Source organism: Rhodovulum visakhapatnamense (genome assembly GCF_004365965.1).
In the GTDB taxonomy this organism is placed as follows: domain Bacteria; phylum Pseudomonadota; class Alphaproteobacteria; order Rhodobacterales; family Rhodobacteraceae; genus Rhodovulum; species Rhodovulum visakhapatnamense.
The window spans coordinates 55,878-112,784 of record NZ_SOEB01000009.1; the positions used below are offsets into that span (position 1 = coordinate 55,878).

The following is a 56,907-nucleotide window of genomic DNA, read 5'->3' on the forward strand; positions in this document are numbered from 1 at the left end:
GCATATCCTGACCTGGCGCCGGGCCGCGCTGAGACCGGGCAAGGTCGCCCTGAACATCCATCCCGACGACCTGAAATCGCCCGAATTCCTCATGGCCACCATCGCGATGTTCGAGGCGCAGGGGATCGACGGCAAGGACCTTCTGCTGGAGATCACCGAGGGCTGTTTCATCGGCCGCGGCACCGACATGGCGGCTATGGTGCTGGAGTCGCTGGCAGATCGGGGCTACGAGCTGTCGCTTGACGATTTCGGCACCGGGCACGCCTCGCTGTCGCATCTGAAGAAGATCCCGGTCAGCGAGGTCAAGATCGACCGCAGCTTCGTCGCGGGTCTTGGCGTTCGGCGCGACGACCGGGCCATCGTTGCGGCGATTGCCGAGATCGCCAAGGGCATGGGGATCCGCTCCGTCGCCGAAGGGGTCGAGGACGACACCCAGCGCGCGATCCTGACAGAGATGGGCATCGACCTCGGTCAGGGCCATCTGTGGTCGAGGCCCATCGCCGCCGAGCAATACGCAAGCTTTCTGGGCAAGGGCGGGGTTAAACGCCGCGCGTGAGCCTGTCTCGCCGCCGTGACGGTCGGGTGGGTCCGGCGCCGGAACGCCGCCCCCATGGGCGGGCCTCCATCCGGCCGGGGCGCCGCTGAATTTCCGGGTCTCGCCGGTTTTCAGCCGGGCGAAACAGGAAGTCACCTCCCTGCGCACGATCGGCACCAACACGCAAGGCGCCGCGTTGTTCACCGCCGCCATCGAGAAAACCGCCGCGTCCGAAAAGCCGATCACCGGACCCGGGCTGGCCGAGCCCCGATCACGACGAAGATGCAGAAGGTGACCTTGAAGATCCGCTCCTGCAGCCTGCCCCCGCCGAAAAGGCAGGCGGCCGCAAAGACGATGCCGGCGATCCAGCCCGGATCATCGCCGACAAGGCCAGAGATTTGCGCATGGGCCCGATTGGCCCGGACCATGTTGCCGCCGCCAAGCGCCCCGAGGATGCAAAAGACCGAGAACAGCTCCGCGAGACTGCGGCCGCCCTTCTTGCCGCGTTCGACAAAGCCCTTTTTCGTGGAGTACATCGGCCCGCCCGAGACGGTCCCGTCGGGGTATTCGTTGCGGTATTTGACCCCCAGCGTGCATTCTGTGAAACTTCGACGCCATTCCCGGAAGACCGGCAAGGAACATCCAGAACGCGGCCCCGGACCCGTCGATGCCGACGGCAACCGCCACGCCCGCGATATTGCCAGCCCGACAGCGCCGTGTCGAGCGCCTGGAAATGGCTGACCTCCCCGGCATCGTTCGGATCGGAATAATCGCCCCGGACCAGCGCAATGGCGTGAAAGAAGGCGCGCACCTGGATCAGCCGGAAATACCAGGTGAAGACCGAGGCGGCCACCACCAGCCAGAGCACGATCCATGGAAAGCCGACGAACGGGATCGGCGCGAAGATCAGCGCCACGAAGGGGCCGGTGACCGCGGCAAAGGCCTCGTTCACCCTGGCGTCGGCGGTTGCGGCCTTATGGGCAAAGGACATCGCCGGGATCGTCGTCGCGGCTGCGAGGGCGGGGATGAATGTCGATCTGGTCATCGCGGATCTCCTCAGCCGGCGACGGTGACGGGGATGGTCAAATACATCGCGAGGTTCACGCCGGACGAGCCGAAAAGCCGCTGGCTGAACCCGCCTTTCGAGGCGCGGCCGATCGCGATCAGGTCGGCGCCGTTTTCCTCGGCCAGCCGGTGCAGCTTGTCCGCGACATCGCCGTGATGGACGAACCCCGAGGCCGTGACCCCGGCCTTTGCGAGCGCCGCCACGGCCGGATCGACGATGCGGTCCTGCGCCGCCACGACCTCTTCCAGCCGCCGCTTGTGCCGCTCCGCGTTTTCCTCTGCCGTCTGAAAGGAATGGGGCGACCAGCCGATGACATAGACGACAAGCAGGGCGGCGTCCTCCATCGCCGCGGTCAGTCGCTTTGCATGATCGAGCGCCCATCCGCCCGTCTCATGCCCATCTGATCCCACGAGAGCCTTCTTTGGGTCATCCCTCCGCTGTCGGTTTCTCCTGGTCGTTTTGGGTCGCGCATGTCCCGAAACGGCAGGCCGGATCATCACAAAAACGAAACTACTTGTTAACGACCCCTGATGGCTCGCCCGCCACCTGCGGGAAAATGCGGTCAAACCGTGCAGGCGTCGGCCCTGTCGCCGCCAAGGCGGAGGGCGAAACACAGCGAGGGTTTCGTCGGGTGCAAGGCGCGGACTGACGGCAGGCGATGCCGCCGGGAACGGTACGTCCAATCGAACCGCGGCGCCGCCTGGCGCATCGCAATTGACCTTAGGTCACCTTCGGCGCGTCACTCGGGTATTTCGCGGCCGCGTTTCTTTTCAGTGCGTTCAAGTAAGCCTCGCCGTCCGAGGCCCTTTTGACCCAAATCCTCTTTCCCCGGGAGGCGCCGATGCCCGGCCCCGCAATGCATCGCATGATCGCCGACCGCCTGAAGGCCGCCATCCAAAGCGGGCGCGGGCTCGGCGAGGGTCCGGGACCGGACGAGTTCCAGAAACTGCAGGCCCTTCTGGCCGACCCGAAGAACCTGCCCTGCCTCTTTTCGGCTGCCACCGGCCGGACCCGTTCTTCTTCAACACCAGGGACCTGAACCCGACGGTCGGCAAGCTGGTCGAGATCTGTAACGACGTCGGCGACGTCATCGACGACTTCAAGGAGGCGCTGCTGTCGGTGGTCCCGCAGCGGGTTCCGGACGCGCTCAGGCCTTCGACGAGGCCGTGGACGAGGCGATCGAGGATTCCGCGCTGCTGAGCGAGCGGGAGCAGACCTTCAATGACATCAACAACGTGCTGGTCGGGTTGCAGGCGACGCTGGCCGAGGCGCTGAAGGCCTTCGTGTCCGACTTCAACCTCTTCGACCGGATCTCGCCCCCCTGTCGCGACGGCGCCGCAGAGGGCGAGCGGCGGTGGTTCGACGCGATGCATTACCGCAAGACCGGGCGCATGGCCGAAGGGCTGCTGACCTCGACCCGCGACATGTCCTCGCCGCATCACCTCTATGCGCTGGGCTACCTGCCCCACGACCGCGCCACCGGTGTGCGGCCGTTCTCGGGGATCACCTTCTGGCATTCGCCCGACCTGATGCTGTCGCCGGTCACCAATCTCGGCACCGCGAAGGTCGAGCATTTCCTTGTCGATCCGACCATCGGCTTTTCCACCCAGTTCGCCGAGAACCTGACGCTTGCGAGGGTACCCCAGGCCTTCGTGCCGGCGCTGGGGGCTGCCGAAACCCGGTTCGTCTGGACCGTTCCGCCCAGCCAGTCGGGCCATAAATGCCTGTTCGCACGGGTCTTCTCGTTCTCGCCGCTGGATCTGCCGGTCGACGATGTCGCGCTCGATCCCCGGCTCGACCGCCATGTCGCCCAGCTGAACCTCGACATCCTCGGGCAGGCGCAGGCGGTCAATTTCAACCTCGTGCACCGGGCCAATGCCCGGATCGACCTGACGATCCGCGCCTTGCAACCGACCGAGCTGATGGCCCTGCGGCATCCGGCGCTGGCCGGGATCGCGCCCTTCCCAGACATTCCCAAACGCGGATGGGCCGAGCTGAGGCTTCGCAAGGGCGGGGGCGAGGTCAAGGCCGAACCCATGCCCGAGGGCCTGCGGCTGTCGATCACCGGGCGCGGCATATCGCTTGACGACCAGAAGCAATTGGGCGGAGCGATGCGCGCGGTGCTGAGGGCGATCGGCGCGGGCAAGACCCAGGCCTTGGCCCATCGCGATCTCTTCGCGCGGTTCCGCGAGATGACGCGCGAGGCCAGGCAAACCCGGCTCTCGCTGCGGACCCCGCGGCTGGGCATCCCGAAGGGCCAGGCCATCGGCGTCGAGGTGATCGGGATCGATCAGGTCGCGGGCGACGGACCGATGGGCGGGCTGACGCTGGTCGTGTCCGGCTGACCCATCCGGGCCCGCCTCAAGGCGGCCCGGGCCTTGCGGGTGCGCCCGATGCCAGCAGGTCCTGCCTGCGGAATACCAGTTCGGGCAGGATCGTCTCCCATTCGTCGCGGCGGATATAGGTCTGGAAGGCCTCGTCGTTGTCGGTTTTGCGCCAGCGTATGACCGCCCCGACCCTTCCCGAGACCAGACCGGTGCCCTCGGGCGGCGCCCAGGTCCTGGCCATGCAGCCCAGCACCCGGCCCTGCCCGTCGAGGATCCTCCATTTCCCGCCTTGCAGGTCCAGCGTGACCGGGTCGCCGACCTTGGCCGCGGCGATGGCGCCAAGGGTCGCGTTCCCGTCGCGCAGACGCCCGGCATAGGACAGATCGACCGAGGCCAAGTCCGGCACCTGATACTGGTCGGGCTCGGGCAGATCGAGCCTGCGCGGCATCTCGACCTTGCGCAGCACCTCGCTTTCGGAATCCGCAATCACGAAGGCATGCGCCCCGCTGGTCACCACCGCGAGGCTGCGCCGCGCGCGGGTCATGGCGACGTAGAAAAGGCGGCGTGGCGCCTCGCCGTCCTCGCCGCGCGACAGCGCCTTCCAGCCGCCGTTCAGGATCACCACATGGTCGAATTCCAGCCCCTTGGACCGATGCGCGGTCAGCAGCAAAAGGCCTTGTTGCGCCTCGCGGATATCCCGCGCCCATTCGGCCAGCCATTCGATGGCGTCGGGAACCGGGATGGTCTTGCCGCCCAGCTCGCGCGCGAGGCCGCCGATGCCTTCGGCCAGCAGATCGACCCAACGGTTCGGCGCCTCGGCGTTCAGCAGATCGAGGATGTCCTGGATCGACAGCATCGCCGTCGGGCGGGCGCGCAACCCCGCCACGAGGCGCTGCATCTCGCGCAAGCGCCAGACGCTTGGCAGTTTTTCGTTGGCCATCTCGACCGGCACCCCAAGCCTTTCGGCATAGGCGCGCACCGGGCCAAGCCGCCGCCAGTCCCGCGAGACGATGGCGCAGCGGCCCCAGTTGAAATCGGGGTCGAGCCGCGAGATCCGGACCAGTTCGTCGACCGCCGCCACCGCCTGGGCCCGGTCGTCCTCGGCCACGTCGAGGAACTGCACCCGCCCACGGCCCACCGGGTCGTGGCCCGCCATTGCGCCGCCGCCGGGGTCGAGACGGCGGGCAGTGTCCACGGTGATCTCGTGCCCGGCCTTCATCCGGCCCCGCGCGGGTTCGATCACCTGATTGGCCGCGTCGATGATGTACCGGGTCGAGCGGTAATTCTCGGTCAGGAACTTGGGCTTCGCGCGGTAGTCTTCCTCGAACTGGCGGATGTAGGAAATCGAGGCCCCGGCAAAGGCATAGATGTTCTGGTCGTCATCGCCCACGGCAAAAAGGCTCAGGCGCTGGTCGGGGTCCTCGAGCGAGCGACCGGCGACGGCGGCGATCAGCGCATATTCCTCTGGGCCGATATCCTGGTATTCGTCGACGAGGATCCAGCGGTAGCCCTGGATCAGCGCCTCGCGCTGCGCCTCGGCCTCGGACCGGCTGAGGCCCTCGCCGGTGATCTGGCGCACCGCCTCCAGCAGGATCCCGTCGAAATCGCGCGTCTCGGCCGCGCTGTCGGCGAAACTGGCCCCGACCAGCCGCATCGCCAGCGCATGACAGGTCGACACGGTGACCCGCGCCGCATCCTCGCCGACCAGACCGCGCAGACGGGTGCGGATCTCGGCCGCGGCATGGCGGTTATAGGTCAGCACAAGGATCCCTTGCGGATCCTCGCGCTTGACGCGCAGCAGATAGGCGATGCGATGCACCAGAACCCGCGTCTTGCCCGAGCCGGGCCCGGCCAGCACCAGCACATTGGTCTCTTCGCGGTCGTCGGCCACGATCTCTTGCTGGACCGGATTGCCCAGATCCTCGACGATCTGCTTCCAGGCCTTGCCGGTGGTCTGACGGCGGATCTCGATGCCGCGGCCGGGCATCCAGCGTTGCAGAAAGCGGTCCTGGTCCAGCGCGAAATAGTCTTCCGACAGGCGCACCGCCTCGTCGATGCGGTCCAGCCCCCTGTCGGCATAGGCCGCCATCACATGGGTCTGAAGCGTCTGTTCGCGGTAATGTTCCTCCAGCGGCAGGAAGTCCTTCCTGGTGAAGCCCGCCCGCCCGGGCTTGAGCTCGATGGTCATGGCCGACCGGAACACCGTCAGCCCCTTGCCCAGCACCACCGCCTGCTGTTCGTGCAGCCACAACAGCGCGCGTTCCATGAGCTTGGTCATGTCCTTCACGCCCGCGTCCCGGATCAGCGCATCGCCGGTCAGCGCCCCCAGCAGCGCGCCCGCGGTCGTCTCGACCTGAATATCCTTGCCTTTCGTGCCGGGCGGCACCTTGGCGATCAGCAGATCCAGAAGCTTTTCGGCCGCCATCCAGCGCACCGAAGCCGTCTGTTCCACGACCCGCCACGTTCGCTGAAGCACCACCTCCAGCGTCTTGGCGGACAGCTTGCGCAGCCGGATATTGCCGAAGCCCCCGTCGCTGTCGCGCCCGTCCCGTTCGATGCTGCGCAAGAGCCTTTCCAGAACATGGGGGCTTGCCTCCTCATGGCCTTCGCCGCGCAGACACTGGCTGGCCGCCGCCAGATCGAGCGGCGCGCCATCGCCCACTCCGGTGTCGGGCGCAAGCTCGCGCATCCGGGCGACCAGCGCCTCTTCCAGCCGCATCGCGCGCCTCATGCGCTGGCGCGACTGGTTCTCGACGCCGACATGCACCGAAACGGTGATGGCGATGTCGTTGCGCGCAATCCCCAGCGTTTCGAGATCCGCCATCGCCTTGCTCAGCGCCCGGTGCGTCAGCCCGCTGATCCCGGTCAGCTCGTCGGTGGTAATCCCCCGGTCGGGCGGCGTCGCCATCACATGGCGCACGATGCTCAGAAGCTGGTCGCGCCGCGTCGTGCTGATGTCGTCCCGGGTCAGGCGGGTTTCGGCCTCGGCCAGGGTGCGCACCAGGAGCGACGAGGGAAACACCTGCACCCGGTTTTCCTCGCGCGAGACCAGAGCCGCCTCTTCCAGCCACGAGACGGCCGTCTTGATGCGGGTGTCATCGGTCGCGCTGTCGCGCACGAAGTCGCGCTCCTTTTCCTCGCGCATGATTTCGCCCGGGGTCGCGACCACCCTGCCGCTGTTGCGGGTATGTTCGTCGATCCGGCGCAGGGCCCTGAGAATGGCGCCGATTTCCCGCTGCGTGAGGCGCGAGCGCGCGGTCAGCGTGAACTGCCGTTCGACATCGTCCGACAGGTACAGCAACACACAATCGGCCGGATCGCGGTCGCGCCCCGCCCGCCCGGCCTCCTGCAGGTAGTTCTCCAGCGATCCGGGAATGTCGGCATGGACCACCAGGCGAATGTCGGGCTTGTCGATGCCCATGCCGAAAGCGTTGGTCGCCGCGATCACCCGCAACGCGCCCCGGCGAAACCGGTCCTGCACCGCCAGCTTGTCGTCGGCGGTCAGACCTGCGTGAAAATGCGCGGCGGCAAGCCCCTGATCCTTGAGAAACTGCGCCACGCGTTCGGTTTCGTTTCGGGTGGCGCAATAGACCACCGCGCCCGACGTGTCGCCCTTGGGCAATCGGTCGGACAGGACCGTCAGGATGTCACTCAGCTTGCTTTCCTTGCCGGTCGGCTGCACCGAGAAGGTCAGGTTGGTCCGCGTGGCCCCGCCATCGAACAGCCGCAGCTCGACGCCCAGCCGGTCGCGGAAATGGTCGGTGATGTCGCGCACCACCTCGGGTTTCGCGGTGGCCGTCAGGCACAGCACCGGCGCGGGTGCGGCATCGCCCGAAAACTCGCGGACGAAGCGCCCGACATAGCGGTAGTCCGGCCGGAAATCGTGCCCCCATTTCGAAACGCAATGCGCCTCGTCCAGCACCCAGAGCCCGACCTCGCGCTGCGCCAGCACCGACCGGACCGAGACGCTGCGCAGTTGCTCGGGCGAAATCAGAAGGATCGCCGCCTGCCCCAGCCGCACCCGGTCCAGCGCGTCCTGCCGTTCGGGCATCGACAGCATCCCGTTGACGGTCACCGCGGACGAGATCCCGGCCCGTTCCATCCCCTGCACCTGGTCGGCCATCAGCGCCACCAGAGGCGAGATCACCACCGTCAGCGCGCCGGTCTTCTCGTAAAGGCTGAGCGCCGGAACCTGATAGCAGACCGATTTGCCCGTGCCGGTGGGCAGGATGCCAAGGACATTCGCATGCCGCATCACCTCGGCCACGATGACCTGTTGCAGGGGTATGCCGTCGCGGTCCACCGGCTGGGGCCGAAAGCCGTCAAAGCCGAACCACGACCTCAGCGCCGCGACCGGGTCGTTCTTCGTGGCGCACCAGGCGCAGGCATCGTCGCCGCAGCTTGTGTCGCGCAGGTCGCGCACGATGAGTCCCGCCTGCGGAAAGCTGGCCCGCACCCAGGGCGGCATCACCGACTCTCCGCCCGCGACCGAAATCCAGGCCAGCGCATAGGCCATCGGCCAGCCCGCGTTCGGGTCGGAAAGCGAGTCCAGCACCGGCCCGACCCGCGCGCCGCAGACCTGTCCGGCCAACAGGGTCTCGATGGCGGCGAAGGCAGCGGCGCGATCCGGCCGGGGCGCCTTGCGGACATCGCTGAAGACGGCGTCAAACCCCTCGGACCGGTCCATGAGCGTGGCGAGGTAATGATAGGCAATCAGGCTTTCGGGCGATGTCGTCCCGATCCCGGTCAGCGCCTCGATCTGGTTTTGCAGCACCTCGAAGACCAGCCGCGCATCCAGTTCGGGATCGTTCACATGCCCCGCCTGCAGGCGCCCGTCGCGGTAATGCTTGACAAGATGGTGGTAGGGATTGCGCGGAAAGGCCAGCGGATTGAGCCAGAGCGTATCGATCGGCGCGGCCAGTTTCGCGGCCAGCCTCGGCCGGACCGCCAGCAGGTGTTCGATATCGTGGCGCAGGATGTTATGGCCGATGACATGCGCGGATTTGCCCAGCGCCTTTTCAAGCTGGTCGAGCCCCCGGGCGACCGGCCCTTTGGGCGCCACGACCGCGGGTCCGCCGCCAAACCGGACCGCGGCCAGATCGAAGATCCGGGCCGTCTTGGGATCGACTTCCAGATCGACCGACAGACACCGCTCCAGCAGGGGCGTCTTGTCCTCGGTTCGCGATCTTTTGAAACTCAGAAACGCCATCGGGCCCGAAAAATAACACGCTATGAAATAAAGTTAGACGGCGCCCCTTTGCACCGCAATAGGACAGGTCAGCCCGGAGCGAGGCATTGCTGCGGCCGAACCGTCACTGCGACGCCGGTCCGGGACACGCGAAATCCGTCCCGAAAAGGCGCTGCGGCCTAGCGGCCGAGCACCCGATCCATAAGGTCTGGCGGCACCACCCCGGCGATCCAGTCCCGGGCCGCGTCCACCGCGCCGACATAGGCCGCGACCTGCGGCTCCAGGGCGGGGTCGAGCCCGGCCAGCACGGGCGCGTAGACATAGGCCGCGAGTGCCCCGGCCGCCACCAGAACCGCCAGCAGGAAGCCGCCCAGAAAGGCGCGGCGGCGGCTCCCCTCGGGTTCGGGTGCGGGCGGGATGCTGTGCGCGCCCCGGTCGGAACTGGCCGACAGGGTCGAGGTGATTTCCTCGACATCCGGCAGCAGATCGCGCCGGGCGGGGGGGCTGCGGGTCGGTTCGGGCGGGGCCGTGGCGCGCGCCGGTTCCGGCTCGGGATCGGGGCGGCGGGGGCGCGGCGGGCTCGCGAGCCCCAGATCGGCCTGTTCGGAAAAGGTCTCGACGGTGGCCTCTTCCTCGCGGGCGCGCTGCTCGCGCTCGGCCTCCTCGCGCAGGATGCTCAGCACATCGTCGTCAAGGCTGCGGCGTTGCGGCTCGGGTGCTGTCCCTGCCGCCATCTCGGGGTCGGCCGTCCCGGAGCGGGGCGCGTCGGCCTCCGACTCGCCCTCGGGCTTCGACGCGGACGGCGCAGAGGCCCGCCCGGCCGCAGCGCGCGGCATGGCGAAGGCCGCCAGCGGGTCCCGGGCCGCCAGCGCGGGCGAGTCCTGGAACCAGATATGATTGCAGTTCGAGCACTGGACGTCGCGGCCCTCTTCGGGGATCACCGCCTCGTCGACCTCGTATTGGGCGCCGCATTTCGGGCACGTCAATCGCATTCCGCTTAACCCCCCGGGGCGCATCGGCCCGCCGGACCTGCCTGCCGTTTCCGCGCCATGTTGTATCACCGCCTGCGGAAATTCAAAGCCTTTGCGTCCCGCCACGATTGCAACCCGCGCAACCCTGCGCAATACCTTGGGCAAACGGACCCGGACACCGGCCGACGGAGCGGACCTTGATCGAGCTCGAAAACGTCTCGCACAGCTATGGCGGAAGCGAGCTTTTATGCGACATGTCGCTGAATCTGGCGCCAGCCTCGTTCCATTTCCTGACCGGCCCCTCGGGCGCCGGAAAGACGACTTTTCTCAAGATCTGCTATGCCGAGCTGCATCCGAGCCACGGCGCGGTACGGCTTTTCGGCGCCGATCTGGCCGGGCTCGACCGCGACGGAGTGGCGCGGATGCGACGCCGGATCGGCGTGGTGCATCAGGATTGCGGGTTTCTCGACCATCTGCCGCTGCGCGAGAACATCACCCTGCCGCTGCTGGCCGCGGGACGCGACGTCGCCGCCGAGGACCGCAACATGGCCGAGCTGCTGAACTGGGTCGGGCTGACCCAGAGGGCCGATGCGCTGCCGCCCCAGCTGTCGGGCGGCGAGCGGCAGCGCGCGGCGCTGGCCCGGGCGGTGATCCTGTCGCCCGACGTGATCCTGGCCGACGAACCCACCGGCAATGTCGACTGGGAGATGTCCTTGCGCATCCTGCAACTGCTGATCGAGCTGAACCGGATGGGCAAGGCGATCGTGATTGCCACCCATGACATGAACCTGATCCGGGCAGCCAAGACCCAGGTCGCGGCCCGCGTGCTGCGGATCCAGGACCGGCGGCTGTATCTGGCGGGGGCGGATCTGTGAAGGCGCTCCTGACCCCTCTGGGCCGGATCGCCGCGCTGCTGGCCTCGGACCCCGAAGCCAGCCGGGTCGTGCCGCCGACCGGCTTTGCCGCGCGGCTGACGCTGTTCACCGCCGCGACCATGGCGTTCCTGGCGGTTTTCGCGCTGGCGCTGGCGCTCGCTTCCGGGCGGCTTGCCGACCGCTGGGCCGATGCGCTGGCGCGCACCGCCACGGTGCGGATCTCGGCCCCGCCCGGGCAGATGGGTACCCAGACCGAGGCGGTGCTGCGGATCCTGCGCACGACACCCGGCATCGCCTCGGCCCGGGCGATGAGCGACATCGAACAGCGCCGCCTGCTCGAGCCCTGGTTCAGCCCCGACCTGCCGGTCGAGACCCTGCCCCTGCCCCGGCTGATCGAAGTGACCGAGACCCGCGCGGGCACCGATGCCGAGGCGCTGCGGCTGCGCCTTGCGGTCGAGGCCCCGGGCGCGGTCTTCGACGACCATACCCGCTGGCGCCAGCCTCTGGTGCGCGCGGCCGGGCGGCTGCGGCTTCTGGGCTGGACGGCGGTTCTGCTGATCGGGGCCAGCATGGCGGCGATGATCGCGCTGGCCTCGAATGCGGCGCTCGCCGCCAATGCCCAGGTGATCGGCGTGCTGCGGCTGGTGGGGGCGCGCGATATTTTCATTGCGCGCGCCTTCGTGCGGCGCTTTACACGGCGGACGCTGGAAGGCGCGGCGATCGGCACCCTGGCGGGCATGGGCGTGGTCGCGCTTTTGCCGGGCGACGGGCCCGACGGGTTCCTGACCGGGCTCGGCTTTTCCGGCGCGCAATGGATCGTGCCGCTGCTTTTGCCGGTGCTGGCCGGGGCCATCGGCTTTGCCGCCACCCGCTGGACCGCGATGCGGATGCTGAGAAGGATCACCTGACCGATGCGCTCTCCCCTGCAATACCTGCGCTCGCTGGTCTTCGTCGGCCAGATGTACCTGGCGATGCCGGTCATCGGCCTGTTGTACCTGCCCCTTGCGCTGGCCTCGCCGCGCGGCGCCACGCTGGCGGCGCGGCATTATTGCCACTGGGTGCGCTGGACCGCGCACTGGATGATCGGGCTGAGATCCGAGGTGCGCGGCACGCCGCCCGAGGGCGAGGTGCTGATCGCCGCCAAGCACCAGTCGTTCTTCGACATCATCCTGCTGGCGGGCTCGCTGCCCCGGCCGCGGTTCATCATGAAGAAGTCGCTGACCTGGGCGCCGGTGCTGGGCTGGTATGCGCTGAGGATCGGCTGCGTGCCGGTCGACCGCGGCAAGCGCGGGCAGGCGATCCTGGCCATGAGCCAGCAGGTGGCCGAGGGGCGGCAGGCGCCGGGACAGCTGATCATCTATCCGCAGGGCACCCGGGTCGCGCCGGGCGTGTCGCGGCCCTACAAGATCGGCGCGGGCGTGCTGTACCAGCAGTTCGGCCAGCCCTGCGTGCCCGCCGCCACCAATGTGGGCGTGTTCTGGCCGCGCACCGGGATCTATCGCAAGCCCGGGCTGGCGGTGCTGGAATACCTTCCTCCCATCGCGGCGCAAAAGCCCCTTGCCCTGTTCATGGCCGATCTGGAAGAGACCGTCGAGACCGCCTCGAACCGGCTGATGGCCGAGGCGGGCTTCGTGGCAGAGGCCTGAGGCCGCCGGGCGCGATCAGCCGCGCCCGTCACCGTCCTCGTTCCCCACAAGCGTCAATCGCAGCCGCCGCTCCCGGCGGGGGCCGGTCGCCGCCGCCACGCGGCGCGGCCGGACCGGCGGCACGGCAAGATCGACCGCAACGCCCTCGACCAGATCGCCATCAGGACAAGTGGCCGAAGGCTGAGGGCCGGGCTGTCCGGCCGTCCCGTCGGCATGGGCCTTGCGCGGCCGACGAAACACCAGCACATGGCGCGCCCGGCGCCATGCGAAGGGCCAGAGCCCGACCCGGCAGGACAGCCGCTCGGCCCCGGCGAAGTCTCGGCCAGACTGACCCATCTCGTTCATGATCTCGCCCAGCGCCAGCGAAAAACCGGCCTCTGCCCCGGCAGCAGAATTACGGCGCAGGCGCGCCGGGGCGGGGCGGGGCGGGAAGAACGGTGAACTCGTAACACTGCATGAAAGGCCCTGCCCTGGAATTACGGACAGGAAGCCATGGACCCGCAACAAGCGCGGCGGCGCCCGATCCGGGGCAAAACCGTGTCCACAATATGGCAACAGGCCCGACCGGCAGCCGACGCGCCCTCCGGTGCCCAGGGAGATACCTTACGCAGCCAGCCCTTTCGAGCCCATGTCGAGGAACTTTCGGCGCCGCTCGGCGATCAGCGCGGCGCGGTCCTTGCCCGCCAGTTCGCCCAACATCCCCGCGAGGTTGCGGCCGACGCGCTCGATGGTCTCCTCGCGGCCGCGCTGGGCGCCGCCGATGGGTTCGGCGATGATCCGGTCGATCACCCCGAGCTTGAGCAGATCCTGCGCGGTCAGCCGCAGCGCCTCGGCCGCCTCGCGCATCTTCTCGGCATCCTTCCACAGGATCGAGGCGCAGCCCTCGGGCGAGATCACCGAATAGACCGAATGTTCCAGCATCGCGACCTTGTTCGCCGTCGCGAAGGCGACCGCGCCGCCGGACCCGCCCTCGCCGATCACGATCGAGATCAGCGGCACACCGATCTGCAGGCATTTCTCGGTCGAGCGTGCGATGGCTTCGGACTGGCCGCGCTCTTCGGCGCCCTTGCCGGGATAGGCGCCGGGCGTGTCGACCAGGGTAACGACCGGCAGGCCGAACCGGTCGGCCATGTCCATCAGCCGCACCGCCTTGCGATAGCCCTCGGGGCGGGCCATGCCGAAATTGCGTTCCAGCCGGGTCTTGGTGTCAAAGCCCTTCTCATGGCCGATCACCACCAGCGGCTGGTCGTTGAAGCGCGCCAGCCCGCCCATCACGGCCGTGTCCTCGGCGAAGTTCCGGTCGCCCGCGAGCGGCGTGTATTCCTGGAACAGCGCCTCGATATAGTCCTTGCAATGCGGGCGGTCGGGATGGCGCGCGACCTGGCATTTCCGCCAGGGGGTGAGGTTCTTGTAGAGTTCCCTCAACAGGTCCGCGGCCTTGCGGTCGAGCGCCGACGCCTCCTGCACCACGTCCATCTCGGCATTGGCGCGGGCCAGCGCCCGAAGCTCTTCGGCCTTGCCTTCGATCTCTGCCAGGGGCTTTTCGAATTCGAGATAGTTCATCGACGCGGCTCCTTGATGCTGGCGGGGTATATGACGCCCGGCGCGGCGATTTGCAACGCCGCCGCGCGTCGACGATGCCGCGCCCGGCCTGCCACGGAACCACGGGCGGTTGACGGCTGCGGATCCCGGGGTATCGTCGGCCGACCTGCCGCCGTCGGGACGAAGATGTATCCGGTCGAGATCCGCAAGATGCCGCCGCTGACGCTGTTCGGCCTCCCGCACCGGGGGCCCTATCCCGGGATCGGCGCCACCTTCCTCAAGCTCGGCCACCTGCTCGACGCAAGCGGGCTGAGCGGGCAGGTCGTGCTGCGCGCCGGGGTCTATCACGACGACCCGGCACGGGTCGCGCCGGACAGGCTGCGCAGCCATGCCTGCTGCGGCTTCGGGGCCGAGATATGGGTGCCGCTCGCCTTCGACCGGATCGTCATCGAGGGCGGCCGGTCGGCGGTCATGACCTGTTCCGGTCCCTATTCCCGCCTCGCGGCGGCCTGGGCCTGGCTTTATGCCGAAGGTCTTCCCTCGGGCGAAAGCCCGGCTGCGGCCCCGCCTTACGAAATCTACCGAAGCCTGTACCCGGCCGTGCCGGTCGAGAGGCAGCTGACCGAAGTCGTGGTGCCGCTGACCTCATGACGCCGGCGCGCGCCCGCAAGGGAGGGCGCGCGGCCGGGCGACTCAGCCGATCTGAAAGCCCGGGGTCGAGGCCGAGATCGCCTCTTCCTCGTCGTTCATTCCTTCGCCCACCGCCTCGAACAGCGGGGTCGAAAGATACCGCTCGCCGGTATCGGGCAGCATCGCAAGGATGACCGAGCCCGGCTCGGCGGTTTCGGCCACCTGCAGCGCCACCGCGAAGGTCGCGCCGCCCGACACCCCGGTCAGGATGCCCTCTTTCGCCGCCAGCGCCCGCGCCTGTTTCAGCGCCTCGGGGCCCTCGACCGGAATGAGCTCGTCATAAAAGCCGTTGTCGAGCGCCTCCTGCAGCACCAGCGGAATGAAATCGGGCGTCCAGCCCTGGATCGGGTGCGGATGGAAGGCCGGGTGGCTTTCATCCGCCTCGCCCTCGGCATTGCGCTTTTGCGCCCGGCCCGACGCGATCAGCGCGGCATCGGCCGGTTCGCTGAGGATGATCCTGGTCCCGGGGCGTTCCTTGCGCAGGACCCGCGCGATGCCCGTGACGGTGCCGCCGGTGCCATAGCCCGACACGACATAGTCGAGCCGCTCGCCCTCGAAATCGGCCAGGATCTCGCGGGCCGTGGTGGCCTCGTGGATATCGGCATTGGCCGCCGTCTCGAACTGATGGGCCAGGAACCAGCCGTTTTTCTCGGCCAGTTCCTGGGCCTTGCGATACATCCCCATCGCCTTGTCGGCCTTGGGCGTCAGCACGACCTTGGCGCCCAGCATCCGCATCAGGCGGCGTCGCTCGACCGAAAAGCTCTCGGCCATGGTGATGACCAGCGGATAGCCCTTCTGCGCACAAACCAGCGCCAGCCCGATCCCGGTATTGCCCGAGGTCGCCTCGACCACCGTCTGCCCAGGCTTCAGCGCGCCCGACCGCTCGGCCGCCTCGATGATGTTCAGCGCCAGCCGATCCTTGACCGAGGCGCCGGGGTTGAAAAATTCGGCCTTCACGTACAGCGTGACATGGTTCGGGCCGAGATTGTTGATCCGGATCACGGGCGTGTCGCCGATCGTGTCAAGCACGCTGTCGTAGCGCCGCCCCCGTCCACTGGTTTTGCGGATTTCGTCCTCTGCCATGACCTTACCCCTTCCTTCGGTGCCGGGCCGCTCCTTGCGGGCGGCCGCCCTGAACATGCCCCGAACCATAGCACGCCCGCCGGAAAGGGCACGGGGGGCGCGGCCGGGGCGCGGCGGATAGGGAGGATGGCGGCGCGTTTCGCGATGGATCGGAACAAACGGGATCAAAGGCTCTCCGTCACGGAAATTTCGCCCCGAAAGGCGACCCAAGACGGAAAGATTTCCTGCGCGCGCCGCCTCAGTGCAAGAAGACCGGCACCAGCGATCCCAGCAGCAGAACGGCCATTGTCCGGTTGAAAAGCCGCAGCCGCTCGGGCCGCGTCAGCACGCGGCGGATCCGGGTGCCAAGCACGGTCCAGAGACCGGTCGCGGGCAGGCTCACCGCCGCGAAGGCCGCCGCCACCAAGAGGACCCCCGCAATCTCCTGCCCCGGCGCATACAGCGTCAACGCGGCCAGCGACATGGTCCAGCCCTTGGGATTGACCCACTGGAAAGCCGCGGCCTGCCAGAACGTCATCGGGCGGCCCGGGGCCGCGTCGGGCGCGGGCGGCGCGGCCCGGGCGATCTTCCAGGCCAGCCAGACCAGATAGGCCGTGCCGACCCAGGTCAGCGCGACCCGCAGCCCGGGCCAGGCCTCGAAGGCCCGCATCGCCCCAAGGCCGACCAGCACGATCATCGCGACAAAGCCAAGCGCCACCCCAAGAATATGCGGCAGGCTCCGCCTGAGCCCGAAATTGGCCCCCGAGGCCATCAGCATCAGGTTGTTCGGCCCCGGCGTGATCGAGGCGACAAGGGCGAAGGCGCCAAGCGCCAGCAGAAGGTCGAAATCGTCCATGGTCTGAACTATTGCATGTCCCGCCCCGATTGTCCGCGCTTTCCCCGCCCCTTGGGGGTCCGGGGGCAGAGCCCCCGGCGGGTCGGGGCGCGTCAGCGCCTCGAAACCGGGCTGTCAGGCACGGAGAGCACCCCGGCCACCTTTTCGGGCCTCATGCCCGGGGGTCCGGGGGCAGAGCCCCCGGCGGGTCGGATCGCGTCAGCGATCCGAAACCGGACACCCCGGTTCGCGGCTTCAGCCGGCCGCGATCATCTCGGCCTGGCGCACGATCACCTCGGCCTGCTTGATCGAGGCGATGTCCACCAGCCGCCCCTTGTAGACCGTGGCGCCCGCCCCTTCGGCCTTGGCCTTCTCCATCGCGGCCAGGATCTCGCGGGCCTCGCTCACCGCTGCCTCGGAGGGCGTGAAGACCTCGTTGGCCAGTGCCACCTGTTTGGGATGGATCGCCCATTTGCCCACCATCCCCAGCGTCGCCGACCGCAGCGCCTGGGCGCGGAACCCCTCCTCGTCCGAGAAATCGCCGAACGGCCCGTCCACGGGCAGCACGCCATGGGTCCGGCAGGCGGCCACGATCGCGGTCTGCGCCCAGTGCCACGGGTCCGACCAGTATTTCGCACCCTCCCGGATCATGTAGTAATTCTCCTGGGTGCCGCCGATGCCCGTGGTCTGCATCCCCATCGAGGCCGCGAAGTCGGCCGCGCCAAGGCTCATCGCCTGCAGCCGCGGGCTGGCCGCCGCGATCTCCTCGACATGGGCGATGCCCGCGGCCGATTCGATGATCACCTCGAAGCCCAGCCGCTTGCCGCGCCCCGTCGCCCGCTCGACCGCCGTCACCAGCGCATCGACAGCGTACAGATCGGCGCCGCAGCCCACTTTCGGGATCATGATCAGGTCCAGCCGGTCGGACGCCTTTTCCAGCAACTCGACCACATCGCGGTACCAGTAGGGCATGTCCAGCCCGTTGATCCGCACGCTCAGCGTCTTCGTGCCCCAGTCGATATCGCCGATGGCCTGGATCACATTCGCCCGCGCGGCGGCCTTGTCGTCGGGCGCCACCGAATCCTCGAGATCGAGGTTGATCACGTCCGCCGCACTGGCCGCCATTTTCTCGAAGATCGCGGGGCGCGAGCCCGGGCCGAACAACTGGCAGCGGTTCGGGCGGGAGACGGGCGCGGGCTGGATACGGAAGCTCATGATCGGATCTCTCGGTAAGGATGTGTCGTCAACGTCGGTCGGGTTGATATAATGTTGCGCCGCAGCACGCAAGCCATTTTGCCGCGCCGCAGCGCTCCCAAGGCGGGGCGCCGGCAGATCCACAGGACGAACCGCGAACGTTCCCCGTCCGCACGCATGTTTCTTCGACATAAGCGCCGCCTTTTCGCACGATCTTCGTCAAGGGGCGCGGTCTGCGCCTCAGATGCGCAACCTCTTCCGCCGCCGGGTGATAGGGTCTGCGCGACTATGAAGGAAACGCCACGATGATCGAAACCCCCTATCTTCTGTTTCTGGGCGACGCGCCCGACTCGCTGGCCGCCAAGGTGGCCCAGGGCATCCGCGACTGGCGCCCGGAGAACGCCATCGGCCAGTTCCGGATGGAGGGCTGCAAGGCCGATCTGAAGCTGCCCGATCTCGACCTCGTCGATGCCAAGGCGCGGGGCGCGAAGACGCTGGTGGTGGGCGTGGCCAACCGCGGCGGCGTGATCTCTCCCGCCTGGAAGAAGGTTCTGGTCGCCGCGCTCGAGGAAGGCTTCGACCTGGCCTCGGGGCTGCACAACCTCCTTCGGAACGAACCCGATCTTGCCGCCGTCGCCGAAGCGACCGGCCGCACCCTGCATGACGTGCGCATTCCGACCGTCGCCTACCCGATCGCCACCGGCAAGAAACGCTCGGGCAAGCGCTGCCTCGCGGTCGGCACCGACTGCTCGGTCGGCAAGATGTATACTTCGCTCGCCATGGACCGCGAGATGAAGGCGCGCGGGCTGAAATCCTCGTTCCGCGCGACCGGCCAGACCGGCATCCTGATCACCGGCGAGGGCGTGCCGCTCGATGCCGTGATCGCCGATTTCATGGCCGGCGCCGTCGAATGGCTGACGCCCGACAATGACGACGATCACTGGGACATGATCGAGGGGCAAGGCAGCCTCTTTCACGTGTCCTATTCCGGCGTGACCATGGCCCTTGTGCATGGCGGCCAGCCCGATGCGCTGGTCCTCAGCCACGAACCGACCCGCCCGCACATGCGCGGCCTGCCCGACTATCAGCTGCCGAGCCTCGAAGACCTGCGCGACGTCGCCCTGACGCTCGCCCGCGTCGCCAACCCGAAAGCCCAGGTGGTCGGCATCTCTGTAAACACCGCCGCGATGGGCGAGGACGAGGCGCTGAGCTGTCTCGAGGGTATCGAGAAACGCATGGGCCTGCCCACTGTCGACCCGTTCCGCCAGGGCGCGGGCCGTCTGGTCGACGCGCTCGACGCGATCTGAGGCGGGCGGATGCAGATTTCGGTCACTCCCGAAAGCTTCCGCCTGAAGGAGGCCTTCACCATTTCGCGCGGCTCGCGCACCGAGGCGCGCGTGCTGACCGTCCGGATCGCGTCGGGCGGCGCCACCGGCTGGGGCGAATGCGTGCCCTATGCCCGCTATGACGAGACGCTGGACAGCGTCACCGCCCAGATCGGGTCCCTGCCCCGCACGCTGACCCGCCATGGGCTGCAGGATCTGCTGCCCCCCGGGGCCGCGCGCAACGCCGTCGATTGCGCGCTTTGGGACTGGGAGGCCAAAACGGCCCGCGCCCGGGTCTGGGATCTGGCCCGCCTGCCCGCGCCGGGGCCCGAGATCACCGCCTTCACGCTGTCGCTCGACACGCCCGAGAACATGCGCGCGGCGGCGGCCAGGAACGCCCACCGGCCGCTTCTCAAGATCAAGCTCGGCACCGATGCCGACATGCCCCGGCTGGAAGCGGTGCGCGCGGGCGCGCCGAAGGCCAGGATCATCGTCGATGCCAACGAGGGCTGGACCGCCGAGGTCTATGCCGATCTCGCGCCGCATCTGGTGCGGCTGGGCGTGGCGCTGGTCGAACAGCCCCTGCCCGCCGGTCAGGACGACATGCTGGCCGAGATCGCGCGCCCGCTGCCGGTCTGCGCGGACGAAAGCTGCCATGACCGCGCCAGCCTGCCCGGACTGAAAGGCAAGTACGATCTGGTGAACATCAAGCTCGACAAGACCGGCGGGCTGACCGAGGCGCTGGCCCTGAAGAAACAGGCTCTGGCCGAGGGCTATGGCATCATGGTCGGCTGCATGGTCGGCTCGAGCCTCGCGATGGCGCCTGCCGTGCTGCTGGCGCAGGGCGCGGCGGTGACGGATCTTGACGGGCCGCTGCTTCTGGCCGAAGACCGGCCCGAACCCCTCTGCTTCGACGAGGCGGGCGTGCATGCCCCCGCCGCCGCGCTCTGGGGATGACCACCGGACCCCGGAGACCGGAGACGCCCAGCCCCGGCCCGAACGAAAGGACCTCGCGATGACCCGAACCGTCTATGTGAACGGCGACTACCTGCCCGAGACCGAAGCCCGCGTCTCGATCTTCGACCGCGGCTTTCTCTTCGCCGACGGCGTCTACGAGGTGGCGAGCGTCGTGGGCGGCAAGCTTCTGGACTTCCACGGGCACACCGCCCGCCTGCAACGCTCGCTGAAAGAGCTGGAACTGCGCTGCCCGGTCGACATGGACGAGCTGCTGGCGATCCATCGCGAACTGATCGCCCGCAACGCGGTCGACGAGGGCATGGTCTACATGCAGATCACCCGGGGCGCGCCCAGCGACCGCGACTTCCACTTCCCGGACCCCGAACAGGTGCCGCCGACCCTGGTGATGTTCACCCAGTCGAAACAGATCGTCGCGAGCAAGACTGCCGAGACCGGCATCAAGGTCATCTCGATCGACGACCTGCGCTGGGCGCGGCGCGACATCAAGACGGTGCAGCTTCTCTACGCGTCGATGGCCAAGATGGCGGCCGAAAAGGCCGGGGCCGACGATGCCTGGATGGTCGAGGACGGCTTCGTGACCGAAGGCAGCTCGAACAACGCCTATATCGTCAAGAACGGCAAGATCATCACCCGTCAGCTTGGCACCGAGATCCTGCCGGGCATCACCCGCGCCGCGGTGCTGAAATTCGCCGCCGAGGCGCAGATGGAAATCGAGGAACGCGCCTTCACCGTCGAGGAAGCCAAACAGGCCGACGAGGCCTTCTACACCTCGGCCTCGGCCTTCGTGATGCCGGTCGTGTCGGTCGATGGCGTCAGCCTCGGCGACGGCCTGCCCGGCCCGGTCTCGCGCCGCCTGCGCGAGATCTATCTCGACGAGGCGGTCAAGACCGCGATCTGAGCCTTCGGGCACCTCAATCGCCTCATTCGGCCCGGGCCCGCCGCCCGGGCCGTTTCCTTTGCGGCCTCCCGGATCGGCCGCACGATCCATCGTCGCCCGCCTGCGGTGCGGTTGGCCTCGCCCAAGCACGCCCCCGGCACAAAGGCCCCGCTGCCGCCGCTGCGCAACTGCGGGCTGTGCCCGGCCCGGCCCCGTGCTAGCCTTCGCCAAACGCCCTGCCGGAGCCCCGCATGATCCGCCCTCTCGCCGCCCTCGCCCTCACCGCCGCTCTTGGCCTTCCGCTCGCGCTGCACGCCCAGACCGCCCCGCCTGCCGCCCCCGCATCCACCGCCGAAGGCGTGGTCACCAGCCACGGCATCTCGACCTTCGGCGAACTGAAATACCCCGCCGATTTCGCTCATTTCGACTATGTGGTCCCCGACGCCCCCAAGGGCGGCACGATGAGCTTTCGCGGCACCGGGGCCTCGCGCACCTTCGACAGTCTCAACATGTTCCTCCTCGCCGGAGAGCCCGCCCAGGGGATGGAGTTGATCTATGACAGCCTGCTTGCCCCCTCTTTCGACGAACCCGACGCGGCCTACGGGCTGCTGGCCGAAAGCGTCACCTACCCGCCCGACCGGTCCTGGGCGGTGTTCCGGCTGCGCCCCGAGGCGCGCTTTGCCGATGGCAGCCCGGTCACCGCCGAGGATGTGGTCTTCACCTTCCTCACACTGCAGCAGAAGGGCGCGCCGCTTTACCGGATGGCGCTGCGCGATCTTGCTTCGGCCGAGGCCCTGTCGCCGACCGAGATCCGGATCGCCTTCGCCGAGGGGGCGCCGACGCGGGACCTGATCGGCCAGCTGGGCCAGCTGCCGATCCTGCCCGCGCATTTCTACGATGCCGTCCCCTTCGAGCGCAGTTCGCTGGAACCGCCGCTGGGTTCGGGCCCCTATGTCGTCTCCAGGGTCGAGCCCGGCAAGGCGATCGCCTATTGCCGCAATCCCGCCTACTGGGCGGCCGATCTGCCGGTGAATGTCGGCAAGGACAATTTCGACTGCTACCGCTATGAATACTACGCCGACGAGACCGGCGCCTTCGAGGCGTTCAAAAGCGGCGGCTACCTTTTCCAGGAAGAGTTCAGCTCGGCGATCTGGGCCACGGCCTACGATTACCCGGCGGTGGCGCGCGGCTGGGTCAAACGCGACGAGTTGCCCGATGCCCGGCCCTCGGGCGCGCAGGGCTTCTGGTTCAATCTGCGCCGTGCGCAATTCGCCGATCCGCGCGTGCGCGAGGCCATCGCGATGATGTTCAACTTCGAATGGGCCAATGCGACGCTGTTCTACGGGATATACCAGCGGACCGACAGTTTCTGGGAAAACACCGATCTGCAGGCCCAGGGCCTGCCCGAGGGCGACGAACTGGCCGTGCTGGAGAAATACCGCGACCGTCTGCCCGAGACCGTCTTCACCGAGCCCGCGGTCAGCCCCCCGGACCATGATGCCGCGCGCAATCTCGACCGCCGCACGCTGCGCGCGGCCGGGCGGCTCCTGGACGAGGCCGGCTGGACGGTCGACGCCCGGGGCCAGCGGCGCGACACCTCGGGTCAGGCGCTGCGGGTCGAGTTCGTCTCGGACAGCCCGGTATTCGAACGGGTCGTGCTGCCCTATCTGGCCAATCTGCAACAGCTCGGGATCGAGGCGGTCAACACCACCGTCGATGCCGCCCAGATGCAGCAGCGGCTGGAGGAGTTCGACTATGACATCACCAGCACCCGTTTCGTGCTGTCGCTGAGCCCCTCGATCGAGCTGCGTAGCCTCTTCGGCAGCGAGGCCGCCGATGCCAAAGGAAGCTACAACCTCTCGGGTCTGAAGGACCCGGTGGTCGATGCGCTGATCGAAGAGGTGATCGCGGCCCCCGATCGCGACGCGCTCGACGTTAGGGTGCGGGCGCTCGACCGGGTGCTGCGGGCGCGGCACATCTGGGTCCCGAACTGGTACAGCGGCAAGCACCGGATCGCCTATTGGGACGTGTTCGGGCGGCCTGCAAGCAAGCCGCCCTACGACCGCGGGGTCGATTTCTGGTGGTGGGACCAGGCCCGCTACGAGGCGCTCAGGTCGGCCGGGGCGCTTCGTTAGTTTGCCCCTCGTCCCGGGTCCCGGCGCCGTTGCGCGCGGGCACCGGGCCGACGTCCTCCGGATCGGCGCCGTTCAGCGCCCCGGTCTCGTCGCGCACATGATCGGCCACGTGGGCGCCCCGATGGCCTTCGGCGCGCTCGGGCCCGGTGGTGCTGTCGCGCCGGGTCAGAAGTTCCAGCTCGGCATTCAGCGCCGCGCCGATCAGCGTCACGGCCGCGCTGAGATAGAGCCAGAACAGCAGCGCCACCACCGCCCCGAGCGACCCATAAACCTCGTTCAGCCGGTCGAAGCTGCGCACATAGGCGGCCAGCGCCACCGACCCCAGCGCCCAGGCGATCACCGCGAAGATTGCCCCCGGCGTCACCCATTGCAGACGCGCGGCGCGCCGGTTCGGGCCGTAGCGGTAGACCAGCGCGATGGCGATGAACACGACGCCCAGCATCAAGAGCCATTTCAGCAGGATGATCGGCAACTCGATGGCCACCGGCAGCTTGACGAAGGCCAGGACTGCCGGGATCAGAACCACCGCCGAGAAGGCCAGCAGCGCCACGACGATCAACACCCCTGTCAGCCCGACCGCCACCGCGATGCGCAGGATAGGATTGCCACGGTTCCTTTCGCCGTAGATCGCGTTCAGGCCGCGGATCAGCCCCGCGACCGCGGCCCGCGCACTCCAGATCGCCAGAAGGACCGAGATCACGCTGGTCCAGCCCAGCGCCGAGGAACTGGCGCTGACCAGCACAGTCACCTGGCGTTGCAGGATCTCGTAGGCACCGGCCGGCAACACCTCGGCCGCCATCGAAACCTGTTCCTGCACCATCGCCGGATCAGCCAGAAAGCCCCAGATCGCGATCAGCGCAGCCAGCGCGGGAAAGATCGACAGAAAGCTGTAAAAGGCGACGCCCGCCGCGATCAGCGCGACATTGCGTTCGTCCATGCCCTGCCAGACGCGAAAGACGGCCACCCGCCAGTCGCGGGCGCTGTATTGCGCGGGACGAATCACTGCCTCGCGGCGGCGCGGGGCGGATCGGGTTTCGGTTCCGGCTTCGGCGGGGCTCATGCCATGCCCTCCGACCGGAAACAGGCTGTGCCGGACCGGGGGCCCGGGCGGGCAGACGGGAACGAAAGGTTCAAGGGCATCTCCTCCGGGGCTGCAAGATCGTGGCATTCAACGCGCGAGACCGCGCGCGGTTCCCGCCATTGGCGAACGTGGCCTCGCAGGCAAGCGTTGACGGGTTGCGGCATGGAACGGCTGGCAACCCGGGGCGTTGCGGCTCTGCCCTGCCCGGAACCGGGCGCTTCAAAGGACACCCGCCACCGATGACCCGCCCCGCCGCCGTCTGCCTCATCGTCAACGACCGCGCCGGAGACCATTCCGGCCCGGCCTCTCGCAGCGAGATGCTGCGCGATCTTCTCGACCGAACCGGGCTCGAGGCCGAGATCCGCAGCCCGCGCCCCGGCCAGAGCCTGACGGCGCTGGCCCATGAGGCGCTGGACCAGGGTTGCGGCACGCTGGTTGCAGCGGGCGGCGACGGCACGATCTGCGCCGTGGCCGAGGCCTGCCATGACCGCGACGCGACGCTTGGCGTGATCCCGCAAGGCACGTTCAACTATTTCGCGCGCGGGCTCGGCATCCCGCTGGACCCCGAGGCGGCGGTCGCAGCACTGGCCGGAGGAACCACCGCCGAGCTGCGCCTTGGCGAGGTCAACGGCGCGGTCTTTCTCAACAATGCAAGCCTCGGGCTTTATCCCGCGATCCTCGAACGGCGCGAGACCACCTATCGCCGCTGGGGCCGGAGCCGCGCCGCCGCCTACTGGTCGGTGGCCCAGACGCTGGTCGGCATGCGCCGGGCGATGCGGCTGCGGATCGACCTTGACGGCCAGACCCTGACCCTGCGCACACCGCTGGCTTTCGTTGCCAACAGCGCCTACCAGCTGCGGCAGTTCAATCTCGGCGGCATCGATGCGCTCGAGACGGGCGCCTTCCCGCTGTTCACCGCCCCCGCCGCCAGCCGGGCCGAGATCGCCCGGGCGACGCTGGGGCTTGCGCTGCGCGCGGCGCAGGAGGGTCAGGATTTCGAACTGCACCGCGCGTCGCGGATCGTGATCGACCCGGGGCGGCCCAGGGTCCTGGTCGCGCGCGACGGCGAACGGCAGATGATGCAGGCGCCGCTGACGATCCGCCGCCGCGACCGGCCGCTGCGCGTGCTGGTGCCGGGCGCGGCCGCGTGATCCGGATCGCGCATATCTCGGACCTGCATTTCGGCCGCACCGCGCCCGAACTGCTGGACCCGCTGCTTGACGCGCTGAACGGGGACAAGACCGATCTGGTGGCGGTCACCGGCGATCTGACCCAGCGCGCCCGGACCGGCCAGTTCCGCGCCGCGCGCGGCTTTCTCGACCGGATCGAGGCCCCCTGGCTGGCGGTGCCCGGCAATCACGACGTACCGCTCGACAATCCTTGGCTGCGGCTGCTGCGCCCTTACGCCCGCTATCGCCGCCATATCTCGGCCGATCTGGCGCCCCGGACCCAAATCGGCACGCTGACGGTTCAGGGGTTCAACACCGTCGATCCGCTGCGCTGGCAGCGCGGCAAGGTCAGGCGCCGCGATCTCGACGCGGCCTGCGCGGCCTTCGAGGGCGCGCCGGGCCCGCGTCTTGCCATGGCACATCACCCGTTCGAACAGGCCCCCGGCACGCCGAAACGTCTGATGAAACATGCCGCGCCCTCGCTCGAGGCGCTGGCGCGCTGCGGCGCCGACATCGTGCTGTCGGGCCATCTGCACCGCTGGCGGGCCGAGCCGTTCCTGACCCGCGAGGCTGGACGTCGGGTCTTGCAGGTGCATGTGGGCACCGGGCTCTCGACCCGGCTGCGCGGGCAGGAAAACGACTTCGCCCGGCTGGCCATCGAGGGCGACCAGATCGAGCTGACCCGGATGGTGGCGCGCGAGGGTGCGTTCCGGCCCGAAAGCGTCACGGTCTTCCGCAAGGGGTTGTCGGGCTGGACCGGGGTCTGAGCCGGATCGCCCGCGCTAGTGGCCGCCCCCGCCCGCCCGCTGCGGTGCCCGCATCAGGAAAGCGGTCACCGCAAGCCCCGCGAACAGCACCGCCAGCATCAGGAAGACGTCGATGAAGGACATCACCGTTGCCTGCTGGCGCACCCGCGCGGCCATCTGCGCCAGCGCCCCGGTCTGCCCGTCGAGACCGCGCGACGAGAGGTTCCCGGCCATCAGCGAAAGCTGCCGCATCGCCTCGTCATTGGTCCAGGTGATGGCCTCGCGCAGGCGGTCGTAATGGAGCGCACCCCGGTCGGAAAGCTGGGTGTTGATGACCGCCAGCCCGACCGCACCGCCAAGGTTGCGCATCAGGTTGAACAGCCCCGAGCCGCCCTTCATCTTGTCGCGCGACAGCGTGCCGAGCGCGAGGTTGTTGATCGGCACCATGCTCAGCATCAGCGACATGCCGCGCAGGATCTGCGGCACCAGCAGTTCCTGGAAATCCCACTCGGCGGTCATGCCGGTCAGCATCCAGGTCGAGATCGCGAAGCCGACGAAGCCTACAAGCAGCATCAGTCGCAGATCGACCCGGCCCGCCAGAAAGCCCGCAATCGGTGCTGTGACGAACATCGCCAGCCCCGAAACGAAGACCGTCTCGCCGATCATCAGGCTGTCATAGCCGCGGATCGAGGCCAGATAGAGCGGGTAAAGATAGGTCAGCCCGTAAAGCCCGATCCCCATCACGAAGCTGAAGGCCGACCCGACCGCGAAATTGACATTGCCGAAGGCCGACAGATCGACGATGGGCTCGTCGCGGGTCAGCACCCTGTAGAAGGTGACGATGCCGCCGACCAGCGTCACGACGACGAAGACCGCGACCGTTTCATCGGCCAGCCAGTCATTGCCCGGCCCCTCTTCCAGCACGTATTCAAGCCCGCCCAGAAACGCCGCCAGCGACAGCAGGCCCCACCAGTCGAACCGCTCGAAGAGGCTCCAGTTCGGGCGGTCGAAATCGATCAGCAGGAAGGCCCCCAGCGTCACGCCGATGCCGGGCAGCACATTTACCAGAAAGAGCCAGTGCCAGGACAGCGTGTAGCTGAGATAGCCGCCGACCGTCGGCCCGACGGTCGGCGCCAGCGTGGCGATCAGACCGATGATCGGCGAGACCACGTTGCGTTTCGAGGGCGGAAAGATGGTGAAGGCCGCAGCAAAAACCGAGGGGATCATGCCGCCGCCCAGGAACCCCTGCAGCGCGCGCCACAGGATCATCTCTTCGATGCTGGTCGAGGTGGCGCAAAGAAAGCTCGAAATGGTGAAGCCCGCCGCCGACAGCGCGAACAGATAGCGCGTCGACATCATCCGGGCGAGAAAGCCCGACAGCGGGATCATCACCACCTCGGAGATCAGATAGCTGGTCTGGACCCAGCTGATCTCGTCGGGGCTGGCGGCAAGCCCGGCCTGGATCTCGGACAGCGAGGCCGAGACGATCTGGATGTCCAGGATCGCCATGAACATGCCGAACACCATGACCACGAAGGCGATGGCGCGGCGCGGCGTCAGATGCGGCTCGTCGGCGGACATGATTTCGCGGGCCCCGGAGCGCGGCGCCTAGTGCACGCTGGCCAGCCGCGAGGCAGCCGCGTCGCCGGTGCGCGTGTCGACCGACACCACCGCCGACAGCCCGGCGCGCAGCTGTCCGGTCGCCAGCGCCTCGGGCGGCAGCTGGATGCGCACCGGCACCCGCTGCACGACCTTGGTGAAGTTGCCGGTCGCGTTCTCGGCCGGAAGCAACGAAAAGACCGCCCCGGTCGCGGGTGCGGCCGAGGTGACCTTGCCCTCGAAGCGCCGGCCGGGCAGCGCGTCCAGCGTGACCTCGACCGTGGCGCCGGGGGCGATGCCCTGCATCTGGGTTTCCTTGAAGTTCGCCTCGACATAGAGCGCATCGTCAGGGACCAGCGCGGCCAGCCGGGTGCCTGCGGTCACCAGATCGCCGGGCTCGAGCCCCAGATTGGCCAGCGTGCCGTCGGTCGGCGCACGCAGCACCGTGCGGTCGAGGTCGCGGCGGGCCTGATCCACAGCGAGTTCGAGCTGGTGCTTGTCGCCCTCGGCCTCGGCCCGCTGGGCGATCAGCACATTGACCTCGGCGCGCGCGCTGGCCACGGCGGCGGTGGTCTTGGCCAGCGTCGCCCGCGCGGTGTCGTGATCCTCGGTCGCGGTATCGAGCTGGGCCACCGCCGCAAAATTGCGCTCGACCAGCCCCTTGACCCGCTCAAGCGCGTTGGTCGCGGTGCGAAGCTGGGCCTCGGCGGCGTCGCGGTCGGCCTCGGCCTGCACGACGGCGGCGCGCGCGGCAGCGATCTGGGCGTCGATCCGGCCAAGCGTGCGATCGGCCGTGGCGGCGCGGCTTTCGGCGGTGGCCAGCGCGATGCGATAATCGTCATCCTCCAGCCGCACCAGCACGTCGCCCGCATGGACATGGGCGTTTTCCTCGACCGGCAGGCTTTTGACATAGCCCTGCACCCGGCTGGAAATCATGGCGATATCGGCCTGGACATAGGCATCGTCGGTATGCTCGACGAACCGGCCATGGGTCCAGTAACCCCAGCCGGCATAGCCCGCCCCGCCCAGCGCCAGCACCGCCAGAACCGCCAGCACCGGCTTGCGGCGCGACCGTTTCGGCGCGGCGGGACCGTCGCCGGTCGGCGGCACGGCACCGGCATCGGCAGGGGGCTCGCGCATCAGGGTTTCCGGCTTCGACATCGGGACAGCTTTCGGAGAAGGCACAGGAGCGGCGGGACGTGAGAAAGTCTGGCGGGACCGGCACAGGGCCGGATCGAACCGCGCGGTTCGATCCCCGTCTAGGGCATCGCCGCGAGTCGATCAAGGCTTTATCGAACCGGTCGGTTCGATTAAATGGTCTGACGGCGACGGGCCTGTCGACTCCCGTCAGGCCGCCAGGATCATGCCCTCGGGACCAAGAAAGGACCGGCACAGATGCCGCAAGGCGCCAGCCGAACCGACAGCGACACCTGCCCCGGCGGCCGCGTTTGCCGGCGCCATGCGGCGGGCGAGGACCCCGCCAAGCGCGACCAGATCCTGCAGGGCGCGATGAAGGAGTTCCTGGAAAAGGGCTTCGACGGCGCCAGCATGAACGAGATCTGCCGGGCCGCCGGGGTCTCGAAGGGTACGCTTTACGTCTATTTCGAGGATAAGCTCGATCTTTTCGTGGCCCTTGTAGCGCGCGAGCGCCAGGCGATCTTCGCGGGCTTCGACGCGCTTTTGAAAGGCGATCTGCCGCTCGAGGACAAGCTGACCCGGTTCGGCCAGCGCCTCGCCTCGACGATCTGCACCGATCATGTGATCCAGTGGCAGCGCACCATCGCGGGCATCGTCGACCGCATGCCCGAACTTGGGGCGCGGTTCTACGAGGCGGCCGCCCAGCGGACCCATGACGACCTGAACGCGCTTTTGCGCCGCGAACGCGCCGCCGGGCGGCTGGACGTCCCCGACCCCGAGCGGGCCAGTGCCCAGTTCATCGAACTGACCGTGGCCGGCATCTGGCGCGCCCGGCTCTTCGGCAAACGCCGGACCGACCCCGAGCCCGACGAGATCGAGGCCTCGGTCGCCTCGGCCGTTCAGGTCTTCATGGCGGCCTACGGCCGGACCAGCGGCTGACAGGGGCCTGTTGCGCCGGGCCCGAGGGGCGGCCTCAATCTGCGATCTCGACCCGGGTGTTCCAGGCCCGGCACCGCTCGGCCAGCATCCCGGGCAAGGGGCGGTCGGTGAACAGCGCATCGAGATCGCCCAGCGAGGCGATCCGCACCGGCGCGGTCCGTTCGAACTTGGTGGCGTCGGCGACCAGAAAAGTGCGCCGGGCCTGCGAAATCACGGTCTGGCTGACGCCGACCTCGCGGATGTCGAAATCCAGCAGATCGCCATCCTCGTCCAGCGCCGAACAGCCGATCACCGCGTAATCGACCTTGAAGGCCTGGATCGCCCGCATGGTCAGCGTACCGACCAGCCCCGCATCCGACCGCCGAAGCGTGCCGCCCGCCACCACGATCTCGCAATCGGGATTCTCGACCAGAATATTGGCCACGTTCATGTTGTTGGTCACGACCAGAAGGTTGCGGTGATGCGAGAGCTCGCGCGCGACCGCCTCGGTCGAGGTCCCGATATTGAGAAAGACCGACGCCTCGTCGGGGATCGCCCGGGCACAGCGCCGGGCAATGGCGGCCTTGGCCTCGGGGTTCAGGTCGCGCCGGTGTTCGTAGCCGATATTGGTCACGCCCGAGGGCAGGATCGCCCCGCCATGCACCCGCTCGAGCTTGCCCGCCTCGGCCAGATCGGCGAGGTCGCGGCGGATGGTCTGGACCGTCACCCCGAAATGTTCGGCCAGCGCCTCGACGGTGACACGGCCATCGCGGCGGGCGATGTCGAGGATGTCGGGGGCGCGCAGGGTCTGGGACATCGGCTTTCCTTTCCGCTCCAAATTGTTCGATTTGCCGACGCCCCGCAAGCGGCGCGACCCGGATTGGCGGCACAGATCGCCTGCGTTCCGCGGCGAAGACGCGCGCATGCTGCAAATGCGAAAGGCATGTTCGGCCAATCGCGCATAAGGCTGCGCGCTTCAGATCATAGCGAACAGAAAGGGAATAAAAACGAAGATTCCGATTGACGCAACTTGTCGCAGCGTGGTTCGTTGAGTCTACCGAAAGGACCGATTCATGCCCGCGCCCCTTGCGTCACCGCCCCGGCCCGATCCGACCGACCTGCTGATCGTGGGCGGCGGCATCAATGGCTGCGGGATCGCCCGCGACGCCGCCGGGCGCGGCCTGACGGTGACGCTGGCCGAAATGGGCGATCTGGCCTCGGCGACCTCCTCGGCTTCGACCAAGCTCTTTCATGGCGGGCTGCGCTATCTCGAGTATTTCGAGTTCCGACTGGTCCGCGAGGCGCTGATCGAGCGCGAGACTCTGCTGCGCGCGATGCCCCATATCAGCTGGCCGATGCGCTTCGTGCTGCCACTCGACACGCGGATGCGGTTCGATGCCAGCACGCCCGCGTCGAAACTGCTGACCTCGGTGCTGCCCTGGATGAAGGGACGGCGCCCGGCCTGGATGATCCGTCTGGGGCTTTTTCTTTACGACAGCCTCGGGGGCCGCAAGATCCTGCCCGCGACCCGCACGCTGGATCTGGCGACAGACCCGGCAGGCCAGCCGCTGAAGGACAGCTTCCAGCGGGCCTATGAATATTCCGACTGCTGGATCGAGGACGCGCGCCTGGTCGCGCTGAACGCCCGCGATGCCGCCGACCGCGGCGCCGAGATCCTGGTCCGCACCCGTGTCATCGGGGCCGCGCGCGGCCCGGACGTCTGGACGGTCACGCTGCGCGACCAGCAGACCGGCGAGGTCTTCACCCGCCGCGCCCGGATGCTGGTCAATGCCGCCGGTCCCTGGGCCGGAGAGGTGATCGGCGAGACCCTGCACGAAACCTCGTCCGACCGGGTGCGTCTGGTGCGCGGCAGCCATATCGTGACGCGAAAGCTCTTCGATCACGACCGGTGCTATTTCTTTCAGGGGCAGGACGGCCGGATCGTCTTTGCCATCCCCTACGAGACCGATTTCACCCTGATCGGCACGACCGATGCCGAACATGCCGACCCCGACACGCCCCCCGTCTGCACCGAGGCCGAGCGCGATTACCTGCTGGCCTTTGTGAACCGCTATTTCCGGCAGGACGTCACCGTCGAGGATATCGTCTGGACCTATTCCGGCGTGCGGCCGCTGCATGACGAGGGCGAGGGCTCGGCCACCGCCGCCTCGCGCGATTATGTGGTCAAGCTCGACCGCGCCGGCGCGCCGCTGCTGAACATCTTCGGCGGCAAGATCACGACCTATCGCCGCCTCGCGGAATCCGCGCTGGAGAAGATCGCCGAGGTGCAGAAGGGCCTGCCGGGCCGCTGGACCGCGGGCGTGCCGCTGCCGGGCGGGGATTTTCCGGTCGACGGCGTCGAGGATCTGATCGCGCGGCTCAGGGCGGCGCACCCGTTCCTGACCGATTGCTGGGCGCACCGTCTGGTGCGCGCCTATGGCACCCAGGCGGCAGACCTGCTGGACGGCGCGCGCAGCCCCGAGGATCTGGGCCGCGACTTCGGCGCGACCTTGACCGAAGCCGAGGTGCGCTGGCTGATGGACCGCGAATTCGCGCGCGAGGCCGCCGATGTGGTCTGGCGCCGCAGCAAGCTTGGGCTCAGACTGAGCCGGGATCAGATTGCCGGGCTTGACGCCTGGATGACGGAAAGACGCCTGGAGGACATGCCAGCCGCCGCCGAATAGGCGGTCGAGACGGGGCCAGGGGCGCGACAAAGGGAGGAGTGCCGCGATGGCGCTGACGCTTGACGGCCTGTCGAAGGTCGTGAACGGCCGGACGCATATCCATGCGACCGATCTGACGCTGGACCCCGGCACGATGAACGTGCTGCTGGGACCGACGCTGTCGGGAAAGACCACGCTGATGCGGCTGATGGCCGGGCTCGACCGGCCCTCGACGGGCCGCATCCTGTGGCGGGGCGAGGACGTCACCGGCAAGCGGGTGCAGGACCGCCGCGTCGCGATGGTCTATCAGCAATTCATCAACTACCCCTCGATGACGGTCTACGACAACATCGCCTCGCCCCTGCGGCTTGAGGGCCGCAGCCGCGACGAAATCGACCGCGCGGTGAAGAAGACGGCCGATCTGATGCGGCTGTCGCCTCTGCTCGACCGCAAGCCGCTGGAGCTGTCGGGCGGCCAGCAGCAACGCTGCGCGCTGGCCCGCGCGCTGGTGAAGGACGCGGGCCTCGTGCTGCTGGACGAGCCGCTGGCCAATCTCGACTACAAGCTGCGCGAGGAGCTTCGGGCCGAGATCCCGCGGATCTTCGCCGAGTCCGGTGCGATCTTCGTCTATGCCACCACCGAACCCGAAGAGGCGCTTTTGCTGGGCGGCAACACCGCGACGCTGTGGGAGGGGCGGATCACCCAGTTCGGGCCTGCGCCGAAGGTCTATCGGCAACCGGCGGACGCGATCACGGCGCGCGTCTATTCGGACCCGCCGATGAACTTCCTCAGGATCTCGAAGACCGGCGGGCGGCTGATGTTCGGCGACGGCCAATGGGTCGAGGCGAAAGGTGCGCTCGCGGCATTGTCCGACGGGCGCTACACTGCCGGTTTCCGCCCCAACCATGTCGAGATCGAGCGCCACAGCGCCGATGCCATGGTCTTTCACACCGGGCTTGCGGTCTTCGAGATCACCGGGTCCGAAACCTTCATCCATCTCGACCATCACGGCGAGCGCTGGGTGGGCGTGATCCACGGTATCCGGGATCTTCAGATCGGGGCGGCGCTGCCGGTCTATCTGGACCCGTCCCATGTCTACATCTTCGGCGAGGACGGCGCGCTTGTGGCCCCCGCCGCCTATGCCCTGGCGGCCTGAGGAGAAGACCATGGCCCGGATCACGCTGGAACACCTCGCCCATTCCTACCTGCCCGCCCCGCAATCGCCCGAGGACTACGCCCTGAAAGAGCTGAACCTCGACTGGGAGGACGGGGCGGCCTATGCCCTGCTGGGCGCCTCGGGCTGCGGCAAGTCCACGCTTCTGAACATCATCTCGGGGCTCGTGCATCCCAGCCGGGGGCGCATCCTCTTCGACGGGGTCGACATGACCGCCGCCCCCACCGCCCAGCGCAACATCGCGCAGGTGTTCCAGTTTCCCGTGGTCTACGACACCATGACCGTGCGCGAGAACCTGGCCTTCCCGTTGCGCAACCGGGGCCGCGACCCGGCCTATATCGCCGAACGGGTGCAGGCGGTGGCCAGGATGATCGGCATGGAGGATCAGCTGGGCCGCAAGGCGCGCGGGCTGACGGCGGACGCCAAGCAGAAGATCAGTCTGGGTCGTGGAATGGTGCGCCGCGAGGTCAACGCGCTTCTGTTCGACGAGCCGCTGACGGTGATCGACCCGCATATGAAATGGGAGCTTCGGACCCAGCTGAAATCGCTGCATCACGAATTCGGCCACACGATGATCTACGTCACCCATGACCAGACCGAGGCGCTGACCTTCGCCGACAAGGTCGTGGTGATGCATGACGGCCGCGTGGTGCAGGTGGGTACGCCGCAGGAGCTGTTCGAGCGGCCTGCCCATACCTTCGTGGGCTATTTCATCGGCTCGCCGGGGATGAACCTGCTGCCCGCGACGATCGAGGGCGACCGGGCCTATGTGAACGGAACCCATGTGCCCCTCGGAGGCCGCTACGGAGCGCTGGCGGGCAGCACCCGGATCGGGGTGCGGCCCGAATTCGCCCGGCTGTCCAGGGATGAGGGGCTGCCGGTCCGGATCAGCCGCATCGAAGATGTGGGCCGCCACAAGATCCTGCGCGCGACCTGTTTCGGTACCGAGATCAACATTCTCGCCAGCGAGGGCGAGGCCATTCCGGCCGATGCCGCGCGCGTGGTCTTCGACCCGGCCAACGTCAACGTCTATGCCGACGACTGGCTGGTCGCTCCGGCGCAGGGGAGTGCCGCCTGATGGAAAAGACAGTCAATCACAAGGCCTGGTTCCTGGTGTTGCCGGTGCTGGTGCTGGTGGCCTTCTCGGCGGTGATCCCGCTGATGACGGTCGTGAACTACTCGGTGCAGGACACGTTCGGGCAGAACCAGTTCTTCTGGGCCGGGCTCGAATGGTTCCGCGAGACGCTTGAATCCGAACGGATGTGGGACGCGCTGGGGCGTCAGCTTGTCTTCTCGGGGATCATCCTCGCGATCGAGGTGCCGCTGGGCATCCTCGTCGCGCTATCGATGCCCAGGAAGGGCGCCTGGGCCTCGATCTGTCTGGTGCTGATGGCGCTGCCGCTTCTGATCCCGTGGAACGTGGTCGGCACCATCTGGCAGATCTTCGGGCGCGAGGATATCGGGCTGCTGGGCTATACGCTGAACGCGCTGGGGGTCGATTACAACTACACGCAAGGCTTCTTCGCCGCCTGGACCACGGTCATCGTGATGGATGTCTGGCACTGGACCTCGCTGGTGGCGCTTCTGGCCTATGCGGGGCTGCAATCGATCCCGAACGCCTATTATCAGGCCGCCCGGATCGATCAGGCCAGCCGCTGGGCCGTCTTTCGCCATATCGAGCTGCCGAAGATGCAGGGCGTGCTGATGATCGCGGTACTGCTGAGGTTCATGGACAGCTTCATGATCTATACCGAACCTTTCGTGGTTACCGGCGGCGGGCCCGGCAATGCCACCACCTTCCTGTCGATCGATCTGGTGAAGATGGCGCTGGGGCAGTTCGACCTAGGGCCCGCCGCCGCCTTCTCGCTGATGTATTTCCTGGTGATCCTGCTGGTGTCCTACGTGTTCTACACCGTGATGGTGAACATGGAAAAACGGGAGGGCAAGTGATGGCCGACGCCCCCGCCCTGCCCGCCTCGCGCGTCCTGCCCCGGGTGAATGTCCGCGCCGTGGTGATGGTGGCCTACCTTTTGTTCCTGCTCTTGCCGATCTACTGGCTGGTGAACATGAGCCTGAAGACCAATGCCGAGATCCTCGGCAGCTTCAGCCTCTGGCCGCGCGATCTGACCTTCCGGAACTACGCGACCATTCTGACCGATCCGTCCTGGTACATGGGCTATGTCAATTCGATGATCTACGTGGTGATGAACACGGCGATCTCGATCACCGTGGCGCTGCCCGCGGCCTATGCCTTCAGCCGCTACACCTTCCTCGGCGACAAGCACCTGTTCTTCTGGCTGCTGACGAACCGGATGGCGCCGCCCGCGGTCTTTGCCCTGCCCTTCTTCCAGCTTTATTCCTCGGTCGGGCTTTTCGACACCCATATCGCGGTGGCGCTGGCGCATTGCCTCTTCAACGTGCCGCTGGCGGTCTGGATCCTCGAAGGCTTCATGCGCGGCGTGCCCCGCGAGATCGACGAGACCGCCTATATCGACGGATATTCCTTCCCGCGCTTCTTCGTGAAGATCTTCATGCCGCTGATCGCAAGCGGAATCGGTGTCGCGGCCTTCTTCTGCTTCATGTTCTCCTGGGTCGAGCTTCTGCTGTCGCGGACGCTGACCAGCGTGGACGCCAAGCCCATCGCCGCTACCATGACACGCACGGTCAGCGCCTCGGGACTGGACTGGGGGGTGCTGGCCGCCGCGGGTGTGCTGACCATCGTGCCCGGCGCGCTCGTGATCTACTTCGTGCGCAATTACATCGCCAAGGGCTTTGCCCTCGGGAGGGTTTGATGACAGCAGATCAGGAAGCCATGATCCGGGATGCGCTCGACGCGCTGGCGCCCGGCGAGTTCCACCTGCCCGACGCGATAGGCGCCCGGTGGGACACGCTCTGGATCGGCGAGAAGGTGGGGATCGGCAACGATTTCCTGCAGGCGGTGCGCGAGGGCCGCTATGCCGGGATCGAGGATACCGGCCGCAAGGAACACGGCCTGCATGTCTACGTGAAGACGGGGTAGCCACATGGACTGGATGGCCTGGACCTGGCCCACGGCGGCCTTCTTCGCCACGATCGCGGCGCTTCTGGTGCTGTTCACCGTGCTGGCGATCCGGTTTCCGGAAACCCCGCGCGTGGGCGTTCTCAGGATCGAGACGACCCGGGGCGACCGGCTCTTCATCACGCTGCTGGGCTCGGCCTTTCTCAATCTGGCCTGGCTGGGGCTTGCGCCCTGGCCGCAATGGGGCGCGCTGATCCTTTGCGCGGGCTGGGCCGCGGCCGTCTTCCGCTGGGTGTGACCCGCGCAGGACGGTCGGGCGGCGGGATTGGAGGCCCGCCGCGCTGACGCACGGCCCGACGACACGAAGAATACTGGGTTCAATAGGGAGGAAACCATGACCCACGGATACCGAAGCACAACCGCGCTGGGGCTGGGGCTATCGCTTCTGGCGCTGCCCGCCTGGGCCGGGATGGACGAGGCGCGCAGCTTCCTCGATGCCGAGATCGGCGACATGTCGGTGCTGTCGCGCGCCGATCAGGAGGCCGAGATGCAATGGTTCGTCGACGCCGCCCAACCCTTCGCGGGGATGGAGATCAAGGTCGTCTCGGAAACCATCACCACCCATGAATACGAATCCAAGGTGCTGGCCCCGGCCTTCAGCGCGATCACCGGCATCAAGGTCACCCATGACCTGATCGGCGAGGGCGACGTGGTCGAAAAGCTGCAGACCCAGATGCAGTCGGGCGAGAACATCTATGACGCCTATATCAACGACAGCGACCTGATCGGCACCCATTGGCGCTATCAGCAGGCCCGCAACCTGACCGACTGGATGGCGGGCGAAGGCGCCGACGTGACGAACCCCGGCCTCGATCTGGACGACTTCATCGGCACCAGCTTCACCACCGGCCCGGACGGCAAGCTGTATCAGCTGCCCGACCAGCAATTCGCGAACCTCTACTGGTTCCGCTACGACTGGTTCACCGACCCGAAGACCATGGAGGATTTCAAGGCCAAATACGGCTACGATCTGGGCGTCCCGGTCAACTGGTCGGCCTATGAGGACATCGCCGAGTTCTTCACCGGCCGCGACATGTCCTACATGGGCGCCGAGGGCGAGATCTACGGCAACATGGATTACGGCAAGAAAGATCCCTCGCTCGGCTGGCGCTATACCGATGCCTGGATGTCGATGGCGGGCATGGGCGACAAGGGCGAACCCAATGGCCTGCCGGTCGACGAATGGGGCATCCGGGTGAACGAGAACAGCCAGCCCGTGGGGTCCTGCATGGCCCGCGGCGGCGCCACCAATTCGCCCGCGGCGGTCTATGCGGTGACGAAGGCCATCGAATGGCTGCAGAAATACTCGCCCCCCACGGCGGCGGGGATGACCTTCTCGGAGGCCGGTCCGGTGCCCGCCCAGGGCCAGATCGCCCAGCAGATGTTCTGGTACACCGCCTTCACCGCCGACATGGTGGGCGACGGCGCGGGCGCGGTGCTGAACGAGGACGGCACGCCGAAATGGCGGATGGCCCCCAGCCCGCATGGCGCCTATTGGGAAGAGGGCATGAAGATCGGCTATCAGGATGCCGGATCCTGGACGCTGATGGAATCGACGCCCGTGGACCGGGCCAAGGCGGCCTGGCTTTATGCCCAGTTCGTCACCTCGAAGACGGTCGATGTGAAGAAATCGGACGTGGGTCTGACCTTCATCCGCGACTCCACCATCAACTCGCAGCACTTCACCGACCGCGCGCCCATGCTGGGCGGGCTCGTCGAGTTCTACCGCTCGCCCGCCCGGGTGCAGTGGTCGCCGACGGGCACCAACATCCCCGACTATCCGAAGCTGGCCCAGCTCTGGTGGCAGAATATCGGCGATGCGATGTCGGGCGCGAAGACCCCGCAAGAGGCACTGGACGCGCTTTGCGCCGATCAGGAAAAGGTCCTGAGCCGTCTCGAACGCGCGGGCGTGCAGGGCGATCTGGGGCCGAAGCTGAACGAAGAACGCGACGCCGAATACTGGCTGGAACAGCCCGGCGCGCCGAAACCGAAGCTCGCCGACGAGGAAGAAGAGCCCAAGACCGTCGCCTATGACGATCTGATCCAATCCTGGAGTAACTGAGGCCTTTTGCATAACCGTCACGCCCGGCCTTCCCTGGCCGGGCGTTTTTCGTTTGGCGGGGGAAGATCCCGGCCCCGGCCGGGGCGGACAGCGCCGCGCGCCGGCGTCTGACGCCGGTCCGATCCATGCAGAGCGATTGCAGGCCGCCCAACGAGCCCGGTCCGAAAACGCCGCCCGTCTTCGGGGGACGGCCCTGCCAGTGCCTATGCGGCGGGCGCTTCGGCGGGCAGGATCTTTTCGGGGGCCATGCCGCGCCTGGCCGCGCTTTCAAGGACGGCTTCGCGCATCGCGGGGCTGTTCGACAGCAGCTTGCGGAACCGTGCCTCGTCGAGGACCAGAAGCGTCGAGGGGGCAATCGCCCGCACCTCGGCCCGGCGCGGCCTGCGGGTCAGGATCGCCATCTGCCCGAACATCTCGCCCCGGCCAAGCCGCGCGATCTGGCCCGCCATCTCCATCTCGACCGCGCCGCTGGCGATGAAGAAGACCGAACGCGCGGGCATCTCCTTGCGGAAGATCACCTCGCCCGGATCGGCATGGCGGGTTACCAGCGCGCGCACCAGCCGCCGCAGCACGGGCTCGTCGAGCCCCGCGAAAAGCGGGAAGCGCCGGACCAGATCGGCCTTGCTCATCGCAAGATCCAGACGCGGGCGCTCTTCGGCGGCGGCGCGGCGGCGGGCGATTTCCTGCATCAGCACGGCGAAAAGCTCGGCTCCGATCAGCCCGTCCTCGCGCAGCGACCGGTATTCGCGCTCTTCCAGCCGCAACGCGGTGCGACGGATGAAGCGGCGTTCCAGTTCCTCGGCATAGCCCGGGAATTGCAGCCTCAGCCCGTCCAGCGCGGTTTCCAGCGCCTCGTCGCGCCGTTCCAGCAATTCCTGCAGCAGGTCGGCCACCCGACGTCCGTGGATGCGCCGGATGCGCGCCTCGATGAACCCGCCCAGATCGTGCAGCACCAGCCGCTGGATCAGCAGATCCTCGAACCGGTCCGCGGTCAGCCGCGCCAGCGGCCCGCCGATCCGCAACCGGTTGTTCAGCACCACCGCCAGCCGGAACGCGCTGTTATAGGCGGTGCTGGCTTTCGACGCGGTCCGGTAGCCTGACCGCCCGCCGGTGCGCGCGCCCTCGATCAGCCGGTCGGCATTCGACAGCATCCGTTCGGCAAGTCCAAGCGGGATGGTGCGGTCGCGGATGCGGTTCAGTATGCCATCCCGCTCGGCCCCGGCCAGCGCCACCAGCCCCAGCGTCACGCGGTCCCGATCCAGGATCTCGGCATCCGCATCGGCCGCCTTCACCGCCTCGTCCAACCGCTCGCCGAAGCGCTTGGCCTCGGACCGGACGATATCGTGCGACAGGTCATAGGTTTCGGTGGTGCGGGCCACGTCCTCGCGCACCGTTTGCAACGCCACCGCCACCACCTGGTTGGACAGCGCCCGGTCGATGGGCGACAGCCGGTCAAGCCCCAGAAGCCGGATCACCGCCCGCAGCGTCGTCCCCTGCACGAGCAGGGTGAACAGCGTGAACCCCGTGGCGAGGATACCGACCACGCGCTTGACCTCGACCGGGACATGCACGCTTTCGGTCACCGCCAGCGCCAGCGCCAGCGTGACCGCGCCGCGCAAACCGCCCCAGAGGATCGCCACGCGATAGGGCCGCTCGACCATGGGCGACAGTCGCAGCAGGGTCAGAAGCGGCAAGAGCCCGAACAGGATCACCACCCGCGCCGCGATGGCCGCCAGCGCCACAGCGGCGACAAGGCCCAGATCGTCCAGTCGCACCTCTTCCATCAGGCGCGGGATCAGCAGCGCGGCCAGCACGAAGATCAGCGCCCCGGCCCAATGCGCCAGCAGGTCCCAGACCTCGCGCAGGTTCGTCATCGCCGAGGGCGCCAGCCGCCCCGGCCCCATCAGGTTCAGCGTCAGGCCCGCCGCCACCACGGCGATCACGCCCGAGGCGCCGACGCTGCGCTCGGCGAGGATATAGGCCAGATAGGGCAGCGCCACCGACAGCGAGATCTGCGCCAGCTCGAACCGCTGGAACAGCGTCATCGCCCAGATCGCCACCCGCGCGCAGACCCAGCCGGTGACGGCCCCGCCCGCGATCAGCATCGGAAAGCGCCCCAGCGCCGAGGAAAAGGCGGGGTCGGGCACGTTGTCCATGACAAAGCTCATGAACAGGCCGAACAGCGCGATGGCGGCGGCGTCATTCAGGAGGCTTTCGCCTTCGATGATGCGGGCCAGCCGCCGCGGCGCCGAGATCGACCGGAAGATGCCCACCACGGCCGAGGGGTCGGTGGTGGAAACGATGGCGCCGATCAGCAGGCAGACGGTGATCGGCCAGGGGCTGACCCAGGCCAGCGCATAGCCCACCGACAGCGTCGCGACCACGACCGCGACCACCGCCAGCATCAGGATCGGCACCCAGTCGTCCAGCATGCGGCGCAGGTTCATCCCCAGCGTGACCTGAAAAAGCAGCATCGGCAGGAAGACATAAAGAAAGACGTTGGACCGGATCGGCAGGTTGAGGATCGCCTCGGCCACCGGATTGAGCGCATCGGTCAGGTCGGTCCGCAGGAAGAAGATGGCGCCCGCGCCGATCATCATCCCCAGACCCGCCAGGATCACCGCATAGGGCAGCCTCAGCCGCGCGGCCAGCGGCTCGGCCGCGGCGATGACCACGAAAAGGCAGGCGGTAATGGTGGTGAGAACGACAATGTCCATGGCTCTGAGATAGGCGAAAGCGACAGGGGGGGAAGCGCCGCCCGGAAAACCCGTGTGGTCCGCGCTGCGTCAGGGCGCCGCGGCAGGTGCAGCCCTGCCCCGGCGTCTTGCCGGGGCCGCGACACCCGGGGTGCTCAGGCCAGAAGCGAACAGATCCGCCGCACAGCCAGTTCGTAGCCCTCGATCCCGCAGCCCGCGATGACCCCATCGGCGCGCAGCGAGACATAGGACCGGTGGCGGAAGGCCTCGCGCTTGTGGATGTTCGAGATATGCACCTCGATCACCGGGCCCTCGAAGGCGTTCAGCGCATCGAGGATCGCGACCGAGGTATGGGTGTAGGCGGCCGGGTTGATGACGATGCCAGAGGCCTCCTGCCGCGCCTCGTGGATCCAGTCGACGATCTGGCCCTCGTGGTTCGACTGCCGCAGCGCGACGGCAAATCCCTTCTCCCCGGCCACCCGCGCGCAGGCGCTCTCGACATCGGCCAGCGTCTCGCGGCCGTAGATCTCGGGCTCGCGCTGCCCCAGCAGGTTCAGGTTCGGACCGTTCAGGATGTGGATCGTCTTCATGGGAGGCTCCCGAAACCGCGCCTCATCTCTCTAGCGCGGATCGGCGCGGCCGAAAAGGCCGCCCCGCCCGGTCCGGCTTGAGGGCTCAGGTATTAAAGAGGAAGTGCATCACGTCGCCGTCCTGGACGACATAGCCCTTGCCTTCAGAGCGCATCTTGCCCGCGTCCTTCGCCCCCTGCTCGCCGCCATGGGCGATGAAATCGCCAAAGGCGATGGTCTCGGCCCGGATGAAGCCGCGCTCGAAATCGCCATGAATGACGCCCGCGGCCTTCGGCGCCGAGGTGCCCACGGGGATCGTCCAGGCGCGGGCCTCCTTGGGGCCGACGGTGAAATAGGTCTCGAGCCCCAGAAGCCCGTAGCCCGCCTTGATCAGCCGGTCGAGGCCGGCTTCCTCCAGCCCAAGCTCTTCCAGAAAGACCTCGGCCTCCTCGGGATCGAGCTGGCTGATCTCTTCCTCGATCTTGGCCGAGATCACGACGCTGGCCGCGCCCTCCGCCTCGGCCATGGCCGCCACGGCGGCCGAGAAGGCATTGCCGGACGCGGCCTCGTCCTCGGCGACGTTGCAGACGTAGAGCACGGGCTTGGCGGTCAGAAGCTGCAGCATGCCCCAGGCCCTGGCATCGTCCTCGGCGACCGCGACGGTCCGGGCGGGGCGGCCCGCGTTCAGGGCATCGAGCGCGGCCTTCAGCAGGCGCTCCTGCTGGACCGCCTCCTTGTCGCCGCCACGCACCTTGCGGACGAGCCCCTGCAGACGCTTCTCGATCGATTCCATGTCGGCGATCATCAGCTCGGTCTCGATCACCTCGGCATCGGCGACCGGATCGACCCGGCCCTCGACATGGGTGACGTCGCCATCCTCGAAGCAGCGCAGCACATGGGCGATGGCATCGCATTCGCGGATATTGGCCAGGAACTGGTTGCCGAGCCCCTCGCCCTTCGAGGCGCCCTTCACCAGCCCCGCGATGTCGACGAAGGTCATGCGGGTCGGGATGATCTGCTTCGAGCCCGCGATTGCCGCCAGCTTGTCGAGACGCGGGTCGGGAACGGCGACCTCGCCCACGTTGGGCTCGATGGTGCAGAACGGGAAATTCGCCGCCTGCGCCGCCGCGGTGCGGGTCAGCGCGTTGAAAAGGGTCGACTTGCCCACGTTCGGCAGGCCGACGATGCCGGTCTTGAAGCCCATGATCCCGTCTCTCCTGGCTTGGGTCCGCGCGCATGTAGGGGGCGCGGACCCCGCCCGTCAAGCGTCCCCGTCGGGCCGGATCCTCCCACCGACCGGTTAGTCCGGCCCAATCGCCAGCCGGGAGCCGTCGCCAACGGCCGGACCCGGGCGCAATTCTTCGCAGAAGAATTGGGGCCCCGCCCAAACCGGCCCTCGCCCAATCGCAGTCAGTCCGAAGCCGCGCGCGTCACGAGGCCAGCCACCCCGTCCCAGGCGCCGGGAGACAGCGCGATCCCGAGAACCCGCTCGGGGTTCGTGGGCGGCGGCATCTCGACCGCGTCGAGCTTCGTGAACCCGAACCGCGCATAATAGGGCGCGTCGCCCACCAGCATCACCCGTTCCACCCCCAGCGCCTCGGCCCGCGCCAGCGAGTCGCGGATCAGAAGCGCGCCGAGCCCCTCACCCTGACGCGTCGGGTGCACCGCGACCGGCCCCAGAAGCAGCGCCCCGACCTCGCCGATCCGGATCGGCCAGTAGCGGATCGCCGCCGCCAGAATGCCGACCCCGTCCCGCGCGGTCAGGCACAGCGCCGCGACCGGCGGCACCCCGTCCCGCAGGCGGTAGGACGACAGCGCCGTGCGCCCCGGCGCGAAACAGAGGTCGTAAAGCGCCTCGACGTCCCACCAGTCCTCGGCCGTTTCTTCCGCCACCCGGATCACCGCGCTCTCCCTTGTTGCTGGAACCGGCCCTAGCACGAGGTTATGCCGGGGGAAATGCCCGAGAGGACCGCCATGTTCTACCGCCCCGAAGTCGGCCACGGCCTGCCGCACAACCCGTTCGGCGCCATCGTCGCCCCCCGGCCCATCGGCTGGATCTCGACCCGCGACGGCGCGGGCCGCGACAACCTCGCACCCTATTCCTTCTTCAATGCCGTGGCCTACGAGCCGCCCCAGGTGATGTTCGCCTCGACCTCGACCAAGCCGGATCGCGACGGCACCAAGGACAGCGTGGCCAATATCCGCGACACCGGCGTCTTCTGCGTCATGATCGTCGAGGAGGCCGCCACCGATGCGATGAACGCGACCTCGGCCCCCGCCCCGCGCGAGACCGACGAATTCGCCCTCGCCGGGATCGCCCGCGCCCCTTGCGAGACCATCGCCTGTTCGCGGGTGGCCGGAGCACCGGCCGCGCTGGAATGCCGGCTGACCCGGATCGTGCCTTTGCCGGGGGCGGCCAATTTCGCCGTCTTCGGCGAGGTCACCGGCATCCATCTGCGCGACGACTGCCTGGTCGACGGCCGCTTCGAGGTCACCCGGTTCCGGCCGCTCGCCCGGCTCGGCTATCGCGATTATGCCGTGGTGCGCGACACCTTCGAACTGAAGCGTCCCGGCGACTGAGACCGGACGAAATAAACCGGCATGGCATCCGTCGAATTGACGGACATGCGGCCTCGGCGCCGTTTCCATTCCGGAACGAGACGCTTAAAAGGGCGTCGGCATGCCAGAACCAAAAAAGAGGGACGGATGACATGGAACGAATGATCGCGGTGATTGGCGGCTCGGGCGTCTACGACATCGACGGGCTTGAGGACGCGCGTTGGCAGGCGGTGGACACTCCCTGGGGCAAACCCTCGGACGAGATCCTGACCGGCACGCTCGACGGAATGAAGATGGCCTTCCTGCCGCGCCATGGCCGCGGCCACGTGCATTCGCCGACCTCGGTGCCCTACCGCGCCAATATCGACGCGCTGAAACGGATCGGCGCCACCGATGTCGTCTCGGTCTCGGCCTGTGGCTCTTTCCGCGAGGATTTCGCGCCGGGCGAATTCGTCGTGGTCGACCAGTTCGTCGATCGCACCATCGCCCGCGAGAAAAGCTTCTTCGGCGAGGGCTGCGTGGCCCATGTCAGCATGGCCCATCCGACCTGCGCCCGGCTGTCGGCCGCCTGCCTGCAGGCCGCGCGCGACGAGGGCATCACCGTGCATAGCGGCGGGACCTATCTGGCGATGGAAGGTCCGCAATTCTCGACGCTGGCCGAGTCGAAGCTCTATCGCGAGAACTGGGGCTGCGACGTGATCGGCATGACCAACATGCCCGAGGCCAAGCTCGCCCGCGAGGCCGAGCTTTGCTATGCCTCGATCGCGATGGTCACCGATTACGACTGCTGGCATCCCGATCACGATGCGGTCGAGGTGGCCGATATCGTCAAGACGCTGATCGGCAATGCCGAAAAGGCGCGCGGCATGGTCAGCCGCCTGCCCCGGCTGCTGGGCGCCCACAAGCCCTGCGAAAAGGGCTGCGACACCGCGCTTGACCATGCGCTGATCACCGCCCCCGAAAAGCGCGACCCGGCGCTGCTGGCCCGGCTGGATGCGGTCGCGGGCCGCGTGCTCGGCCACTGAGACGCCAGTCACGCCATGCCCGGTCCGCGCGGCCGGGCATGCGCGCCCCTGACTGCAGTGCACTCAGGCCGCCGCGGTCAGCAGAAGTGTCGTCATATAGACGCCATAGCAGATCGCCAGCACCGCCCCCTCGGCCCGCGTGATCCGCCCGCCGGTCCAGGCCACGAGGATCAGCCCGACCGTGGCCGCCAGCATCACCCAGACATCGAACCCGGCGATCCGTTCGGCCACAGCCAGCGGCTGCACCAGCGCGGTCACGCCAAGAATGCCCAGAAGGTTGAAGATGTTGCTGCCGATGACATTGCCGATGGCAACACCGCTTTCGCCCCGCCGCGCCGCCATCAGCGAGGTCACGAGCTCGGGCATCGAGGTGCCGATGGCGACCACGGTCAACCCGATCGCCGCCTCGGACAGGCCCGCCGCGGCCGCAAGCGCCACAGCCCCCGCCACCAGAAGCTTGGCCCCGGCCAGCGTCAACCCCAGCCCAAGCGCCATCACCGGCAGGGCCGTCCAGGGCCGGCCCACCGGGCCGAGCGTGTCGGCCTCGGCCTCGTAAACCTCCCCGGCTGCGGTCGTGGCCCGCCGCTCCTGCCAGATCGTGTAAGCAAGATAGGCCACCAGCAGCGCCAGCCCCGCCGCTCCGGCACCGCGCCCCAGCGCGCCGCCCAGCATCGCCAGCACGGCAAGGCCGGTCGCAAGCGCCAGCGCGCCGCCGTCGCGCCGCAGCGCGGCCGGACAGACCCGCATCGGCCGCACCAGCGCCGCAAGTCCCAGAATGAGAAGGATATTGCCGATATTGCTGCCGACGACATTGCCAAGGGCAATGTCGGGCGCGCCGGTCAGCGCCGCCTGCAGGCTCGTCACCAGTTCGGGCGTCGAGGTGCCGAACCCGACGAAGGTCAGCCCGATGATCATCGGCGACACGCCAAAGCGTCGGGCCAGCGCGACCGCGCCGCGCACCAGAAGCTCGCCGCCCGCGATCAGCGCTGCGAGCCCGGCCAGGACCAGAACGATATCCAAGGGAAAACTCCAAGGCCCCAACCCCGCCGGCCGCGCCCGGACCCGGGACGCAGCGCAGCCGACCTAGGATGGCGCCGCGTCCCCTTCAAGGGGCGCAAGGCGCGGTCTTTGGCGCCGCGCCGCTACTTTCGCGGCTCGGAACCGTTCTCGCGCACGAATTTCCGGATAAAGGCCCGGATTTCGCGCGCCGCGCTGGTATCGAGCGCCTTGCAGAGCGCGACGAATTCCTCGCGCTCATCCTTGTCGAGCCGCAACACCAGCTGACTGTCCTTCTTGCCGCCCTTCTTCCCCATCCGGACCTCACGCCGCCATTGATTTTTGCCTAGGCGATGTATATACATTTTCCATTAACCTCAAGCGGGCACGGATCCACAAGAGGAAAACGGGAAGGGATTGGAAAAATGAATCTTCATGTCGCGCAGACCCTGTTGACGCGGGACCGGATGGACTGGCGCAAACCGCATCTCAACTGGATTTCCGACCGGTTCTACCGCTATTTCATGACCTCGCGCAGCTGATCCGTCGCAGCCGACCCGGGGCTTGCGTCAAACCACGCCCTTGCGGGGGGCACAGCCTTGCGCCAGAACCGGGGCCCGAAGGATCTGAAGCAGAGGGCCCCCGGGATGATCGCCAGCAGCAGCGTCAAGGACTATATCCGTACCATCGTCGATTTCCCCCATGAGGGGATCATGTTTCGCGACGTGACCACGCTTTTCGCCGATCCGCGCGGGTTTCGGATGGCCATCGACCAGTTGCTGAACCCCTATGCCGGGGCGCAGATCGACAAGGTCGTGGGGCTCGAGGCGCGCGGCTTCATCCTTGGCGGCGCCATCGCCCACCAGCTTTCCAAGGGCTTCGTGCCGATCCGCAAGAAAGGCAAGCTTCCGGCCGCGACCATCGCCGAGGAATACAAGCTTGAATATGGCGAGGCGGTGGTCGAGATCCATGACGACGCGCTGGCTCCGGGGGAAAAGGTGCTGATCGTCGACGATCTCCTGGCCACCGGCGGCACCTGCGAGGCAGGCATCAAGCTGTGCGAACGGCTTGGCGCCGAGGTGATCGGCTGCGCCTTCATCGTCGACCTGCCCGATCTTGGCGGCCGCAAGCGGCTGGAAGAGATGGGGATGGACGTGCATACGCTCTGCGCCTACGAGGGCGCCTGACGACGGCGCCGGGGGCGTTGCCCCCGGACCCCCAAGGTATTTCTGCCAAGAAGAAAAGAACGTCGGCTTCTTCTTGGAGAAAATACCCACGACGCGACCGTGCCGTCCGCCCGCGAGATCAGGACAGGGCCCGCAGCACCGCACCCGGGTTCATGATCCCGGCGGGATCGAGCGCGGCCTTGATCGCCCGCATCGCCGCCAGCCGCGCCGGATCGCCGTAGCGTTCCAGATCCTCGACCTTCATCCGCCCGATCCCGTGTTCGGCGCTGACCGAGCCGTCGAAGGAGGCCACCAGATCGTGGACGCAGCGCTTGATGGCGCCGCGGCGCGGCTCGTGATCGGCCCGGGTCTCGCCCGGCATCGGGAAGACGTTGTAATGCAGGTTGCCATCACCCAGATGGCCGAAGCAGTTGATCCGGAAGCGGCCGATCCGGGCCAGCGCGGGTCCGGCCGCGGCGATGAAGTCGGGGATCGCCGAAAGCGGCACCGAGATGTCGTGGGACGAGATCGCCCCGATCCGCCGATTGGCCTGCGGAATCGATTCGCGCACCATCCAGAAATCGTGCCGCTGCGCCTCGGACTGCGCCACCAGACCGTCCGAGACCAGCCCCGCCTCGAAGGCCTCGGCGAAAAGGCCCTCGAGCGCCGCGCCCGGGTCCTGTCCGGCACCGAGCCCGAGGTCGATCAGCACCGTCCAGTCCGGCGGATCGGCAAAGGGACGGCGCAGGTCGGGCAGGGTCTCGGCGAGGAAGTCGAACCCGGCGCGGTGGATCAGCTCGAAGGCCGAGACCCCCTCGCCCACACGGTCCCGCGCCAGGGCCAGAAGCGCCAGCGCCGCCGCCGGATCGCGCACCGCCAGAAGCGCCGCGCCCGTCCTCGCAGGCCGGGGCGCCAGTTTCAGCGCTGCCGCGGTGATCAGGCCCAGCGTACCCTCGGCCCCGATCAGAAGATGCCGCAGATCGTAACCGGTATTATCCTTCCGGAGCCGTTTGAGCCCCTTCAGGATCGACCCGTCGGGCAGCACCGCCTCGATCCCGAGGCAGAGATCGCGCGCATTGCCGTAGCGCAGGACATTGACACCCCCGGCATTGGTCGACAGCAGCCCGCCGATGCGCGCCGACCCCTCGGAGGCCAGCGACAGCGGAAACAGCCGCCCCGCCGCCTCGGCCGCGTCCTGCACCTCGGTCAGGATGCAGCCCGCCTCGGCGACCAGCACGTTCTCGTCGGCATGGACCGCACGAATGGCCCGCATCCGGTCCAGCGTGATGATGACCGGGGCGGGCCCCGTTTCCAGGATCTGCCCGCCGACAAGCCCGGTCCCGCCGCCATAGGGCACGATCCCGACCCGCGCGGCGGCACAGGCGCGCACGATCTCGGCCGCCTCCTCGACCCGGCCGGGCGCCAGCAACAGTCCTCCCTGCCCCCGGAACCGGCCGCGCGGCTCTTCGAGATAGGCGGGCGTCAGTTCTCGGAAGACGGCGGCGGGCAGGCGGGTGCGCAGATCGGCGGCAAAGGCGTCGGTGACGGGGTTCAGCATGGGCGGTCCTTTCCCCCCCGGTGAAGCATGGCCGGACGCCCGCTGGCAAGTCGGTCGGAGACGTCAGTCCGACAGCGGCTCCAATACCGCGACGGTCGGACGCGCGGGCAGCGTGCGGAGCGAGACCTCCAGCGACGAGGTGCCCGGCCGGGTCACCGCGAACTCGTCCGCCATGCCGGCCAGAAAGCGGTCGAGCGTCCGGGGACCGAACCAGTGCATCGGGATCACCACCGAGCTTTTCAGCCGGGTCAGCACCGCGATCATCGAGGGCAGGTCCAGCGTCAGCCGCCCGTCGACCGGCGCCATCACCACGTCGAGCCGCCCGAGCGCCGCGAACTGCGCCTCGTCCGGGATGTGGTGCAGGTGACCCAGATGCCCGATGCAAAGCCCCGCCACCTCGAAGACGAAGATCGAATTGCCGTTCGGGTGCACCGCCCCGCTGTCATGGCCGCGAATGTCGGTCGGCACGTTGCGCACCAGCATCTCGCCCAGATCGAGGTGATGATCGGCCGCGCCCCCGCCCCTGGCCCAGCCTTCAAGAACGTGGGGAATGGCCGGGTCGGGGAAGGCGGTGAAATGGGTCTCGTGGGCATTGTTCATGGTCACAACGTCGGGCGTGACCTGCATCGGGCCGAGATAGCCGGTATAATCGGTCGCCGCCACCAGACCGCCCGGCGTCTCGAGCAGAAAGGTCGCGTGATCGACGAAGGTCAGCCGCACCGTGTTCTCGCCGAGCGGCGTGCCGAAGGACGCGCGGTGCAGATAGGCGATGCCGGGGGCCGCATCGGCGATGGCGATGCAATGGCTGAGCCGCCGGCCCTCGGCAGCGGCGGACGAGGCGGTCAGGACCGCAAGCAGGATCAGGCAAGATCGCAGCATGGCATGCACCTCCCGCCCGGAAAATAGCGCCCGGCCTGCGCCGGTCACGCCCGGGCATTCCGATTTACGCCGCGTCAATGCAAGCGTGGCTATCTGCGCCGAGGCCCGGACAGCACGTCCGGCCAGGCGCAGAGGGTTCTCATGCAACTGCCGAAACTCACACCCCCAGCCGACCCCCATGTCGTGCAGGATTTCTTCGTTCCGGTTTTCTGGGGCATCACCGATGCCGACGAGATCGCCGCCTTCGCCCGGGCGATGGCCAAGCGGATGGCGGGCGGCGTCCATTTCGCCGACAATTTCCTCAGCTGGGGGCGCAACAACTCGATGTTCGACGACCAGCCCTTCATGACCGCCTGGCAGGGCAATCTGGGCGATCACGCGATCGACCAGGCCACGGTCTGGCGGCGGTATATCCTGGCCTGCGCGGGCTATCACGCGGTCCAGATCGAGGGCGACTTCGTCGAATGCGGCTGCTATCGCGGCACCGCGGTCAAGGTCGTGGTCGACTACCTGGGCGGGCCGGAATTCCCGCGCCAGTTCTGGGCTTACGACCTTTTCGAACATGACGACAGCGACCCGCATCACGCGATGCCCGAACACGGGCCGGACCTTCACGCCCAGGTACAGGCACGGTTCGCGGGCTATCCGACGGTGCGGATCGTGCGCGGCCGCATCCCCGAGGTCCTGCGGGCCGAGGCGCCGCAGAAGATCTCCTACCTGCATCTCGACCTCAACCAGGTCGGAGCGGAACTTGCCGCGCTGGAGATGCTGTTCGACCGGGTGGTGCCCGGTGGCATCGTCATTCTCGACGATTACGAATGGTCGATGGGCTACCGTCCGCAGAAACTGGCCGAGGACCCGTGGTTCGACGCGCGCAACTACCGGGTCTTTCCGCTGCCGACCGGTCAGGGGCTGGTGCTGAAACGCTAGGCCCTGCGGCGGACCGGCTCAGGCCAGACCGGTCTCGGTCCGGCCGCGCCGGTCGCGGCGAAGGTTCGAATAAAGCACATGGTTGCGCCAGCGCCCGTTGATCTGCAGATAGCTCTGGGCCACGCCTTCGTATTTGAAGCCGCATTTTTCCAGCACCCCGCGCGAGGCGGCGTTCTCGGGCAGGCAGGCGGCCTCGATCCGGCTCAGATCCTTGTGGGTGAAGGCGTACTGCACCAGAGCCTCGATCGCCTCGCGCATATAGCCGTGGCGGGCATGGCATTCGCCGATCCAGTAGCCGAGCGTGCCCGACTGCGAGGGGCCGCGCCGGATGTTGTCAAGCGTGATCGCGCCCAGCAGCGCATCGTCCGACTGGCGAAACAGGAAAAGCGGCACCGCCGACCCTGTGCCCAGCGCCCGCTGCGCCCAGTAGACCCGGTTGGTGAAGGCCTTGCGCGACAGATGGTCGGGCGACCAGGTCGGCTCCCAGGGCGTGAGAAAGCCCATGCTCTCGGCCCTCAGCATCGCCCAGGGCCGGAAATCGGCGTGAACCGGGGGGCGCAGGGTCATGCGCTCGGTCTCGATCCGGACCTTGCGCCTGAACCCCAGCATCAGGCGGCGAGCCTGCCTTGCAGCGCGTCAAGCGCCGGTGCCCCCGAGACGGGGCCGTAAAGGGCCAGCGCCGGACGGGCGGATCCGGCCAGCCGGGCCGCGAATTCGCGCACATCGCCGGTGGTGACCGCGTCGATATTGGCGACCGTCTCCTCGACCCCGGGCACGCGGTCCCAGATCGAGACCAGCCGCGCCAGCCGCTCTGCCCGGTTGGACGGGCTTTCCAGCCCCATCAGCAGCCCCGCCTTCATCTGCACCCGGGCGCGCGCCACCTCGGCGGGGGTCATGTCCTGGGCGGCGCGGGCCAGTTCGGCCATGGTCAGCTCGGCCATCGGCCCGACCTGTTCGGCGCTGGTGCCCGCATAAAGCGTCAGCATCCCGGTATCGGCATAAGCGCCGGTCTGGGCGAAGACGGTATAGCACAGGCCGCGTTTCTCGCGCAGTTCCTGGAACAGCCGCGAGGACATGCCGCCCCCCAGCGCGGTCGAGAAGACCTGCGCGGTATAGATGCCCGGGTCGCGATAGCCGGGGCATTCGAAGGCCAGCGCCATATGCGCCTGTTCCAGCGGCTTGATCTCGCGCCGCTCGCCTCCGGCGAACCGTGCGGGCTCCAGCAGGCCGCGCGCGGACGGTGTCTGGCCCGCGAACAACGCCTCGGCCAGACGCACGATCTCGGCGTGATCGACGGCGCCCGCGGCAGCAAGGATCATCCGGTCGGGCGTGTAATGGGTGCCAATGAAACGGAAAAGATCCTCGCGGGTAAAGCCCCGCACCCGTTCGACGGGGCCAAGGATCGAGCGGCCCAGAGCCTGAGCGGGATAGGCGACCTCTTGCAGCCAGTCGAAGATCACGTCGTCGGGCGTGTCAAGCACCTGCCCGATTTCCTGCAGGATCACGCCGCGCTCGACCTCGATTTCGTCCTCGGCGAAAAGCGGGTTCACCAGAATGTCGGCCAGCACATCAAGCGCCAGCGGCACGTCGGCTTCCAGCACCCGGGCGTAATAGGCGGTCATCTCGCGCGAGGTATAGGCGTTGATATAGCCGCCCACATCCTCGATCGCCTCGGCGATCTGAAGCGTCGTGCGCTTTTCGGTGCCCTTGAAGGCCATGTGTTCCAGGAAATGCGCGATGCCGTTTTCCTCGGGCCGCTCGTCGCGCCCGCCGGCCATGATCCAGATCCCGATGGCCGCGGATTTCAGACCGGGCATCCGTTCGGTCACGATACGAAATCCGTTTGGCAGCCTGTGCAGCTCGACGCTCAACGCTTGCGCCTTTCATTGATGAGGGCTTCGAGGGCGGCAAGGTCGTTCTCGACCGGGCTCACCCGTTCCGGCCGGTCATACAGATCGGCCATCGACTTGGGAAGGGGGGGCCGCGCGCCGGTGGCGGCCTCGACCGCATCGGGGAATTTCGCCGGATGCGCCGTCGCGAGCGTCACCATCGGCGCGGCCGAGGCGGGCTGGTCGGCCGCCACCTTCACGCCGACCGCCGTATGCGGGCAGATCGTCAGCCCGGTCGCGGCGAAGGTCGCGCGGATCGTGTCGGTGGTCTCGGCCTCGGAGGCACGCCCCGAGGCAAAGGTCTCGCGCAGGAATTCCAGCGCGCCCTGGCTGATGGCGAACCCGCCCTTCGCCTTCAGATCCTCCATCTGGCCCGCCACGGCGGCACCGTCGCGGCCATAGGCCTCGAACAAGGCGCGCTCGAAGTTCGAGGACACCTGAATGTCCATCGACGGGCTGATCGAGGGCGCGACGCCCTTCGTTTCATAGGCCCCACCCGTCAGCGCCCGGTGCAGGATGTCGTTCTGGTTGGTGGCGATCACCAGCTTCTCGACGGGCAGGCCCATGCGCTGTGCGATATAGCCCGCGAAGATGTCGCCGAAATTGCCGGTCGGCACGGTGAAGCGGACCGGGCGGTGCGGCGCGCCCAGGCTGACGGCAGAGGTGAAGTAATAGACGACCTGGGCCAGCACCCGCGCCCAGTTGATCGAGTTGACGCCCGCAAGCCCGACCGCGTCGCGGAACTCGAAATGGTTGAACATGTCCTTCAGCCGCGCCTGGCAATCGTCGAAGTCGCCCTTCAAGGCCAGCGCATGGACATTGTCCTCGGCGGGGGTGGTCATCTGGCGCCGCTGGACCTCCGAGACCCGGCCCTCGGGGAAGAGGATGAAGACATCGACATTGGACAGGCCGCGGAAGGCCTCGATGGCAGCCGAGCCGGTATCGCCCGAGGTTGCCCCGACGATGGTCACCCGCTGGCCCGAGCGTTCGAGCGCCGCCTGGAACAGCTGGCCGATCAGCTGCATCGCGAAATCCTTGAAGGCCAGCGTAGGCCCGTGGAACAGCTCCAGCAGGAACTGGTTCGGGCCGATCTGGGCCAGCGGCGCGCGGGCGGCGTGGGTAAAACCCGCATAGGCGCGGGCGATGATCGCCTCGAAGTCCGCGTCGGTGAACGTGTCGCCCACGAAGGGGCGCATCACCGGGAACGCGGCCTCTTCATAGGAAAGCCCGGCAAGCGCGGCGATGGCCTCGGGGGTCATCGTGGGCACGGTCTCGGGCACGTACAGCCCGCCGTCACGGGCCAGCCCGGTCAGCATTGCCTCTTCGAAACTCAGGACCGGGGCCTGCCCCCGGGTCGACACATAACGCATTGACTGCTCTTTCCCTCAACCTGACGCGTGATACGCCAGACGCCGAGCCATGTCACCCCGCGGCGCGGCCCACCGACGATCGGGGAAGCGACGCAGGGCGAGGGGTGCACGACCGACCGCTACAGCGCGCAGAGGCCGCCAGCCGGGCGACACTGCGGCAAACTGAGGTCTGCAGGTGCATTGCGGTTTCCGATAAACAAGAAATCCGGCGCTGCGGGAGCGCGCAGCGCCGGACTCTTGATGGGTCTGGCCCGGCAATCGCCGGTCCCCTAAAGGCCCATGTGGAGCGACATGGGCCTATTCCCCGGTTCCCTGACGTGACGCCTTGCGCCATCGTTGCAGTGGATCGCGACTGGATCGCGTCGCACCGTTGCATCTTGGGATCAGAGAAACATATTGAGCGGGGCGGCACAAGCGAAACCTGCGACATTCTGCCGCTTTTTCCAAAGCCCGCCCCGCGCCAGTTCAGGAGATCCCATGCAACACCCCCCGTTCCGCCCCTTCGAGACCGCGCTGGACCGCGACCGGGCGCTGTTGCTTTTGCAGGCCGCAACGCTTGGGGCGGATGATGGCGAGCTGTTTCTGGAACGGCGCCGTTCGGAGGTTCTAAGCTTCGACGACGGGCGGCTCAGAACGGCCAGCTACGATGCCTCCGAGGGGTTCGGCCTGCGCGCCGTCCGGGGCGAGGCTGCGGGCTATGCCCATTCCACCGAGATTTCCGAAGCCGCGCTGAAACGCGCGGTCGAGACGGCGCGGCTGGCCGTGGCCGATGGCGGCGCGTCGCTGGCGCTGGGGCCGCAGCCGACCAACCGGCGGCTTTACACCGATGCCGACCCGCTGGCCGAGGCGCCTTTCGCGCAGAAGATCGACACGCTTCGCGAGATCGACGCCTTCGCCCGGGCGCTCGACCCGCGCGTGGTGCAGGTGACCGCCTCGGTTGCCGCCTCGTTGCAGGAGGTCGCGATCCTGCGGCCCGACGGGAGGCTGCTGTCCGACATCCGGCCGATGACCCGGCTGAACGTCTCGGTGATCGTCGAAGAGAACGGTCATCGCGAATCGGGCAGCCATGGCGGCGGCGGCCGCACCGGGCTGGCCGGGCTGATCGACCGCGCCTCCTGGGAGGCCTCGGCGCGCGAGGCGCTGCGCGTCGCGCTGGTCAATCTGGACGCCGAGCCCGCCCCTGCCGGAACCATGGATGTGGTGCTGGGCCCCGGCTGGCCCGGCATCCTGCTGCACGAGGCGGTGGGCCACGGGCTCGAGGGCGATTTCAATCGCAAGGGCAGTTCGGCCTTTGCCGGGCTGATGGGCCAGCAGGTGGCGGCGAAGGGCGTGACCGTTCTGGACGACGGCACGATCCCCGACCGGCGCGGCTCGATCACCTTCGACGACGAGGGCACGCCCTCGAACCGCACCGTGCTGATCGAGGACGGCGTGCTGGTGGGCTACATGCAGGACCGCCAGAACGCCCGGCTGATGGGGGTTGCGCCCACCGGCAACGGGCGGCGCGAAAGCTATGCCCATCCGCCGATGCCACGGATGACGAATACCTGCATGCTGGGCGGCGACGCCGCGCCCGCCGACATCCTGGCCGATCTGAAGGACGGGATCTATGCGGTCGGCTTCGGCGGCGGGCAGGTGGACATTACCAATGGCAAGTTCGTCTTCAGCTGCACCGAGGCCTATCGGGTGAAGAACGGCAAGCTCGGCGCCCCGGTCAAGGGCGCCACGCTGATCGGCGACGGCCCCGCCGCGATGAAGCAGATTCGCGCCATCGGCAACGACATGGCGCTGGACCCGGGAATCGGCAACTGCGGCAAGGCCGGACAATGGGTGCCGGTGGGCGTCGGCCAGCCGACCCTGCTGATCGGCGGGCTGACCGTGGGCGGTGCCGGGGCCTGAGGCGGCATTTCCCCGGTCCACCAAGGGCTTTCCGCCGTGTCGGGCGCACGGGCCGGACATCAGATAGGAAGATTTCTTGTAAAAGGTGAAATTCTCGATTCCGTTCACCTTGTATTAACCCATTCCGCTGCACATTGGCCTCACGGATGAGCGGAGCTGCGAAACGTGGAGATTGTTTCTTCCTACCACCCCCTCGCACCACCCACCCGGGAAGACTTCCTGGTTACGTGGCTTCGTCTCATCCGGTCGCGCCGTGTCGGCGCGACCACTTTTTTCAGGCTGATCGAGGATCATGGCAGTGCCGCGGCAGCGCTCGATGCCCTGCCGCGGATCGCCGAGGAAGCAGGCGTCGAGGATTACGCGCCCTGCTCGCAAGAGACCGCCCAGGCCGAGATCGCCCGCGCCCGCAAGGCCGGTGCCGTCGCGGTGCTGCATGGCAGCCCCGCCTACCCCCCCGCCCTTCTGGACCTGCCCGACGCGCCGCCCGTGCTGTGGGCGCTGGGTCACACCGATCTGCT

51 protein-coding genes and 1 pseudogene (2 of these 52 running past the window's edge) are annotated in these 56,907 nt (G+C 67.9%); 28 read left to right on the top strand and 24 right to left on the bottom strand.

Going from position 1 to position 56,907, the window contains the following annotated elements:
* On the top strand, nt 1-556 hold the 3' portion of the coding sequence (locus EV657_RS09990; protein WP_134077796.1) for a putative bifunctional diguanylate cyclase/phosphodiesterase. The gene continues 1,406 nt to the left of window position 1, outside the view; only the last 556 of its 1,962 coding nucleotides appear in the window; its start codon lies off the left edge, out of view; the stop codon is at nt 554-556.
* Between the two features lie 302 nt (nt 557-858).
* Here the strand turns inward: EV657_RS09990 and EV657_RS09995 are convergent.
* Nucleotides 859-1,580 (bottom strand): annotated as a pseudogene (locus tag EV657_RS09995) (alanine:cation symporter family protein); the annotation flags it as partial.
* Nucleotides 1,581-1,591: 11 nt separating this feature from the next.
* Nucleotides 1,592-2,011 (bottom strand): universal stress protein, encoded by a 420-nt coding sequence (locus EV657_RS10000; protein WP_243837541.1) that lies wholly within the window; start codon nt 2,009-2,011, stop codon nt 1,592-1,594.
* 431 nt (nt 2,012-2,442) lie between these two features.
* On the opposite strand from EV657_RS10000, the gene EV657_RS10005 reads away from it, so the two are divergent.
* Both EV657_RS10005 and EV657_RS10010 read left to right on the top strand, forming a co-directional pair.
* Complete coding sequence (locus tag EV657_RS10005) at nt 2,443-2,640, top strand: hypothetical protein (protein WP_134077797.1); 198 nt, start codon at nt 2,443-2,445, stop codon at nt 2,638-2,640.
* A 127-nt stretch (nt 2,641-2,767) separates the two neighbouring features.
* Entirely contained in the window at nt 2,768-3,946 is a 1,179-nt protein-coding gene (locus EV657_RS10010) for a hypothetical protein (protein WP_134077798.1), read from the top strand.
* Between the two features lie 16 nt (nt 3,947-3,962).
* Here EV657_RS10010 and EV657_RS10015 read toward each other — a convergent pair whose 3' ends face one another.
* Complete coding sequence (locus tag EV657_RS10015) at nt 3,963-9,026, bottom strand: RecQ family ATP-dependent DNA helicase (RefSeq protein WP_166673687.1); 5,064 nt, start codon at nt 9,024-9,026, stop codon at nt 3,963-3,965.
* A gap of 269 nt (nt 9,027-9,295) precedes the next feature.
* Nucleotides 9,296-10,108 (bottom strand): zinc-ribbon domain-containing protein, encoded by an 813-nt coding sequence (locus tag EV657_RS10020; RefSeq protein ID WP_166673684.1) that lies wholly within the window; start codon nt 10,106-10,108, stop codon nt 9,296-9,298.
* A gap of 176 nt (nt 10,109-10,284) precedes the next feature.
* Between EV657_RS10020 and EV657_RS10025 the strand changes: the two genes are divergently transcribed.
* The 3 genes from EV657_RS10025 to EV657_RS10035 are packed head-to-tail and all read left to right on the top strand — an operon-like array spanning nt 10,285 to nt 12,608.
* Nucleotides 10,285-10,962, top strand: coding sequence for a cell division ATP-binding protein FtsE (locus tag EV657_RS10025; protein ID WP_113668207.1), 678 nt, complete (start codon nt 10,285-10,287; stop codon nt 10,960-10,962).
* Nucleotides 10,959-11,870 carry a cell division protein FtsX gene (locus EV657_RS10030; RefSeq protein WP_075786188.1) on the top strand — a complete coding sequence of 304 codons (912 nt, stop codon included), beginning with the start codon at nt 10,959-10,961 and terminating at the stop codon, nt 11,868-11,870. The genes EV657_RS10025 and EV657_RS10030 overlap by 4 nt, the downstream gene beginning before the upstream one ends.
* Before the next feature lie 3 nt (nt 11,871-11,873).
* Nucleotides 11,874-12,608, top strand: a complete 735-nt coding sequence (locus tag EV657_RS10035) for a lysophospholipid acyltransferase family protein (protein WP_113668206.1) — start codon at nt 11,874-11,876, stop codon at nt 12,606-12,608.
* 15 nt (nt 12,609-12,623) lie between these two features.
* On the opposite strand, the gene EV657_RS10040 is transcribed toward EV657_RS10035, so the two are convergent.
* Together EV657_RS10040 and EV657_RS10045 are read right to left on the bottom strand one after the other, a co-directional pair.
* Nucleotides 12,624-12,953: a hypothetical protein gene (locus EV657_RS10040; RefSeq protein WP_134077801.1), complete on the bottom strand. Its 330-nt coding sequence runs from the start codon at nt 12,951-12,953 to the stop codon at nt 12,624-12,626.
* A 258-nt stretch (nt 12,954-13,211) separates the two neighbouring features.
* Complete coding sequence (locus tag EV657_RS10045; RefSeq protein WP_075786191.1) at nt 13,212-14,171, bottom strand: acetyl-CoA carboxylase carboxyltransferase subunit alpha; 960 nt, start codon at nt 14,169-14,171, stop codon at nt 13,212-13,214.
* A gap of 165 nt (nt 14,172-14,336) precedes the next feature.
* Here EV657_RS10045 and EV657_RS10050 point away from each other — a divergent pair, with 165 nt between their 5' ends.
* Complete coding sequence (locus tag EV657_RS10050; RefSeq protein WP_075786192.1) at nt 14,337-14,801, top strand: AraC family transcriptional regulator; 465 nt, start codon at nt 14,337-14,339, stop codon at nt 14,799-14,801.
* Between the two features lie 42 nt (nt 14,802-14,843).
* On the opposite strand, the gene cysK is transcribed toward EV657_RS10050, so the two are convergent.
* The 3 genes from cysK to EV657_RS10065 form a co-directional block, all read right to left on the bottom strand.
* Nucleotides 14,844-15,923: a cysteine synthase A gene (gene cysK / locus EV657_RS10055; RefSeq protein ID WP_134077802.1), complete on the bottom strand. Its 1,080-nt coding sequence runs from the start codon at nt 15,921-15,923 to the stop codon at nt 14,844-14,846.
* 238 nt (nt 15,924-16,161) lie between these two features.
* A complete protein-coding gene (locus EV657_RS10060) occupies nt 16,162-16,758 on the bottom strand; it encodes a LysE family translocator (RefSeq protein WP_075786194.1) in 597 nt (198 codons plus the stop codon).
* Nucleotides 16,759-16,992: 234 nt separating this feature from the next.
* Nucleotides 16,993-17,952, bottom strand: a complete 960-nt coding sequence (locus EV657_RS10065) for an L-malyl-CoA/beta-methylmalyl-CoA lyase (protein ID WP_134077803.1) — start codon at nt 17,950-17,952, stop codon at nt 16,993-16,995.
* Between the two features lie 284 nt (nt 17,953-18,236).
* On the opposite strand from EV657_RS10065, the gene dgcN reads away from it, so the two are divergent.
* From dgcN to EV657_RS10085, 4 genes are all read left to right on the top strand, one after another.
* Nucleotides 18,237-19,238 (top strand): N-acetyltransferase DgcN, encoded by a 1,002-nt coding sequence (dgcN, locus tag EV657_RS10070; RefSeq protein ID WP_075786196.1) that lies wholly within the window; start codon nt 18,237-18,239, stop codon nt 19,236-19,238.
* Nucleotides 19,239-19,247: 9 nt separating this feature from the next.
* Complete coding sequence (gene dgcA, locus EV657_RS10075; protein ID WP_134077804.1) at nt 19,248-20,213, top strand: N-acetyl-D-Glu racemase DgcA; 966 nt, start codon at nt 19,248-19,250, stop codon at nt 20,211-20,213.
* Between the two features lie 58 nt (nt 20,214-20,271).
* The gene (locus EV657_RS10080; protein WP_075786198.1) at nt 20,272-21,132 is read left to right on the top strand and encodes a D-amino-acid transaminase; all 861 of its coding nucleotides are present in this window, start codon (nt 20,272-20,274) and stop codon (nt 21,130-21,132) included.
* A gap of 230 nt (nt 21,133-21,362) precedes the next feature.
* On the top strand, nt 21,363-23,246 hold the full coding sequence (locus tag EV657_RS10085; protein ID WP_113668197.1) for an extracellular solute-binding protein: 1,884 nt from the start codon (nt 21,363-21,365) through the stop codon (nt 23,244-23,246).
* Here EV657_RS10085 and EV657_RS10090 read toward each other — a convergent pair.
* Nucleotides 23,221-24,306 carry a YihY/virulence factor BrkB family protein gene (locus EV657_RS10090; RefSeq protein ID WP_134077805.1) on the bottom strand — a complete coding sequence of 362 codons (1,086 nt, stop codon included), beginning with the start codon at nt 24,304-24,306 and terminating at the stop codon, nt 23,221-23,223. The genes EV657_RS10085 and EV657_RS10090 overlap by 26 nt on opposite strands.
* A gap of 260 nt (nt 24,307-24,566) precedes the next feature.
* Here EV657_RS10090 and EV657_RS10095 point away from each other — a divergent pair, with 260 nt between their 5' ends.
* On the top strand, nt 24,567-25,478 hold the full coding sequence (locus EV657_RS10095; RefSeq protein ID WP_134077806.1) for a diacylglycerol/lipid kinase family protein: 912 nt from the start codon (nt 24,567-24,569) through the stop codon (nt 25,476-25,478).
* Nucleotides 25,475-26,263, top strand: a complete 789-nt coding sequence (locus EV657_RS10100) for a metallophosphoesterase family protein (protein ID WP_113668194.1) — start codon at nt 25,475-25,477, stop codon at nt 26,261-26,263. The genes EV657_RS10095 and EV657_RS10100 overlap by 4 nt, the downstream gene beginning before the upstream one ends.
* Before the next feature lie 15 nt (nt 26,264-26,278).
* Here EV657_RS10100 and EV657_RS10105 read toward each other — a convergent pair whose 3' ends face one another.
* Together EV657_RS10105 and EV657_RS10110 are read right to left on the bottom strand one after the other, a co-directional pair.
* On the bottom strand, nt 26,279-27,823 hold the full coding sequence (locus tag EV657_RS10105) for a DHA2 family efflux MFS transporter permease subunit (RefSeq protein WP_134077807.1): 1,545 nt from the start codon (nt 27,821-27,823) through the stop codon (nt 26,279-26,281).
* Between the two features lie 27 nt (nt 27,824-27,850).
* Nucleotides 27,851-28,981 carry an HlyD family secretion protein gene (locus EV657_RS10110; protein ID WP_243837543.1) on the bottom strand — a complete coding sequence of 377 codons (1,131 nt, stop codon included), beginning with the start codon at nt 28,979-28,981 and terminating at the stop codon, nt 27,851-27,853.
* Between the two features lie 255 nt (nt 28,982-29,236).
* On the opposite strand from EV657_RS10110, the gene EV657_RS10115 reads away from it, so the two are divergent.
* Nucleotides 29,237-29,917: a TetR/AcrR family transcriptional regulator gene (locus EV657_RS10115; protein ID WP_134077809.1), complete on the top strand. Its 681-nt coding sequence runs from the start codon at nt 29,237-29,239 to the stop codon at nt 29,915-29,917.
* Between the two features lie 34 nt (nt 29,918-29,951).
* Here EV657_RS10115 and EV657_RS10120 read toward each other — a convergent pair whose 3' ends face one another.
* Nucleotides 29,952-30,713: a DeoR/GlpR family DNA-binding transcription regulator gene (locus tag EV657_RS10120; RefSeq protein WP_075786205.1), complete on the bottom strand. Its 762-nt coding sequence runs from the start codon at nt 30,711-30,713 to the stop codon at nt 29,952-29,954.
* A gap of 256 nt (nt 30,714-30,969) precedes the next feature.
* Between EV657_RS10120 and glpD the strand changes: the two genes are divergently transcribed.
* The 8 genes from glpD to EV657_RS10160 all read left to right on the top strand — a co-directional run bounded on the left by glpD (nt 30,970) and on the right by EV657_RS10160 (nt 38,853).
* Nucleotides 30,970-32,580 carry a glycerol-3-phosphate dehydrogenase gene (gene glpD, locus EV657_RS10125; RefSeq protein WP_134077810.1) on the top strand — a complete coding sequence of 537 codons (1,611 nt, stop codon included), beginning with the start codon at nt 30,970-30,972 and terminating at the stop codon, nt 32,578-32,580.
* 46 nt (nt 32,581-32,626) lie between these two features.
* Complete coding sequence (locus EV657_RS10130; RefSeq protein ID WP_113668190.1) at nt 32,627-33,715, top strand: ABC transporter ATP-binding protein; 1,089 nt, start codon at nt 32,627-32,629, stop codon at nt 33,713-33,715.
* A gap of 10 nt (nt 33,716-33,725) precedes the next feature.
* Nucleotides 33,726-34,811: an ABC transporter ATP-binding protein gene (locus EV657_RS10135; RefSeq protein ID WP_113668257.1), complete on the top strand. Its 1,086-nt coding sequence runs from the start codon at nt 33,726-33,728 to the stop codon at nt 34,809-34,811.
* Nucleotides 34,811-35,683, top strand: a complete 873-nt coding sequence (locus EV657_RS10140; protein ID WP_134077811.1) for a carbohydrate ABC transporter permease — start codon at nt 34,811-34,813, stop codon at nt 35,681-35,683. The genes EV657_RS10135 and EV657_RS10140 overlap by 1 nt, the downstream gene beginning before the upstream one ends.
* Entirely contained in the window at nt 35,683-36,525 is an 843-nt protein-coding gene (locus EV657_RS10145) for a carbohydrate ABC transporter permease (RefSeq protein WP_075786209.1), read from the top strand. Before EV657_RS10140 ends, EV657_RS10145 begins: the two co-directional genes overlap by 1 nt.
* Nucleotides 36,525-36,752, top strand: coding sequence for a DUF1413 domain-containing protein (locus EV657_RS10150; protein ID WP_075786210.1), 228 nt, complete (start codon nt 36,525-36,527; stop codon nt 36,750-36,752). The genes EV657_RS10145 and EV657_RS10150 overlap by 1 nt, the downstream gene beginning before the upstream one ends.
* A 4-nt stretch (nt 36,753-36,756) precedes the next feature.
* A complete protein-coding gene (locus tag EV657_RS10155) occupies nt 36,757-37,029 on the top strand; it encodes a DUF2160 domain-containing protein (protein ID WP_075786211.1) in 273 nt (90 codons plus the stop codon).
* A gap of 96 nt (nt 37,030-37,125) precedes the next feature.
* A complete protein-coding gene (locus EV657_RS10160) occupies nt 37,126-38,853 on the top strand; it encodes an ABC transporter substrate-binding protein (RefSeq protein ID WP_134077812.1) in 1,728 nt (575 codons plus the stop codon).
* Nucleotides 38,854-39,056: 203 nt separating this feature from the next.
* Here the strand turns inward: EV657_RS10160 and EV657_RS10165 are convergent, their stop codons facing one another.
* The 4 genes from EV657_RS10165 to EV657_RS10180 form a co-directional block, all read right to left on the bottom strand.
* Complete coding sequence (locus EV657_RS10165; protein ID WP_075786213.1) at nt 39,057-41,570, bottom strand: cation:proton antiporter; 2,514 nt, start codon at nt 41,568-41,570, stop codon at nt 39,057-39,059.
* 134 nt (nt 41,571-41,704) lie between these two features.
* Complete coding sequence (gene aroQ / locus EV657_RS10170) at nt 41,705-42,139, bottom strand: type II 3-dehydroquinate dehydratase (protein WP_134077813.1); 435 nt, start codon at nt 42,137-42,139, stop codon at nt 41,705-41,707.
* Between the two features lie 85 nt (nt 42,140-42,224).
* Nucleotides 42,225-43,322: a redox-regulated ATPase YchF gene (ychF, locus tag EV657_RS10175; protein ID WP_075786215.1), complete on the bottom strand. Its 1,098-nt coding sequence runs from the start codon at nt 43,320-43,322 to the stop codon at nt 42,225-42,227.
* Nucleotides 43,323-43,528: 206 nt separating this feature from the next.
* Nucleotides 43,529-44,020, bottom strand: a complete 492-nt coding sequence (locus tag EV657_RS10180) for a GNAT family N-acetyltransferase (protein ID WP_075786216.1) — start codon at nt 44,018-44,020, stop codon at nt 43,529-43,531.
* Nucleotides 44,021-44,092: 72 nt separating this feature from the next.
* On the opposite strand from EV657_RS10180, the gene EV657_RS10185 reads away from it, so the two are divergent.
* Nucleotides 44,093-44,698: a flavin reductase family protein gene (locus EV657_RS10185; protein WP_134077840.1), complete on the top strand. Its 606-nt coding sequence runs from the start codon at nt 44,093-44,095 to the stop codon at nt 44,696-44,698.
* A gap of 131 nt (nt 44,699-44,829) precedes the next feature.
* The gene (locus EV657_RS10190) at nt 44,830-45,702 is read left to right on the top strand and encodes an S-methyl-5'-thioadenosine phosphorylase (protein ID WP_134077814.1); all 873 of its coding nucleotides are present in this window, start codon (nt 44,830-44,832) and stop codon (nt 45,700-45,702) included.
* A 63-nt stretch (nt 45,703-45,765) separates the two neighbouring features.
* On the opposite strand, the gene EV657_RS10195 is transcribed toward EV657_RS10190, so the two are convergent.
* Together EV657_RS10195 and EV657_RS21555 are read right to left on the bottom strand one after the other, a co-directional pair.
* The gene (locus EV657_RS10195; RefSeq protein ID WP_134077815.1) at nt 45,766-46,722 is read right to left on the bottom strand and encodes a calcium/sodium antiporter; all 957 of its coding nucleotides are present in this window, start codon (nt 46,720-46,722) and stop codon (nt 45,766-45,768) included.
* A gap of 122 nt (nt 46,723-46,844) precedes the next feature.
* The gene (locus EV657_RS21555; RefSeq protein ID WP_166673685.1) at nt 46,845-47,015 is read right to left on the bottom strand and encodes a hypothetical protein; all 171 of its coding nucleotides are present in this window, start codon (nt 47,013-47,015) and stop codon (nt 46,845-46,847) included.
* 330 nt (nt 47,016-47,345) lie between these two features.
* On the opposite strand from EV657_RS21555, the gene EV657_RS10200 reads away from it, so the two are divergent.
* Nucleotides 47,346-47,885 (top strand): adenine phosphoribosyltransferase, encoded by a 540-nt coding sequence (locus EV657_RS10200; protein WP_075786220.1) that lies wholly within the window; start codon nt 47,346-47,348, stop codon nt 47,883-47,885.
* Nucleotides 47,886-48,003: 118 nt separating this feature from the next.
* Here EV657_RS10200 and EV657_RS10205 read toward each other — a convergent pair whose 3' ends face one another.
* A complete protein-coding gene (locus EV657_RS10205) occupies nt 48,004-49,422 on the bottom strand; it encodes an FAD-binding oxidoreductase (RefSeq protein WP_134077816.1) in 1,419 nt (472 codons plus the stop codon).
* 63 nt (nt 49,423-49,485) lie between these two features.
* Entirely contained in the window at nt 49,486-50,301 is an 816-nt protein-coding gene (locus EV657_RS10210; protein WP_075786222.1) for an MBL fold metallo-hydrolase, read from the bottom strand.
* Between the two features lie 141 nt (nt 50,302-50,442).
* On the opposite strand from EV657_RS10210, the gene EV657_RS10215 reads away from it, so the two are divergent.
* A complete protein-coding gene (locus EV657_RS10215; protein WP_075786223.1) occupies nt 50,443-51,231 on the top strand; it encodes a TylF/MycF/NovP-related O-methyltransferase in 789 nt (262 codons plus the stop codon).
* Nucleotides 51,232-51,249: 18 nt separating this feature from the next.
* Here EV657_RS10215 and EV657_RS10220 read toward each other — a convergent pair whose 3' ends face one another.
* Genes EV657_RS10220 through thrC form a run of 3 tightly spaced genes read right to left on the bottom strand, consistent with a single transcriptional unit; the run spans nt 51,250 to nt 54,490 of the window.
* Nucleotides 51,250-51,840, bottom strand: a complete 591-nt coding sequence (locus EV657_RS10220) for a GNAT family N-acetyltransferase (protein WP_075786224.1) — start codon at nt 51,838-51,840, stop codon at nt 51,250-51,252.
* Nucleotides 51,840-53,102: a M16 family metallopeptidase gene (locus tag EV657_RS10225; RefSeq protein WP_075786225.1), complete on the bottom strand. Its 1,263-nt coding sequence runs from the start codon at nt 53,100-53,102 to the stop codon at nt 51,840-51,842. The genes EV657_RS10220 and EV657_RS10225 overlap by 1 nt, the downstream gene beginning before the upstream one ends.
* A complete protein-coding gene (gene thrC, locus EV657_RS10230; RefSeq protein ID WP_134077817.1) occupies nt 53,099-54,490 on the bottom strand; it encodes a threonine synthase in 1,392 nt (463 codons plus the stop codon). The genes EV657_RS10225 and thrC overlap by 4 nt, the downstream gene beginning before the upstream one ends.
* Nucleotides 54,491-54,967: 477 nt before the next feature.
* On the opposite strand from thrC, the gene tldD reads away from it, so the two are divergent.
* Together tldD and dprA are read left to right on the top strand one after the other, a co-directional pair.
* Nucleotides 54,968-56,389 carry a metalloprotease TldD gene (gene tldD / locus EV657_RS10235; protein WP_134077818.1) on the top strand — a complete coding sequence of 474 codons (1,422 nt, stop codon included), beginning with the start codon at nt 54,968-54,970 and terminating at the stop codon, nt 56,387-56,389.
* 171 nt (nt 56,390-56,560) lie between these two features.
* A protein-coding gene (dprA, locus tag EV657_RS10240; protein WP_243837545.1) for a DNA-processing protein DprA crosses the window boundary here: on the top strand, nt 56,561-56,907 show its 5' end (the start). It continues 820 nt past the right edge of the window; only the first 347 of its 1,167 coding nucleotides appear in the window; the start codon lies at nt 56,561-56,563; its stop codon lies beyond the right edge, outside the window.

Coding starts and splice junctions, on each gene's coding strand:
- thrC (WP_134077817.1), bottom strand. CDS start 54,490: ATGCGTTATGTGTCGACCCGGGGGCAGGCCCCGGTCCTGAGTTTCGAA.
- ychF (WP_075786215.1), bottom strand. CDS start 43,322: ATGGGCTTCAAGACCGGCATCGTCGGCCTGCCGAACGTGGGCAAGTCG.
- EV657_RS10145 (WP_075786209.1), top strand. CDS start 35,683: ATGGCCGACGCCCCCGCCCTGCCCGCCTCGCGCGTCCTGCCCCGGGTG.
- EV657_RS10120 (WP_075786205.1), bottom strand. CDS start 30,713: ATGTCCCAGACCCTGCGCGCCCCCGACATCCTCGACATCGCCCGCCGC.
- EV657_RS10210 (WP_075786222.1), bottom strand. CDS start 50,301: ATGCTGCGATCTTGCCTGATCCTGCTTGCGGTCCTGACCGCCTCGTCC.
- EV657_RS10160 (WP_134077812.1), top strand. CDS start 37,126: ATGACCCACGGATACCGAAGCACAACCGCGCTGGGGCTGGGGCTATCG.
- EV657_RS10080 (WP_075786198.1), top strand. CDS start 20,272: ATGACCCGAACCGTCTATGTGAACGGCGACTACCTGCCCGAGACCGAA.
- EV657_RS10090 (WP_134077805.1), bottom strand. CDS start 24,306: ATGAGCCCCGCCGAAGCCGGAACCGAAACCCGATCCGCCCCGCGCCGC.
- EV657_RS10045 (WP_075786191.1), bottom strand. CDS start 14,171: ATGAACTATCTCGAATTCGAAAAGCCCCTGGCAGAGATCGAAGGCAAG.
- tldD (WP_134077818.1), top strand. CDS start 54,968: ATGCAACACCCCCCGTTCCGCCCCTTCGAGACCGCGCTGGACCGCGAC.
- EV657_RS10110 (WP_243837543.1), bottom strand. CDS start 28,981: ATGCGCGAGCCCCCTGCCGATGCCGGTGCCGTGCCGCCGACCGGCGAC.
- EV657_RS10060 (WP_075786194.1), bottom strand. CDS start 16,758: ATGGACGATTTCGACCTTCTGCTGGCGCTTGGCGCCTTCGCCCTTGTC.
- EV657_RS10065 (WP_134077803.1), bottom strand. CDS start 17,952: ATGAGCTTCCGTATCCAGCCCGCGCCCGTCTCCCGCCCGAACCGCTGC.
- aroQ (WP_134077813.1), bottom strand. CDS start 42,139: ATGAAGACGATCCACATCCTGAACGGTCCGAACCTGAACCTGCTGGGG.
- EV657_RS10135 (WP_113668257.1), top strand. CDS start 33,726: ATGGCCCGGATCACGCTGGAACACCTCGCCCATTCCTACCTGCCCGCC.
- EV657_RS10185 (WP_134077840.1), top strand. CDS start 44,093: ATGTTCTACCGCCCCGAAGTCGGCCACGGCCTGCCGCACAACCCGTTC.
- glpD (WP_134077810.1), top strand. CDS start 30,970: ATGCCCGCGCCCCTTGCGTCACCGCCCCGGCCCGATCCGACCGACCTG.
- EV657_RS10130 (WP_113668190.1), top strand. CDS start 32,627: ATGGCGCTGACGCTTGACGGCCTGTCGAAGGTCGTGAACGGCCGGACG.
- EV657_RS10095 (WP_134077806.1), top strand. CDS start 24,567: ATGACCCGCCCCGCCGCCGTCTGCCTCATCGTCAACGACCGCGCCGGA.
- EV657_RS10215 (WP_075786223.1), top strand. CDS start 50,443: ATGCAACTGCCGAAACTCACACCCCCAGCCGACCCCCATGTCGTGCAG.
- EV657_RS10020 (WP_166673684.1), bottom strand. CDS start 10,108: ATGCGATTGACGTGCCCGAAATGCGGCGCCCAATACGAGGTCGACGAG.
- EV657_RS10035 (WP_113668206.1), top strand. CDS start 11,874: ATGCGCTCTCCCCTGCAATACCTGCGCTCGCTGGTCTTCGTCGGCCAG.
- dgcN (WP_075786196.1), top strand. CDS start 18,237: ATGATCGAAACCCCCTATCTTCTGTTTCTGGGCGACGCGCCCGACTCG.
- EV657_RS10050 (WP_075786192.1), top strand. CDS start 14,337: ATGTATCCGGTCGAGATCCGCAAGATGCCGCCGCTGACGCTGTTCGGC.
- EV657_RS10205 (WP_134077816.1), bottom strand. CDS start 49,422: ATGCTGAACCCCGTCACCGACGCCTTTGCCGCCGATCTGCGCACCCGC.
- EV657_RS10155 (WP_075786211.1), top strand. CDS start 36,757: ATGGACTGGATGGCCTGGACCTGGCCCACGGCGGCCTTCTTCGCCACG.
- EV657_RS10220 (WP_075786224.1), bottom strand. CDS start 51,840: ATGCTGGGGTTCAGGCGCAAGGTCCGGATCGAGACCGAGCGCATGACC.
- EV657_RS10165 (WP_075786213.1), bottom strand. CDS start 41,570: ATGGACATTGTCGTTCTCACCACCATTACCGCCTGCCTTTTCGTGGTC.
- EV657_RS21555 (WP_166673685.1), bottom strand. CDS start 47,015: ATGGGGAAGAAGGGCGGCAAGAAGGACAGTCAGCTGGTGTTGCGGCTC.
- EV657_RS10140 (WP_134077811.1), top strand. CDS start 34,811: ATGGAAAAGACAGTCAATCACAAGGCCTGGTTCCTGGTGTTGCCGGTG.
- EV657_RS10085 (WP_113668197.1), top strand. CDS start 21,363: ATGATCCGCCCTCTCGCCGCCCTCGCCCTCACCGCCGCTCTTGGCCTT.
- EV657_RS10200 (WP_075786220.1), top strand. CDS start 47,346: ATGATCGCCAGCAGCAGCGTCAAGGACTATATCCGTACCATCGTCGAT.
- EV657_RS10105 (WP_134077807.1), bottom strand. CDS start 27,823: ATGTCCGCCGACGAGCCGCATCTGACGCCGCGCCGCGCCATCGCCTTC.
- EV657_RS10040 (WP_134077801.1), bottom strand. CDS start 12,953: ATGAACGAGATGGGTCAGTCTGGCCGAGACTTCGCCGGGGCCGAGCGG.
- cysK (WP_134077802.1), bottom strand. CDS start 15,923: ATGGCAGAGGACGAAATCCGCAAAACCAGTGGACGGGGGCGGCGCTAC.
- EV657_RS10115 (WP_134077809.1), top strand. CDS start 29,237: ATGCCGCAAGGCGCCAGCCGAACCGACAGCGACACCTGCCCCGGCGGC.
- EV657_RS10150 (WP_075786210.1), top strand. CDS start 36,525: ATGACAGCAGATCAGGAAGCCATGATCCGGGATGCGCTCGACGCGCTG.
- EV657_RS10005 (WP_134077797.1), top strand. CDS start 2,443: ATGCCCGGCCCCGCAATGCATCGCATGATCGCCGACCGCCTGAAGGCC.
- dgcA (WP_134077804.1), top strand. CDS start 19,248: ATGCAGATTTCGGTCACTCCCGAAAGCTTCCGCCTGAAGGAGGCCTTC.
- EV657_RS10190 (WP_134077814.1), top strand. CDS start 44,830: ATGGAACGAATGATCGCGGTGATTGGCGGCTCGGGCGTCTACGACATC.